Genomic DNA, 55,668 nt, shown 5'->3' with positions numbered 1-55,668 from the left:
GGCGGGACGCTGGTCCTGGTCAGCGTCGTCAAGGACGACATCGTCTTTTCCGATCCTGAATTCCACAAGCGCGAGATGACGCTGATCGGCAGCCGCAACGCTCTGCGCGTCGACTTCGACCATGTCGCTGCCTCGATCCGCGATGGTGCTGTGCCGCTGGCAAAGCTCGTCACCCATCGCACGACGCTTGGCGAGACGCCGCGCGACCTCGCCCGTTGGGCGCATGCGAAATCCGGACTGATCAAGGCCGTCATCCAGGTCGGATGAACCGGACTTAAAGCGCCGATATCTTGAGCTCGACCCGCTCAGCCGGAAACCGGGTTTCGGCGAACTGGATCGGCTGGCCGTCCGGCGTGACGTTGACGGCGACCGTGACCAGCACGATGGCGCCGGGCTGCAGATTAAGATCGGCAAGGTCTGCGGCGTCCGCGTGGCGGGCCGACAACACCGTCGATTGCCTGAGATAGTCACCGATGCCGAAACGCTGGAATGAGGCGGTCACCGATCCGGTTTCGGCCATGGCGGCATCGATGCCGGCGAAGCGTCCCGCGTCGAACCAGCCGGTGGCACGCGAGACCGGTTGCCCATCGGCTTCGCCGCGGGTCTCGAGGCGTATTACAACAGAACCCCTGGCAAGCCCCAGACCTTCGGCGACGCGCCGACTGGCCGGCTCGACCGCCGATTCGAGCAGCACGCTGCGACGCTCCGACGCCTGCCCTTGCAGGCCCTCCGAAAAACGGGTGCGCGCTCCGATCGGATAGGACAGGCGCTTGCGCGACAGCACAAAAGTGCCGCGCCCCTGTTCGGCCCTGAGCACGCCATCCTGCACCAGCGCGGCGATGGCGCTGCGCACCGTATGGCGGTTGACGCCATAGCGCTCGGCCAGTGCAACTTCCGGTGGCAGCGCAGCATTCTCGGCAAAGTCGCCGACGGCGATCGACTGCAAGATCTGGTCGGCGATCTGCCGCCACAGCGAGACGCCGCTGCGCCGCTCTATGCTGCCGGCAATCTGCTGCCCGATCATTTCTTGCCCCAATCTTTTTGCCCATGTCACGCACACGTCATGGACACGCATTAGAAAATAGATATAATTTGTATAGTTGTCTATATCAATCGACAAATTTTCGATGCAAGGGAATGTTAACCATGCGAGGACAGGAAGCGCGCGATCAGGCCGAGCGCAAGACCGTCATGGCAACGCTGGCGCAATCGACCGGCGACGATATCGTCCGCCTGTGGAACGAAGCCGGCCTGCCTTCTGAGGCGGAACTCCTGCGCGGCCCCGAGACCGGCCTGGTCACCGTGCGCGGCCGCATCGGCGGCGGCGGCGCGCCGTTCAACGTTGGCGAGGCGACGGTCACCCGCGCCACCGTTCGGCTCGCCTCCGGACAGGTCGGCCACTGCTACGCGCTGGGCCGTGACAAGCAGAAAGCAAAACTGGCGGCTATCGCCGACGCGCTCTGGCAGGACCCTGCCATGCGCCGCGAGGTCGAGACCAAACTCATTGCACCGCTGCAGGCCGCACTGGCCAGCGCACGTGAACGGCGGCGCGCCGAGACGGCGGCAACCAAGGTCGATTTCTTCACCATGGTACGCGGAGAAGACTGATGGGCATCGCAACGGAAGCGATCGAGGGCGGCTTTGCCGATCCGGTGTTCGACGCCCAGACGGTGTTCCGCGCCGTGATGGACGCAATGGCGCGGCCGGGCACCCTGCAGCCCCTGCCGGTCTTTGCCCGCCCGCCAGCGCCGCTGTCGGCCATTGCAGGCGCCATCGCGCTGGCGCTGTGCGACAACGACACGCTGCTCTGGCTCGACCCCGCCTTGCAGGCTCCAGCGACGGTGAGATCCTGGCTCGGCTTCCACAGCGGCGCGGCACTGGCCCACACGCCAGCCGATGCGCATTTCGCGCTGATCGCCACGCCGGCCGAGATGATGGCGCTCGACGGCTTCTCACAAGGCACACAGGACTATCCCGACCGCTCGACGACGCTGATCCTGCAGGTGAGCGATCTCGTCTCAGGCGCCCCGCTGCTGCTCGAAGGTCCTGGCATCGAAACAACCGTGACAATCGCGCCGGCGCAGATGCCGCGCCACTTCGTCGAACAATGGAAGCAGAACAATCAGCGTTTTCCGCGTGGTGTCGACATTATCCTCGCCACCCCGGAAGGCGTTGCCTGCCTGCCGCGCACGACGCGCATCAAGACGATGGAGGCGTGATATGTATGTCGCGGTAAAAGGCGGTGAAGCGGCCATTGCCAACGCCCACGCCCTGCTCGCCGACCGCCGCCGCGGCGACCGTTCCGTGCCGGCGCTTCGCCTCGACCAGATCGTCGAGCAGCTGGCGCTCGGCGTCGACCGGGTGATGAGCGAAGGTTCGCTCTACGACCGTGAATTGGCGGCGCTGGCCATCGTTCAGGCGCGCGGCGACATGATCGAGGCGATCTTCCTGGTCCGCGCCTATCGCACCACGCTGCCGCGCTTCGGCTACACCAGGGCGATCGACACCGGCGCGATGCTGGTCGAGCGGCGCGTATCGGCGACCTACAAGGATCTTCCCGGCGGCCAGTTGCTCGGCCCGACCTTCGACTACACGCACAGGTTGCTCGATCCCGAGCTTGCCGCCGGCGGCGATGTCGCCGAGCCGCTGCAGCGCGCCAGCGACGCGGACGCCATGCCGCGTGTCTCCGCCATCCTCGCCCGCGAAGGCCTGATCGAACCCGACGGCGACATGCCGCAGGACCATATCCCCGGCGACATCACCCGCGAGCCGCTGGAATTTCCGATGGCGCGCGACATCCGCCTGCAGGCGCTGTCACGCGGCGACGAGGGTTTTTTGCTGGCGCTCGGCTATTCCACCCAGCGCGGCTATGCCCGCAACCATCCGTTCGTCGGCGAGGTTCGCATCGGCGAGGTCGAGCTGGAACTCGACGTGCCGGAGCTGCCATTCGCCGTACCGCTCGGTTCTGCGCGTGTCACCGAGTGCCAGATGGTCAACCAGTTCAAGGGCTCGGCCAAGGCGCCGCCGCAATTCACCCGCGGCTACGGCCTCGTCTTCGGCCAGAGCGAGCGCAAGGCGATGGCCATGGCGCTATGCGACCGCGCGCTTCGTGCAACCGAATTCGGCGAAGACGTCGTCGCCGCGGCCCAGGACGAGGAGTTCGTCATCTCGCACTCCGACAATGTCCAGGCGACCGGCTTCGTCGAGCACCTCAAGCTGCCGCACTATGTCGACTTCCAGGCCGAGCTCGATCTGGTGCGCCGCATGCGCGCCGAGCATGACGCCCGCGAGAACGGCGGCAAGATGGAAGAAAAAAGGGAGGCCGCGGAATGACCGCACAACCGACCGATATCGCCACCTACAACTTCGCCTATCTCGACGAGCAGACCAAGCGGATGATCCGCCGCGCGATCCTCAAGGGCATCGCCATTCCCGGTTATCAGGTGCCGTTCGCCTCGCGCGAAATGCCGATGCCCTATGGCTGGGGCACCGGCGGCGTCCAGGTCACCGCCTCGATCATCGGCCCCGACGATGTGCTGAAGGTCATCGACCAGGGCGCCGACGACACCACCAATGCCGTCTCGATCCGCGCCTTCTTCAGGAAGGTCGCCAATGTCGCCGTCACCACCGAGACGGCCAAGGCGACCATCATCCAGACCCGTCACCGCATTCCCGAACATCCGCTGACATCGGGCCAGGTGCTGGTCTATCAGGTGCCGATCCCCGAGCCGCTGCGCTTCCTCGAACCGCGCGAGACGGAAACGCGGAAAATGCATGCGCTGGAGGAATACGGCCTCATGCATGTAAAACTCTACGAAGACATCGCCAGGCACGGCCGCATCGCCACCACCTACGCCTACCCGGTCAAGGTCGAGGGTCGCTATGTGATGGACCCGTCGCCGACGCCGAAGTTCGATAACCCGAAAATGCACCGTTCACCGGCTCTGCAGCTGTTTGGCGCCGGCCGCGAAAAGCGCATCTATGCGCTGCCGCCTTTCACCGACGTGATCAGCCTCGACTTCGAGGACCATCCGTTCGAGGTGCAGACCTTCGACCAGCCCTGCGCACTGTGCGCAGCCGAGAACGTCTATCTCGACGAGGTCATCCTCGACGACCATGGTGGCCACATGTTCGTCTGCTCCGATACCGACCATTGCGAGAAACGGCGCGAGCGAGGCCATCGCGGCCACCTTGCGCCCGAGACGATGGAGCCAGCGCAATGAGCGACGAGCCGCTGCTGCGCGTTTCAGCGCTGTCAAAATTCTACGGCTCGCGCATTGGTTGCGAAAACGTCAGCTTCGACCTTTGGCCGGGCGAGGTGCTGGCTGTGGTCGGCGAATCCGGATCCGGCAAGACGACGCTGCTCAACTGCCTGTCGACCAGATTGCTGCCGAGCTCCGGCACCGCCAGTTACCGCATGCGCGACGGCCAGTTCCGCGAGCTTTACCGCATGAGCGAGGCCGAGCGCCGCTTCCTGATGCGCACCGACTGGGGTTTTGTCCACCAGAATCCCACCGACGGGCTGCGCATGACGGTGTCGGCCGGCGCCAATGTCGGCGAGCGGCTGATGGCGGTCGGCGACCGCCACTATGGCAATATCCGCGCCACCGCCGTCGACTGGCTGTCGCGCGTCGAGATCGACGAGGACCGTATCGACGACGAACCACGCGCCTTTTCCGGCGGCATGCGCCAGCGCCTGCAGATCGCCCGCAACCTCGTCACCGGGCCGCGGCTGGTGTTCATGGACGAGCCGACCGGCGGCCTCGACGTTTCGGTGCAGGCGCGCCTGCTCGACCTGTTGCGCGGCCTGGTCACCGATCTCGGCCTGGCGGCCATCGTCGTCACCCACGACCTTGCGGTGGCGCGTCTGCTGTCGCAACGCATGATGGTGATGAAGGACGGCCGCGTCGTCGAAAGCGGCCTCACCGACCGCGTGCTCGATGATCCGCGCGCGCCCTACACCCAGCTACTCGTTTCTTCGATCCTGCAGGTGTAACCATGGCAACCCCGCTCGTCGTCGCCGATGTCGCCAAGAGCTTCACCATGCATCTGCGTGACGGCATCAAACTGCCTGTCGTCGCCGGCGTGTCGTTCTCGATCAGGAGCGGCGAATGTGCCGTGCTCGGCGGCCCCTCCGGCGCCGGCAAGAGCTCGATCCTGAAGATGCTCTACGGCAATTATGCCGTCGACGCAGGCCAGATCATCGTCCAGCACGAGGACGGGCTCATCGATCTGGCGACGGCCAGCCCACGCACCGTGCTTGCCGTGCGCCGCCTCACGATCGGCTATGTCAGCCAGTTCCTGCGCACCGTGCCGCGCGTCTCGGCGCTGGATGTCGTCGCCGAACCGCTGGTCGAGCGCGGCGAGGACCGTGAGGTCGCGCGCAACAAGGCACGCGCCTTGCTGGCGCAACTCAACCTGCCGGAAAAGCTCTGGATGCTGCCGCCGGCGACCTTTTCCGGCGGCGAGCAGCAGCGCGTCAACATCGCGCGCGGCTTCATAACCGAGCACCCGATCCTGCTGCTCGACGAACCGACCGCTTCGCTCGACGCCAGCAACCGCGACGTGGTGATTGCGCTGATCGCGGCCAAGAAGGCGGCCAGCGTCGCCCTGCTTGGCATCTTCCACGACCACGACGTGCGCGAGGCAGTGGCCGACCGCGTCATCGACGTGACCGCTTTTGCCGCCGGGAAAATCGCCGCGTGACCCGAAAACTGTCGGAAACGCCGCTTGTCCACGAGACAGCGGAAGTCGACAACTCGACGCTCGGCCGCTGGACCGAGATCGCCGAAGGCTGCCGGCTTTCGGAAAGTACGGTCGGCGACTATTCCTACATGATGCAGGACTGCAGTGCCTGGTGCGCGACGATCGGCAAATTCGCCAACATCGCCGCCAGCGTGCGCATCAACGCCACCAACCATCCGACCTGGCGGCCGACGCTGCACCATTTCACCTATCGCGCCTCGGACTATTGGGACGACGCCGAGCACGAGAGCGAATTTTTCGCGCAGCGCCGCGCCAAACGGGTCACCATCGGCCACGACACCTGGCTTGGCCACGGCTCGACCATCCTGCCCGGCGTCAGCGTCGGCGATGGCGCAGCGGTCGGCGCCGGCGCCGTGGTGTCGAAGGACGTCGCGCCCTACACCATTGTCGGCGGCGTGCCGGCCAAACCGATCCGCGAACGCTTCGACCGCCGTACGGCGGAACGCTTTCAGGCACTCGCCTGGTGGGATTGGGACCATGCCCGCCTGCGCGCCGCGCTCGACGATTTTCGCGCGCTTTCGGCGGAAGCATTTCTGGAAAAATACGGCGGTTAGTGAATGGTCAATAGTGAATGGCGGCAGGGAAGCCGTTCTTATCACCATTCACCATTCACCATTCACCATTCACCATTCACCATTCACCATTCACCATTCACCATTCACCATTCACCATTCACTTGATCGAACTGCGGCCGCCGGCTCGCCCCCTTCCAGGCTGTGGACAGTAACAAATCTGACATCAATCCGACACCGCGGCTTCACGCGGCTGCGCTAGCCAAGGTTAACAGACCTTCGAAACGCGACTGGACTGGAACTTGCCTATGTCAGCAACCGCAGCCACGCTCGAAATCCGCGGCGTCACCCGTCGGTTTGGCAGGAACACCGCCGTCAGCAATGTCGAGATCTCGATCCCGCACGGCCAGATGGTCGGCATCATCGGCCGCTCCGGGGCCGGAAAGTCGACGCTTTTGCGGATGATCAACCGCCTCATCGATCCCAGCCAGGGCTCGATCTTCTTTGACGGCGCCGAAGTCTCCAGCCTGCGCGGCTCGCTGCTCAGGCGCTGGCAGCGCGATTGCGCCATGATCTTTCAGCAATTCAACCTGGTGCCGCGCCTTGACGTTTTGACCAATGTGCTGCTCGGGCGGCTCAATCACCGCTCGACCCTTGTCAATCTGCTCGGTGTCTTCTCCCGCGAGGAACGGGCCGAGGCAATCGCCGCGCTCGAACGTCTCGACATCGCCCGCACGGCTCTGCAGCCAGCCGGCACCTTGTCCGGTGGCCAGCAGCAGCGCGTTGCGATTGCCCGCGCCATGATGCAGCAGCCGAAAGTCATCCTCGCCGACGAGCCGATCGCCTCGCTCGACCCGCTCAACGCCAAGGTGGTGATGGATTCGCTGCAGGACATCAATCTGCGCGAGGGCCTCACCGTCGTCACCAATCTGCACACGCTGGATACCGCGCGCACCTATTGCAACCGCATCATCGGCATGGCCGCCGGCAAGGTGGTGTTCGACGGCCCGCCCGAAGACCTCAATCGGGAGGCCGTGCGCATGGTCTATGGCGCCAACAGCAATGGCGGTGAAATCTCCGAGGCGATCACCTCGACCAGCGTTGCCATCAAGCAAAAGATCGCCGCATCCGCCGGACCGCTCGAGCCGGCATTTCCCGGCTATTAGCTCCAAGATCCCGGCCAGTGGATACCGGTATACGAGTATACGAAAGCAGACGACGACAGAGCGCCCGGACCGCCAGTCCGCATCAAGGCCGGCGTAAAACGCTTCCGGCGCGACGCCGGAACCAACAGGAGAGACGCGAAATGTTTAGAAAAATACTTTTCGGTGCCGTTTCCATCTTCGCCATGGCGGTGGGCGCGGTTCAGGCACAGGACCTGAAGGAATTCCGCGTCGGCATTCTGGGCGGCGAGAACGAAGCCGACCGCCTGCGCAACTACCAGTGCTTCGCCGACCACATCAAGCAAGTCCTCGGCGTCGAAAAAGTTTCGCTGTTCCCGGCCGCTGACTACGACGGCGTCATCCAGGGCCTGCTCGGCGGCACGCTCGACTTTGCCGAGCTCGGCGCTTCCGCCTACGCCAAGGTCTATCTCGAAAACAAGGACGCGGTTCAACCGATCCTGACGACGATCCAGACCGACGGCTCGACCGGCTACCGTGCGGTCATGGTCGCGCGTGCTGATTCCGGCATCAAGACGCTCGCCGACATGAAGGGCAAGAAACTCGGTTTCGCCGATCCCGATTCGACTTCTGGTTACCTGATCCCGGTCACGTCACTGCCCAAGGACATCGGCATGGATGTGAAGAGCTACTTCGCGTCGACCGGTTTCGGCGGCGGCCATGAACAGCTTGTCCTTGAAGTCCTCAAGGGCACGTTCGATGCCGGCACCACCTGGGCTTCCGGCGTCGGCGACTTCAACGACGGCTACAGCTCGGGCAATCTGCGCAAGATGGTCGACAAGGGCGTCCTCAAGATGGATGACCTTGTCGAACTGTGGCAGTCGCCGCTGATCCCGAACGGCCCGCTGGTCTTGCGTACGTCGATCGACGCCGGCGCCAAGCAGAAGATCACCGATTTCCTGACCAAGCTTCCGGAAACCGATCCGGCCTGTTTCTCGGCGATTCAAGGCGGCGATTACAAGGGCTATTCGCCGGTTACCCCGGAATTCTACCAGCCGATCATCGACGCCCGTAAGGCGAAGATCGGCTCGTAAAGCAAACTGCCAAAACGCCGCCGGAGCCATGTGCTGCCGGCGGCGTTGCCGCATCCGGGGCCGGGGATCTATCGATGAGTGCGACCGACGTTTACCGCGCGCCCGCGCTTTCACCCGAGGCAGCCACCGTCGAGCGGCACTGGCGCGACCTCGCCGCCCGCCGGCGCCTTTACACGATCGGCGGCCTGGTTTTCCTGTTTCTTGCACTCTCTGGCTCGCTCTGGTTCGCCAACGAAACCAACGCCGGAAAGTTCTTCGATCGCCTTCCCTATGTCGCCGACTTTTTCGCCGAGTTGAAGCCACGCGACTGGTTCGACCCGGCGCGCGCGCTGTTCGACCTACCGTCCCCCTATGACGACGGCAGCCTCAAGTTCGACTACCCGGAGGGCCGGGTCTACCTGACCCAGAGCATCTACATTCCGGAGTATTTCCACCGGATGGTCGAGACGCTGAACATCGCCCTGTTTTCGACGCTGGTGGGCGCCACGTTCGGTTTCCTGCTCTGCTTCTTCGCTGCAGGCAATATCACGGCCAGCCGCTGGCTCCGTTTCTTCACGCGCCGCTTCCTTGAAATTGTCCGCGCCTTTCCGGAAATTGTCATTGCGGGCTTTTTTCTGGCGATTTTCTCATTAGGACCAATTCCTGCGATCATTGCGGTCAGCATCCATACCGTCGGCGCGCTCGGAAAAATGTTCTTCGAAGTCGTCGAAAATGCCGACATGAAGCCTGAAGAAGGCTTGCGGGCCGTAGGCGCCAATTGGGTCGAACGGGTGTGGTTCGGCATCGTGCCTCAGGTCCTGCCCAACTTCATCAGCTATTTCCTGCTCCGCTTCGAGATCAATGTGCGCGCTTCGACCATACTTGGCGCCGTCGGCGCCGGCGGCATCGGCGAATCCCTGCGTCTTTCGATCGGCCGAGGCCATGAGGCCAAGACCATCGCCATCGTCTTTCTGCTGTTCTGCACGATTGTCGCCGTCGACCAGTTTTCAGCATGGCTGAGACACCGTCTTGTCGGCCGGCAGGCGTTCGCATACGGGCGCGGAGAGTAGTGCAATGAATGCTGAGGCCATCAACGACATCGCCGCTCGCCATCCGGACGCGTTCCGGCGCTCGCTGTGGAAACGCTACGCCACTCCGATCGGCATCCTTCTTTGCATTCTCTACACCTTCTATTGTTCGTGGTTCTTCTCCGTCACCAGCGTTCTCGAAAAGGCGAACTGGAACCTTGCCGGCGCGTATCTCGCCGACTGGGTGTCTTACGAAATCCGGCCCGACATCGAATTCAAGGACAATCATCTGACAATCGACTACTCCCGCTTCTCCAAGCTGGGATCCAATCCAGATCCCGACTGGGTGGCCAAGCAGATGGCCGTCATCGAGCGGCCAGGTCGAGGCAGCGCCGGCGCCGGCGATCGCAACCAACAAGTCGTCGCAGGATTCGTTCATGGCGCCTGGTGCGCCAACTGCCGAGAACCCAGCCGCCGCGTCGGGCCAATCCGCTCTGCGGTGCCTGAAACGGTGCGCGAAAACGCCGTCGTGGCGGCGACCGTCACCCTTGGCAATGGCCAGATCGCCGTCACGCCAAACCTCGTCACCGTGACGCGCGGCGCCGAAAGCGTCGTCTTTGACATCGCCAAGGGCAGTTCTGTCACGCCGCGCACACCGCTGCCTGACTGGATCGAGCAACGCAGGCCAGGCTCGACAGCCTATGTCTCGTTCGGATTTCTCGGCCGCGCTGAGGTGCAGAACGACGAGGTGGTCGCCTGGCGACGTTTCTTCGGCTGGGCCAATTTCGTGTTCGACACCAACTCGCCATTCTGGGGAAAGCCGTTCAGCGAGGTCGCTTCACTGATCGTCTCCGGGGTTCGCATCGAACCGTCACGGTCAAACGCGGCGCTCGCCTGGGACAACATTTTGAACAACGCCGAGTGGCAGCACGGCGACGTTTGGCTGAAACTCTTACAGACCATCGTCATGGCTTTTGTCGGCACCGTGCTGGCCTCGATCGTCGCCTTTCCGCTCGCCTTCCTGGCTGCGCGCAACGTCACGCCGAGCCGCATAGCCAACCAGGTGACAAAGCGCTTCTTCGATTTCCTGCGCTCGGTCGACATGCTGATCTGGGCGCTGTTTTTTACGCGCGGCTTTGGTCCTGGACCGCTGGCCGGCATGTCGGCTATCTTCTTCACCGACACCGGAACCCTCGGCAAACTTTATTCCGAGGCGCTGGAGAACATCGACGACAAGCAGCGCGAGGGCATCCGCTCGGTCGGCGCCACGCCGGCAATGGTGCAGCGCTACGGCGTGCTGCCCCAGGTTCTGCCGGTATTCCTCAGCCAGTCCCTCTATTTCTGGGAATCGAACACCCGGTCAGCGACGATCATAGGCGCTGTCGGCGCCGGCGGCATCGGCCTGAAATTGTGGGAGGCCATGCGCACCAACACCAACTGGGCCAATGTTTTCTACATGGTTCTGCTTATTCTGCTTGTCGTTTTTATCTTCGACAACATCTCCAGCTATCTCCGACGCAAACTGATGGGGGGTGTCGGCAACAACGAGCGGCGCGTTTCCGCCCGGCCGCCGGCCACTCAGATCGCCTGAGGGAAAGGCTTGGCTGCAGCTAGGCACCTACCTTTTTCCAGCCGCTCCTGATGTGCTTGTAGCCGTCGCGGTAGACGGCTTCAGGGCTTTCCGAAAAATCGCGCCAGACCTTGGTGGCCGCCGCCAAATCTTTCAGCGAGCGGCCGAAGGCCTCGATCGTCAGCCAGTCGTCATAGCCGCTCTTGCGGATGGCTGAAAACGTCTCTTGCCACGGAATGTGGCCGCGCCCCGGCACGCCGCGATCATTCTCCGAAATATGGATATGGACGACATTTTTGCGGTTGCGCGTATAGGCGGCGATCGCGTCGGTCTCTTCGATATTGGCGTGGAAAGTGTCGTACATCGCCTTGATGTGCGGCCGGTCGATTGCATCGACATGCTCCGACAGATCGTCCATCGTGTTGAGCAGATAGCATTCGAAGCGGTTGAGCGCCTCCAGCCCGATGGTGACGTTTTTGTTGCCGGCATGATCGCCGATGGCGCGTTGCGAGGCGACGGAGCGTTTTTTCTCCGCCGCCGTCGGCCCGCTGCCGGAGAAGGCGCCGAGCGTCGAATGCAGCGGGCCGCTCAGCGTTCTGGCGCCAAGCGCTTGTGTGCAGTCGATCGCCCATTTCATATAGTCGATGCCGGCCTTGCGCGTTGAGGCATCGGCCGCGATCAAATTCATCGCCGGATCGCCCATCGCCGAAACGGCGGTGCGTTCCAGCCCGATGCGGTCGAGCAGCGCGCCGAGCTTTTTGTAATCGTCCGACGTGCCGGCAAAGATCGGTATCTCGACGCCGTCGAAGCCGGTCGCCTTGATGTCCCTGAGCAGCGGCTCGTGTTTCTTCGACACGGCCGTCGTCCACAAAAACATGCACATGCCGATTTTCATCGACGTCCCCTTCCTATCATTGCCAATCGCACAAGGGGTGTTGAGATTCAGGTCACGCCGAGCCGGAGTCGAAGACGGGCGCGAAGCGACCAAACTAGGTAGTTTCCGAGAACCGGAGCGGAGCGTACTTTTGGTACGTGAGCACCGGAAGCGCAGGAAACTGCCGTTGTAGGCCGGCATCACCTGAAGATCAGCACCCCGATCAGAGCTTCGTCCAGGCCCCGTTCTTCCTCGACGACTTCACGCAGGCTTCGATGAAGGCCATGCCTTCGACACCGTCCTGGATGGTCGGGAAGATGACATCCTTAGCCGGCTTGCCGCCTTTGCGGCGCGCAGCGCGGATGGCGCGGGCCGCCTCCTGGTAGATGTTGGCGAAGCCTTCGAGATAGCCTTCCGGATGGCCTGACGGAACGCGGCTGACGCGCCCGGCGACGGGCAGCGCGCCGGCGCCATTTCGGGTGATCAACTGCTTCGGCTGGCCGAACGGCGTGTACCAGAGGTAGTTCGGGTCGGCCTGCACCCATTCAATCCCGCCCTTCGAGCCGTAGATGCGCAGCTTCAGCCCGTTCTCGTGGCCGGGCGCCACCTGGCTCGCCCACAACATGCCCTTGGCAGGGTGCGACTTGCCGACCGGCTTGAAGCGCAGCATGACGTTGACATTGTCGTCGAGCAGCCGCCCCGGCACGAAGGCGTCGAGATCGGCGGAAAGCGCATCGAGCTCAAGCCCGCAGACGAAGCGCGCGAGATTGTAGGCATGCGTGCCGATGTCGCCCAGCGCCCCGCCGGCGCCGGCCTGTTTGGGATCCGAGCGCCACGCTGCCTGCTTCTGGCCGGTGGCGGCAAGGTCCTCGGTCAACCAGTCCTGCGGATATTCCGACTGGACGATGCGGATGTTGCCGAGCTGCCCCTTGGCCACCATCTCGCGCGCCTGCCGCACCATCGGATAGGCGGTGTAGTTGTGGGTGAGGACGAAGACCTTGCCGGTCTTTTCGACCAGTGCCGCCAGCTTCTTCGCTTCCGCCAACGTCGTCGCCAGCGGCTTGTCGCAAATGACGTGGATGCCGGCTTCGAGAAACGCCTTGGCCGCCGGCACATGCACATTGTTGGGCGTGACGATGGCCACCGCCTCGATGCCGTCCGGCCGCTTGGCCTCGGCCTTGGCCATCTCGGCGAACGAGCCGTAACTGCGCGCCGGATCGAGCCCAAGCTCCTCGGCCGAAGCCTTGGCACGCGCCGGGTCGGATGACAGGGCACCGGCGACCAGCACGAACTCATGGTCCATGCGCGCCGCAATCCGGTGCACGGCACCGATGAAGGCGCCTTGCCCGCCGCCGACCATGCCGTAGCGGATCGGGCCGCCTCCCGTTTCCGACTTCGATGCGCCGACCATGATTTTTCTCCCTCATCTGAAATACCCCTCCCCCTTGAGGGGAGGGTGGCCCGAAGGGCCGGGAGGGTCGGTCCATGCCGAGCTCTACGCCCAGCGACCCCACCCCGATCCGCTGCGCGGATCGACCCTCCCCTCGAGGGGGAGGGAAAAAAGAGTGCTAGATTCCCATCATGGCGCGCAGCACCTTTTTATCGGTGGCGCCGCCGGCGAAATCGTCGAATGCCTTTTCCGTCACCCTGATGATGTGATGCTGGATGAAGGGCGCGCCTTCGGCCGCGCCATCCTCGGGGTGCTTCAGGCAGCACTCCCATTCCAGAACCGCCCACGAATCGTAGTCATACTGGGCCAGCTTGGAGAAGATGCCGCCGAAATCCACCTGGCCATCGCCGAGCGAGCGGAAACGCCCTGCCCGGTTCGTCCAGCTCTGATAACCGGAATAGACGCCTTGCCGGCCGGTCGGATTGAACTCGGCATCCTTGGCGTGGAAGGCCTTGATCCGCTCGTGATAGATGTCGATGAATTCGAGATAGTCGAGCTGCTGCAGCAGGAAATGCGACGGGTCGTAATTGATGTTGCAGCGCTTGTGGCCGCCGACCGCGTCGAGGAACATCTCGAATGTCGCACCGTCGAAGACGTCCTCGCCCGGATGGATCTCGTAGCCAAGATCGACGCCATTGTCCTCATAGACGTCGAGGATCGGTTTCCAGCGCTTTCCCAGTTCGGAAAACGCTTCCTCGATCAATCCCGCCGGCCGTTGCGGCCACGGATAAAGGTAGGGAAAAGCCAACGCTCCACAAAACGACACTGACGCCTTGAGCCCGAGATTCTTCGAAGCCTTGGCGCCGAACTTCATCTGTTCGACCGCCCATTGCTGCCTGGCCTTCGGATTGTTGTGTACCGCAGGCGGTGCGAAGCCGTCGAACTGCGCGTCATAGGCCGGATGCACCGCCACCAACTGCCCCTGCAGGTGCGTCGACAACTCGGTGATCTCGACGCCGGCATCGCTGCAGATGCCCTTCACCTCGTCGCAATAGGCCTGGGAAGACGCCGCTTTCTCCAGGTCGAACAGCCGGCTGTCCCAGGTCGGGATCTGCACGCCCTTGTAGCCCAGCCCGGCCGCCCATCTGGTAATCGACGGCAGCGAATTGAACGGTGCGGCATCGCCCGCGAACTGCGCCAGAAACAGCCCAGGACCTTTCATCGTCGACGGCATCGGCATCCTCCCTAATTATCCACGACCAAGCATAGCGCCGATTGAAAGCAGGGCCAGCCTGTTTGGTCTTTTCTCGACAGGCGCTAGTGCTCTGGTATTACCAAATATGCTCGTTTGGTCAAGCGCCGTCGCGCGCAACCAGCGCTGCGCAAATGACCGGGCAGCGAGCAAATATGCCAGTTTAATCAAAGAAATAATCATAGGCCGGGGCTGCCTTGCAGGATTTCTTGCCGTCCAGAGGAAATTGCTGTAGACCTCTTTTCACGCCCAATTGGTCGAACCAGTTACGAAAAATGCTGGAGCGCCTTGGGGAGGACCATGCAACGCAATCTGGGGTGCGTCGCAGGCGAATTGTTACAGGCGAATTCTGGGAAGGACAGACCATGCATCTTTCGACGCACAACTGGATGCGGGCGGAGCCGCTGGAGACGACGCTCAAGCGCATCAAGAAATTCGGCTATGAGTCGATCGAGATTTCCGGCGAGCCCGCGCAATACAAGATCAATGATACACGTGCGCTCCTGAAGGAGCACGGCATTCGCTGCTGGGGGGCGGTGACGCTGATGCTGGGCGAGCGCAATCTCGCCGCCAGGGACCAGGGCCAGCGCGAGCGCTCGGTGCAGTATGTCAAGGACGTGCTGACGATGGTCAGCGAACTCGACGGCGAGATCATCACGCTCGTTCCCGCCACCGTCGGCAAGGTGGTGCCGGACGGCACCGAGGAAGAAGAATGGAAATGGGTGGTCGATGCCACCAGGGAATGCTTTACCCATGCCAAGAAAGTGGGCGTCAAGATTGCGGTCGAGCCGCTCAACCGCTTCGAGACCTATCTGTTCAACCGCGGCGCCCAGGCACTGGCGCTGGCCGATGCGGTCAGCCCCGAATGCGGTGTCTGCCTTGACGCCTATCACCTCCACATGGAGGAGTTCAACGTCTACGATGCCATCCGGCAGGTCGGAAAGCGCCTGTTCGATTTCCACGTCGCTGACAACAACCGCTTCGCCGCCGGTCTCGGACAGATCGACTGGCCGAAGATCGTCGGCACCCTGAAGGAAGTCGGTTACGACGGCGCGTTGACCAACGAGTTCGTCGCCCCTGTCGACCGCACGCCGGCTGCTCCCTATCCCGACATGGTCGAACGCAACCCGGTCGACATCTCGCCGGAGCAGCTCAAATTCATCCAGGACCACGGTTCCAGCGTGCTCACGGAAAAATTCTATACCGACCAGATGCGCATCACCGCCGAAACGCTGCTGCCGCTGATCAAGTAATCGATCTCTGGAAACGAGCCTTCCGCCCGCTGGCGGCCCCTAACGGCGGCAAGGCAGAGGATGAACATGCGCATCAAGACGGTCCAAGCCTGGTGGGTCCGCATACCGATCGAAGCCGCGCGGCAGCACCGCAGCGACTTCGGTCAGGTGACGACGTTCGACGCCGCAATCCTGCGTATCGAGACCGCCGATGGGCTGGTCGGCTGGGGCGAAGGCAAGAATGCCGCCGGCAGCACCGGCAGCTATGGTGCCCTCGTCCACATGCTGAACCACGAGGTCGGCCCGCAGCTGATCGGCTGCGATCCGGCCGACATCGGGGTGATCTGGGAGATGCTCTACAATGGCGTGCGCCACGACAGCGCCGCGCAAAACGGCCACGCCATGCCGCAATTGGCTCGGCGCGGCATCAGCGTCGCCGCAATCAGTGCCGTCGACATCGCGTTGTGGGATATTCTGGGCAAGTCGTTGGGGGTTCCGGTCTGGCGGCTGCTCGGCGGCCGCAAGCTTGACCGCATGCCGGCCTATGCTTCCGGCGGCTGGGCCTCCACCGAGGCAATCGGCGAGCAGTTGAAATCCTATATCGCCAAGGGCGGCTTCAAGGCACTGAAGATGCGGATCGGCGCGATGGACGGCGCTCCGCACAATTCCGCCGCCCGCGTCCGCGCCGCAAGACAGGCGCTCGGCCCCGAAGTCGACCTGATGGTCGATGCGCACGGCACCTATACGGTGGCGGAAGCCAAACGCTTCATCCATCTCGCCGGCGATCTCGATCTGGCCTGGTTCGAGGAGCCGGTCATCGCCGACGACAAATCCGGCATGGCCGAAGTGCGGGCGTCCGGCTCCATCCCGATCGCCACCGGCGAAAGCGAAGCGACGCGCTACGCCTTCCGCGACCTCGCCACGCTCAAGGCTGCCGACATCTTCCAGCCTGACCCGGCCTTCTGCGGCGGCATCAGCGAGGCGATGAAGATCGGCACCATCGCCAGCGCCTTCAATCTGCGCTTCGCGCCGCATCTGTGGGCCGGCGCGCCTTGCTTCTTTGCCGGGCTGCATGTCTGCGCTGCTTCGCCGGCTAGCTTCACCGTCGAATATTCGCTCGGCGCCAATCCGATGATCCACGATCTGATCGAGGAGACTGTCGAAGCAAAGGACGGTATGATAGCGATCCCCGAGAAGCCTGGACTGGGATTCACCCTTTCGGAACGGTTCCTGGAGGCGCACGCGCTACGCGGCTGATCATGAAAGAAAAGAACCTTCTCGCGGAACTCGCCGCCTATCTGTTCTCCCACTCCGACAAGGCGACCGGCCGAACGCCGTCGGAGCGAGAACTGGCGGAGCATTTCGCCGTCAGCCGCGGCCAGATCCGCGAGGCGCTCGCCATCCTCGAAGCCATGCGCATCGTCGAGCGCCGGGCCAAGTCCGGCATCTACATAGACACCAAGCAGGCCAGCGTCGAGGCGATGGCGCTTTTTGCGCGGGCCGGCCTGCCGCTCGATCCGATCCAGATCTACGAAACCGTCGAGTTGCGCAAGATCCATGAGATCAAGGCCGCCGAGCTTGCCTGCTCGCGCGCCACCGAGGAAAATTTCGAGCGGCTGCGCGAAATCCTGAAGGCTTCGGAAGACCGCATTGCGGCGGGCGAGGGTCTCGCCAAGGAGGACCGCGAATTTCACCTGGAGATCGTGCGGGCAACCAAGAACCGCGTCTTTCACAACATATGCAGCCTCTATTACCTGATGGGCGAGCAACGCCTGCCGATCTACTTCAACGACCCCGAACGCAGCATGCGCTCGCATGCCGAGCACATCCAGATCTACGAGGCGCTGCTGCGCCGCGACGGCAATCTCGCCCAAGCGCTGATGAGCGCCCATCTGCAAGGCGCGGAAAGCTACTGGAAAGGCCTGATCGAGGGTGGTGGGGCAGAACCTCACAGCCCAGCGCTCGAACCGGTCTGACATGCCTAAGATCCTGACGACACACACGCTGCACCCGCGCGCCTCCGCCATGCTGACCGGCGCCGGCGAACTCGTCGTCGCCTCCGCCCTCGATGCGGACACGCTGGCGACTGAGGCGAGGGACGCCGATATCATCATCGTTCGCGCCCCGCTGCCATCAGCACTTTTCGAAGGGGCGACGAAGCTGCGGGCCGCAATCCGCCACGGCGCCGGGCTCGACATGGTTCCCATGGAAGCCGCCACGGGAGCCGGCGTGCTGGTGGCAAACGTGCCGGCGGTCAATGCGCGCTCGGTCGCCGAATACGTGATGTTCGCGGCGCTGGCGCTGCTGCGGCGCTTCCGCATGGTCGACCGCGACCTGCGGTCGAAGGGCTGGCTGGCCGGTCGCGATCACACCATTCTTGCCAGCGAGCTCGCCGGCAAGACGATCGGCATTGTCGGCTTCGGCGCCATCGGACAGGCAGTCGGCCACATCGCGGCGCATGGTTTCGACCTGAATGTGGTGGCGACGACGCGCAGCAGGAGGCCGGCGCCGGACAGGGTCAGGTTCCTGTCGATCGATGCGCTGGTCGAGCAGAGCGACATCATCGTTCTGTGCTGCCCGCTGACGCCGGAGACGCGCGGCCTGATCAACCGCGAGCGCATCGGCCGAATGAAGCCGCATGCGCTGCTGATCAACATTTCGCGCGGGCCGGTGATCGACGACGACGCGCTGATCGAAGCGCTGCAGAAGGACCGTATCGGCGGTGCCGCGCTCGATGTCTTCGCGACGCAGCCGCTGCCTTCAGATCACCCCTATTTCGGCTTCGACAATGTCATCGTCACGCCGCACATGGCCGGCATCACCGAGCAGTCGATGATGCGCATGGGCGTCGGTTCGGCTGATGAAGCCTTGCTGGTGCTGGCCAACAAATTGCCGGTCAATCTGCGCAATCCCGAAGTGGTCGAGCATTACCGGCGGCGGTTCCCGGCCGACGCGTAACGCCGTCGCCGTATCGCCCAATTTCTGCACGACGCTGCACACCCATGCTCGTTTTTCGCCGCACGCCGCTGCTTGTTGCGGTCTTTTCGATCTGCGTCCTGTCCTCGGTCGCTGCGGCCGAGAGCAATTATGTCTATTGCGACAACGGCCTGCGGTGCGTGATGGCGCCCTGTCCGTCGAACAGCGCGCTCGACCTTGCAACGGGCAAGATCATCAAGGGGGTGTCGATCGACATCGAGGAACTGCCGCAGCAGGACAAGGCGCTCGATCTTTCGGACAAGCTCTACGCCGGCAAGGTCGTCGTTGTTGGCTCCATCGAGAACCGAACCCAGACCGTCAACGGCAAGCAATACACTCAGCCATGGCTGGTCGCGACCGGTATCGAACGCACGTCCAGGGACCGCGAACGCGGCCACTGTTCGTCGCAATAATTTTTTCACATCTTCAACAGCCAAGCAGTGCCTCGACTTCCGCCGCGATGCGCAGCAGACGGTGGTCGTCGCCGTGGCGCGCCACCAGCATCAGCCCGGCTGGGCGCGCCATTCCCGGCATCGGCAGCGAGATTGCGCAGAGGTCGAACTGGTTGGCGACCTGCGTGTTGCGCAGCAGAAGGCCTTCCGTGCGCTCACACAGAGCTTCGTCGCTGGTCATCGACACGATGGTCGGCGCGGTGACCGGCGTGGTCGGCAGGGCCAGCACATCGAAAGACGCCAGCCGCTCGTCCATGGCGGCGACAAGCGCGGTGCGGCGGCGGATTGCCCTTATATAGGCCGTGGCCGGAACGGCCGCAGCGCGCGACAACGGCCCGCTCACCCGTGAATCGACCGGCGTCGCCGCACCTTCTGCCAGCCAATCTGCATGGACCGCGGCGCCCTCCATTGCCGCGATCGAGGCCCGCCTGGTTGCCGCACGCAAATCGGCAAGGAGGTCATCGATCGACAGATCAGCGAGGCGTGCACCGGCGCGTTCCAGCTTGCGAGCACATCGCTCGAATGCCGCCGAGACCTCTACTTCCGTATCCTCGAACAGCACGCCGCGTGGAATGCCGATGCGCAGTCCGGCAACCGGAAGCGGAACAAGTGCCTCGAACTCTTCGCCCGCCATCACCGCATCGGCTGCCGCACATTCGGCGACGGTGCGGGCAAGCGGGCCGATGGAGTCGAGCGTGTCGGACAGCGGGAAGACGCCAACGCTGGACACGCGCCGCGCCGTCGGCTTGAAGCCGACGACACCGTTCAGCGCCGCCGGAATACGCACCGAGCCGCCGGTGTCGGAACCGATCGAGATCTCGCTCGTGCCTTCGGCAACGGAAACGCCGGCGCCGGACGAAGAGCCGCCGGCGATCCGGCCGGCGTCGGTCGCATTGCCGGGCGTGCCGTAATGCGGGTTGACGCCGATTGCCGTGAAGGCGAATTCGGTCATGTTGGTCTTGCCGAAGATCACCGCGCCCGCTTGCCGCAGCCGCCGCACGATGACGGCATCCCGCAGCGCCGGCGCCGCGGTGCTGAGCAACAACGAACCGGCCGTGGTCGGCTCGCCGACGACATCGAACAGGTCCTTGATCGACAGAATTGTTCCGTCGAGCGGCCCGAGCGTCACGCCGGCTCTGCGCCTGGCATCGGCGGCGTCGGCTGCTGCTCGTGCGGCTTCCGGATAGAGTTTTACGAACACGCTTTCATCGTCGGCGCGGACGGCGAGACGCGAAAGGACGGCTTCGAGGCGGTCGCGGGCTGATTGCATTTTTCGGTGTCGGACTCCGGACGTGTTGAACGTCTTAAGGGCAATGCGGGCGCATGGCGCCAAGAATCACCCGGCGCGGGCGGTTTTGTACCCCTGCCACACGCCAGGAATATGGAAGGGAACAATACCGATGCTCTACAAAGGCAGCTGCCACTGCGGCAAGATCGCCTTCGAGGTCGACGGCGATCTGACCGGAGCCGTGCGATGCAATTGCTCGATCTGCTCACGCAAAGGCGCGCTGCTATGGGCGGTGCCGCACGAGGCATTGCGGGTGCTTGCCTGGGGCGACGATCTTGGCAAATACACCTTCGGCAATCATGTCATCGCCCACCGGTTCTGCCGGACCTGCGGCATCCATCCCTTCGCCGAGGACGTCAGCGAAGGGAGCGAACGAAGCGCTTACGTCAACATCCATTGCATAGACGATCTCGACCTGGACGCTGTGCCGGTTTTGGACTTCGACGGCCGCGCGGCTTGACGGGCCCTCACCTGTCGGTTGTCCTCGGGCCAAGCAAGAACGCCGCCAAGGCCGCCAGCAACGTCGCGATCCCGCAATAGGCGAAAGCACTGGCAACGCCGGCATTGTCGACCAGCAGGCCGCCGAAAACCGCGCCCAGTGCGATGGCCACCTGGAATGTGGCGACCATCAGCCCGCCGGCGCTTTCTGCCTGGTCGGGAGCGGCTCGCACCAGCCAGGTTTGCAGCCCGACTGGGACCGCGCCAAAGGCAAAACCCCAGGCGGCCACCGCTATCGCCGCCACCACAGGCGAGGCCCCGACGGTCAGCAGCAGAAGTGCCGCGACCGCAATCAGCAGCGGCGCAAGCCCCACCGCCGTCTTGAGGCTGCGTTCGGCCATGAACCCGCCGGCAAAATTGCCGAAGAAGCCACCGATGCCATAGGCGAGCAGCACAAGCGAGATCGTCTCGATGTCCAGCGCGGGCACCTTCTCGAGAAACGGGCGGACATAGGTGAAGCCGGCAAAGTGTCCCGAGGCGACCAGCACGACCACCAGAAGCGCAACCCTGATCATCGGCCGCTTTATTACCTCCAGCAAGGTCCGAACACTTGCCACGCCCGCCGGCGGCAGCTTCGGAAGGGTGGCGATCTGCACCAGCAGCGCCAGGGCGCCGACAACCGCCGCGATCATGAAGGCCGTTCGCCATCCCCAGATGTCGCCGACATAGGCACCGACCGGGGCCGCACAGACCGTCGCCACCGAAACGCCGGTGAGAATGATCGACATGGCGCGCGGCATCAGCCGCATCGGGACAAGCCGCATCGCCATGGCCGCCGACATCGACCAGAAGCCGCCGAGGCTCACTCCGAGCATGATGCGGGCGATCAGAAGAACGGGAAGCGAGGACGCAAACGCCGCCAAGAGGTTCGACAGGATCAACAGCACTGTCAGTCCCCACATGACCAGCCTGCGGTCCAGCCGTTTGGTGACGATGGCCATGGTCGGAGCGGCTATCGCGCCGACAACGGCCGTTGCTGTCACCGCTTGGCCGGCAGTCCCTTCCGTCACACCGAGGTCCTGCGCCAGCGGCGTCAGCAGACTGGCAGGCAGGAATTCTGCGGTCACCAGCCCAAACACACCGAGCGCAAGGGATACGACCGCCCCCCACGCCGGCTCGGTTCGTACGTCGGTTTCCGCGGGATCGAGAACGGCGTCCATGACGCCTGTCGCGGGTTCGGTCATGATGGAATCTCCGATCTGGTTGCAGCGCAACATTTGGCTGCAGTGCAACATAGGGAGTGACCGCCTGGAGTTTCCATGCTAGAAACACCATCATGTTTGACTATTCGTCCAAAGTTCCGATCACCGGTGATCCGCTGACGGACATATTGCGCGGGTTAAGGCTCGACGGCGTCGAATACGGCCGCTGTGAAATGCAGGAACCCTGGGGCCTCCAGTTTCCGGCCCAGACGGGGGCGCGGTTTCATTTCGTCGGCCGCAAGGGATGCTGGCTGCTGCAGCCGTCCGGCGAATGGGTGGAGCTCAAGGCGGGCGACGCGGTGCTGCTGCCGCGCGGCGCAGCACACGTCCTGGCGAGCGAGCCGGGCATTGAGGCTTCGCCGATCCAGGGCTACAAGGTCGCCGAGGTCTGCAAGGACGTTTACTGCCTGTCCAATGAAGGTCGCCGGCCGGGGACGCTGCTGTTTTTCGGCAGCATGTATTTCAATCTCGACGGTTTGCACCCATTGCTCGGCATGATGCCGGACGTTATGCGCGCGCACGAGTTGGAAGCCTATGAACCCGGTATCCCGCATCTGCTGGAGGCCATGGCCCGCGAAGTGACGATGGAGCGCGTCGGCTCCGGCGGCATCCTCGCACGGCTTGCCGATGTGCTCGCCGCCACCGTCATCCGCTCATGGGTCGAGCGCGGCTGCGGCGACTCGTCCGGATGGATTGCGGCAGTGAGGGATCGCGAGATCGGGCGCGTGCTGGCCGCGATCCACCTTGAACCGCACCGCGACTGGACGGTGGAGATCCTGGCCAGGATGATGGGCGCCTCCCGGTCGGGCTTCGCCGAGCGCTTCGCGACGATCGTCGGCGAAACGCCGGCCAAGTATGTCACCCAGGTGAGAATGCACCAGGCACGGCAATGGCTGGTCCGCGACCGGTTGAAGATTTCCGTCGTCGCCGCACGCCTGGGTTATGAATCCGACGCGTCGTTCAGTCGGGCGTTCAAGCGCGTCATCGGATCGGCTCCCAGCCATTTCCGGGCCGAGGAACAGGCTGAGACCCGCCAAGCCGGCTAAGCCTGGCCACAGGCTTCAAGCCGCCTAGCATCCTCCCGCCCAACAGACGCGCATTTTGCGCGACGCGCTTTAGCCCGCGTGACGTAGGCTTATCCCGCTAACCTTGTCGAACAGCACCACCTTGTCCGGATCCCAGGCAAAGCGCACCGGCTGCTCGATCTCGACATCGGTTCTGGCCGGCACCGTGGCTCGCAGCATGGCGTCGCCGACCCGCAGCGTCAGGATCTTTTCGACGCCATGGTTCTCGACATCGTGGACGCGCGCTTCCACCGGCGCCCCGCTCTCGAGATAGAGATCCTCGGGACGAATACCGAAGACGAGCGGGCGACCTTCGGTCTCGCCGCTCGTCCTGGCCCCCCCCGCAAAAGGCAGTTCGAAATTCAGCGGCGCCATCACCGCGCGGCCGTTGACGAGCTTGCCGTCGATCAGGTTCATCGGCGGCGAGCCGACGAAGCTCGCCACATAGGTGTCGCGCGGATTGTTGTAGATCTCATAGGGCGTGCCGGTCTGGACGATGCGGCCATGATTGAGCACGCCAACCTTGTCGCCCATCGACATCGCCTCGATTTGATCGTGCGTGACGAACAGGAAGGTCTGGCCAAGGTTCATTTGGATGTTCTTCAGCTCGGTGCGCAGCGCCTCGCGCAACTTGGCATCGAGCGCCGACAGCGGCTCATCCATCAGGAATACGCGCGGCTTCCTGACGATGGCGCGACCAATCGAGACGCGCTGCATCTCGCCGCCAGAGAGGCGATCCGTCTTGCGGTCGAGCAGATGCTCGATACGCAACGTCTTGGCAACGCGGTCGACGCGCGTCTTGATCTCGTCGGGCTCGATGCGGCGGATTTTCGGCTTCAGCGGGAATTCGAGATTCTCGCGCACCGTGTAGCGCGGGTAAAGCGAGTATTGCTGCAGAACCAGCGCCACGTCGCGCTCGGCCGCACCCCAGTCAGCGACATCAGCGCCGTCGATGAGTATCTGCCCCTCGTCCGGCTTTTCCAGGCCGGCAATCATGCGCAGCGTCGTCGTCTTGCCGGCGCCGGTCTCACCGAGCAGCACGAAGAACTCGCCGTCGGCAATGTCGAGATTGAGCCCGGTCAACGCGGTGTGATTGCCGAATGTCTTCGAGATATTCTTGAGCTGGATATGGGCCATCAGAGTCTCACCCCCAGCGAATTGCCGCTTGTCGTGTCGAAGAAGTGCGCCTGCGCCGGGTCGAGCCTGGCGAAGACCTGAACTCCCGGCTTGCCGACGAAACCGGAACGGGTGCGGGCGCGCAACATCTGTGCGCCGACCTTGAGGTCGACGATATCGTAGGAGCCAAGCGGTTCGATGATGTGCGCCTCGACCGGCAGGTAACCGTCCGCCGGATCGCGCGAGACCATCACGCCTTCAGGGCGGATGCCGAGCGCAAGGCGGTCCTGCCCGACGTTCGCGGCGTCGAGCTGGCCGATCAGTTCGGCCGGGAAAAGGAACCCTTCCGCGGCCCCGTCGACGGTGACCCTGGCGCCGGAGCCGTTCATCGTCACCGCCGCGTTGGCAACGTTCATCACCGGCGAGCCAACAAATTGCGCGACGAACAGATTGGCCGGGTGCGTATACACTTCCGATGGGCTGCCTACCTGTTGCAGAACGCCCTCATGCATGATGACGATGCGGTCAGCGAGGCTCATCGCCTCGATCTGGTCGTGGGTGACGTAGATCGTGGTCGAACCCTGCTTGATGTGCAGCCGTTTGATCTCCGCGCGCATCTCCTCGCGCAGCTTGGCGTCGAGCGCACCGATCGGCTCGTCCATCAGCATCGCCTTCGGCCGCCGCACCAGCGCCCGGCCGATTGCCACGCGCTGCATGTCGCCACCAGACAGCGCCGACGGCTTCTTGCCGAGCAGATCGTTGATCTGCAGCACTTTGGCGACCGAGCGCACCTCGCCGTCGATCTCCGCCTTGCTCTTGCGCATGGCGCGCAACGGAAAAGCGATGTTCTCGTAGACGCTCATATGCGGATAGAGCGAGAACGACTGGAAAACCATGGCGATGTCGCGGTCGGCAGCCTTGAGATGCTGGACCGGCTCGCCGTCGATGAGGACATCGCCGCCGTCGATCGTCTCCAGCCCGGCGATTGCGCGAAGCGTCGTCGTCTTGCCGCAGCCCGACTGGCCGAGCAGCACGATGAACTCGTTGTCATCGATCTTGAGATTGAGGTCCTTGATGACCTGAACGGCGCCAAAGAATTTCTGGACGCCACGAAGCTCGATCTGGGTCATGCGTGACCTTCTTTTTCCGGCGCGCCGGTCGCCTGCGGCTTCTGCCTTGGGCCGACCCAGCCGGTGATCATGAACGTCAGCAGCCCGACGATGATGATCGTCAGCCCGTAACGGTGCAGGAAGAGGTTCCACGGCTGGCAGAGCGCGATGATGCCGCACACCATCACGATCTCGGCCGTGCGCTGGATTGTAGCGTGGCGGATCATTTGCGGATCGCTCCGAAGGACATGCCGCGCAAGAGGTGGTTGCGCAACAGGAAGGTGAAGATGGCGACCGGCAGCAGGAACAGGAAGGTTCCGGCGGCAATCACCGTCCAGTCCGACAGGCCGGAACCGACCTGGCTTGGAATGAAGGGCGGTGCCGTCTGGGCACGCCGGTTGGTCATGATCAGCGCGAAGGCATATTCGTTCCACGCGGTGATGAAGCAGAACACGGCGGTGGCGGCGATGCCGGTGGCCGCCTCCGGCAGCACGATCTTGAAGAAGGCCTCCATGCGCGTATAGCCGTCGACGAGCGCCGCCTCCTCGTACTCCTTCGGAATTTCGTCCATGAACCCCTTCATCAGCCATACGGAGAAGCTGAGGTTGAAGGCGGTGTAGAGGATGATCAGGCCCCAATGCGTGTCGTTGAGGCCGACAGCCCGGTACATCAGGAACATCGGGATCGCCACCACCACCGGCGGCAGCATGCGCGTCGACAGGATGAAGAAGAGCAGGTCCTGTTCCCCCTTTATCTTGAAGCGCGAGAACCCGTAAGCCGTGAAGGTGCCCATGCCGACGGCGAGGATCGTCGAGGTGATGGCCACGATCAGCGAATTCATGAAGCGGTTCGGATAGCCGGACCACTGCACGTCGCCCCTGCCCGAGCGCACCACCTTCTCGCCGCCGTCAAACACCAGCCGCTCCCACCACGGGGCGGCGGCGTATTGTTCCGGCGTCGGCGCAGTGCGCAACTGCGAGCGCTTGGTGAACAGCTTGACGAAGGGCGATATCTCCGGCTGGAAGACCACCGTCGGCGGGATGGTGGTGGCGAGGTTGCGCGGCTTGAACGCCGTCGAGGCTATCCAGTAGATCGGCGCCAGAAAGATAATCGTGACGATCAGCACGCCGACGATGGCGAGCTTGTTGAGCGAACGCTCGGCAGAGGTGGTGACAGCGGCCATGCTAGCGCTCCTTCACCTTGTTCAGGTATTTGACGTAGATGTTGGTGATCGCCAGGATCATGATCAGCACGATGTAGGCGAGCGCGCAGGAGCGCCCGGTCTGCCATTCCTGGAACGCCATCTTGTAGAGCCGGATCGAGATCACCTCAGTGGTTGGCTGGCTGGTCAGGATGTAGGCAAGATCGAAGGTCTTGAACGCCTCCATGGTGCGAAAGATGATCGCGATCATCAGGATCGGCGCGACCAGGGGCAGCGTAATGCGAAAGAACGTATAGAACGAGCCGGCGCGGTCGATCGCGGCCGCCTCGTAGAGGTGCTTCGGCACCGCCGACAGGCCGGCGAGCGACAGCAGCATAACGAAGGGCGACCACATCCAGATGTCGGTGATGGCAACCGCGTAGAGCGCCATGTCGGGGTTGGACAGCCACTCGAAGGAGCCGAGGCCGAGCGTATAGTTGATGATGCCGAAGGACGGATCGTAGAGCAGTTTCCAGAACAGGCCGACAACAGCCATCGACAGCATCATCGGCAACAGCAGCAGTGTCGTCAGCAGGCCCTTCAACGGGATATCCCGGTTGAGCAGCAACGCCACGCCGAAGCCGACGATGACCTGGCCGACCACGGAGACGATGACATATTTGGCGGTGATGGCGAAATTCGACCAGATGAACGGGTCGTTGAGCAGCTCGCGGTAATTCTGCAGTCCGACGAAAGTTGCCGGTGCCGCGCTCGATGCGCGAAAGTCGGTGAACGAATAGCCGAGCGAATAGAGCAATGGAAAGATGTTGAAGACGATCAGGAAAACGATCGTCGGAATGATGAAGAGATTGCGGATCGAAAGATCGCTCATACCGCGGGCGGCGGAGCGTGACTTGGGATCCAGCGTGGTCATGACTGCAGTGGCCAAGGGCCGTTCCTCCGGAAAAGAAAACGGAAGGGGCGGGCTCCCGCCCCCTCCGAGCGTTAGTGCCGTTTACTTCACGCGGTTGTATTTCTTGAACGTCGCGTTCCAGTCCGCGGCGAGCGCATCGAGCACTTCCTTGGCCGCGCCCTGATTGCCGGTGATGTACGGATAGACGCGTTGGTTCATCTGGATGAGCAACTCGGCATATTCCGGCGTCGCCCAGAAGTCCTTCACCTTGAACATGGTTTCGTAGAAGGCCTTGTTGTAAGGCGTGGCGTTCTGGAATTCAGGCGACTCGAGCACCTTGGCGCTTGCCGTGTAACCGCCGAGCTCCGCCCATTTCTTCTGCGTCTCGTCCTTGATGAACCATTCCAGGAACTTCATCGCCTCTTCCTGATTCTGCGAATAGGAGATGACGGAGATGCCCTGGCCGCCGAGCGCGGCGAACTGGTCGCCGTTCGGTCCTGGAGGGTTGGCGAAGAAGCCGGTGGCCTTGGCATTCGGGTTCGAGGCTTCATTGATGAGCGCCGGGAAGAAGGCGAAGTAGTTCATGCTCATCGCCGCCAGGTTCTCGGTGATCGCCTGGTTGTCCTCGATGAAGAAGCTCTTGGCCCAACCAGGAGGGGTGAAGGAATAGAGCTCCTTGTAGGCCTCCAGCGCCTTAACGTTCTGCTCGGAGTTGATGATCCCGTCGACCTTGTAAGTGGAATAGTCGCCAAGTTCGCCGCCGAAGGAGAAGATGGCATTCTCCACGCCCATCACCAGAGCGTCGTAGGAGTTATCGGTGTAGATGGCGACGCCGTAGCGCTTCTCGTCGGGACGGTGGAAGAATTCAGCGATGTCGCGCAGCTGCTTCCAGTCCTTCGGCACGCCGAGATCGTAGCCGTACTTGGCTTTGAAGGCTTCCATCTCCTTCGGGTCTTCGAACCAGTCCTTGCGATAGGACCAGCCGACCGCGTCGCCCTCGGCCGGGATCGACCAGTATTTACCGGAGTTGGACGGATATTCGGCGTAGTATTTCACCGTCGCCGGCGCCATCACTTCCTTCAGATTGTGCTTGTTGAAGAAATCGGTGAGGTCGACATAGTGGCCTGCCTCGGAGGCCGCGCCGATCCACTGCGAATCGCCGACGACCATGTCGTAGGCGCTGCCCTTGGCGTTGAACTCGGTGAACGCCTTGGTCTGGAAATCCGGCCACGGCGTCGTCTCGACCGTGACCTTAACGCCGCTCTCGGCCTCGTAAAGGTTGACGAGTTCCTGCAAATAGTTCGCCGGATCCCACTCAGCCCAGAATATGGTGAGTTCCTTATCCTGCGCGTAGACGGACGTTCCGCAGGCGAGCACTAAGCCGACACCAGCAAGCATGCTGGTCATTGTCTTGCGCATGATGATTTCCTCCCTTGTGCGCATTCTACCGTATCATCCGAGCCGGCGATGAGGCCGGCCCTGGTAGTTCCTTCAGTGATGGCGCCGTTCCGGTTTCGAGCCTCCTCGCCCAACCGGAAATGGATCGCAGCCCTCACTTTCGACCCGCTATATCGTCCTGATCTGGTATTACCAATTTCGGACGCACGTCAAGCTCTTTCTTGGACGATGGCAGGGCCTCAGACAAGCAGATCCCAGCAACATCTGTCTGTTTTTCTTAAATTTTCCTACTCGTTGATACGCAAGGCCCTTGTTCGCGCTACGGCACATCGGCTATTGTCGGTAGTGGGCATCCCCATCTGGTCGAACCAGATCGATACTATTCCGCAGCTGTCGCCGGCGCACGTCTGTCTCCTTCGGTCATCGATTCCATCACCGCAGCCCGTACCAGGGCGCCGGCTGCCCATTGCGCTACCGACATCATCTTGCGGCTGTCCAGCCCCCATATATCCTTCAGCACGATCAGCACTTCGACGCCGAAGATCAGCGACAGGGCCTGCGCCAGGCGCTTGAATTCGCGTGGCGGCAGCCGGTTCTTGAGCGGTGCGATCGCGTCCTGGAGCAGATCGATGCGATGGCCACGCGTGAAGGCCGGCTCGCCGTCCAGCGTGCCGGCCTGCCGCCGCGCCCACTGGTCGAGAGACAGCTTCAGCGCCGCCTTGAATGTCGCCTCGAAGGCCTCGATGCGCGGCATGGCGGTATCGAACAGTTCGGCGACCCGGCGCTCGGGATCGGCCGAGGTCGATTTCCAGGTGAGGATCGGCCCCAGCCCTTCGTCGACCACCGCCTGCACCAGCGCCGCCTGGCTTGGAAAATACCGATAGGCGGTGGCGCGGGAGACTTCCGCCGCTTCGGCGACCTCGCTGACCGAGGGCGTGGCGCCCGCCTGCATCAGCCTTGTCGCCGTCTCCAGCATCAACCGCTTTGTGCGGGCGCGCGCCCCGCGCGCCGCTCCAGAACCCGCATCGTCGGACATTGCCGCTGGTTGACGTGAGACATTCATGTCAATATGATACGCACGTCTCAAAAAATTGCAATGGCCTTTCGCGCTGCCGAACGGCCGAGGCAAAAGAGCGGCCGGCAGAAACGCCGAGTGCGCCTGGAACCGGGGAAACGCAATGAAGCGCGTCTATGTGGTGGGCACCGCCGACACCAAGGGTGAGGAACTCGCCTTTCTGGCCGATGCGGTCGCCGCCACCGGTGCTGCTGTCGCCCGCGTCGACGTCGGAACGCGCAATGCGACAGTGCCGGTCGATGTCTCGGCCGAAGAGGTCGCCGGCCACCATCCCGGTGGCAGCAGCGCCGTGCTGGGCAGCGACGACCGCGGCACCGCGGTGGCGGCAATGGCCATCGCCTTCACCCGGTTTGTCCAGTCGCGCACCGATATATCAGGCATGATCGGCATCGGCGGTGGTGGCGGCACTTCGATCATCACATCAGGCATGCGCGCGCTGCCGCTCGGCTTGCCCAAGATCATGGTCTCGACGCTCGCTTCGGGCGACACCGCGCCTTATGTCGATGTCTCCGACATCGTCATGATGCCGTCGGTGACCGACATGGCCGGCTTGAACCGGCTGTCTCGCGTCGTGCTGCACAACGCCGCCCAGGCGATAGCAGGCATGTCTGCGAAACCGGCGCCGCCGCCCGACGGCAAACCATCGATCGGGCTCACCATGTTCGGCGTGACCACGCCATGCGTGACTGCCATCGCCGAGCAGCTTCGTTCAAGCTATGACTGCATGGTCTTCCACGCCACCGGCACCGGCGGCCGCACCATGGAGAAGCTGGCCGACAGCGGCTTGCTGTCCGGCGTCATCGACATCACGACGACAGAAGTCTGCGACCTCCTGTTTGGCGGCGTTCTGCCGGCAACCGAAGACCGTTTCGGCGCAATCGCCCGCACGAAACTGCCCTATGTCGGCTCGGTCGGCGCGCTCGACATGGTGAATTTCTGGGCGCCGTCGACCATTCCGCAACGCTATAGCGGGCGGCTGTTTTACGAGCACAATCCAAACGTGACGCTGATGCGCACGACGCCTGACGAAAGCCGCAGGATCGGCGAATGGATCGGCGCCAAACTGAGCCTCTGCGAGGGACCGGTCCGGTTCCTCATTCCCGAAAGGGGCGTTTCGGCGCTCGACATCGAAGGCGGCGCCTTCTTCGACCCCGAGGCCGATGCAGCACTCTTCGAGGCCGTCGAGCGCACGATCATGCCGGATAACACACGTCGCGTGATCCGCTTGCCGCTGCACATCAACGATCCCGAATTCGCCAAGGCTGCGGTTGCGGCTTTTCTCGAAATCGCCAGACAGTGAGAGACGAAGCCATGCCCGCCATACCGCGCAAGAAGATCCTGGAAAAGTTCCGCAAGATGATTGCCGGCGGCGTGCCGATCGTCGGCGGCGGCGCCGGCACCGGGCTGTCGGCCAAGGCCGAGGAGGCCGGCGGCATCGACCTGATCATCATCTATAATTCCGGCCGCTACCGCATGGCCGGCCGCGGCTCGGCTGCCGGCCTGCTCGCCTATGGCAACGCCAACGAGATCGTCAAGGAGATGGCCTACGAGGTGCTGCCGATAGTGAAGAAGACGCCGGTGCTGGCCGGCGTCAACGGCACCGATCCCTTCGTCATCATGCCGCTGCTGCTGGCCGAGCTGAAGACGATGGGTTTTTCCGGCGTGCAGAACTTTCCGACCATCGGCCTGTTCGACGGCCAGATGCGGCAGAGTTTCGAGGAAACCGGTATGGGCTTCGGGCTCGAGGTCGACATGATAGCCGCGGCACACGAGCTCGATCTCCTGACCACGCCCTATGTGTTCAACCCCGATGAGGCGCGCGCCATGACCAAGGCCGGCGCCGACATCGTCGTCGCTCATATGGGGGTGACCACCGGCGGCTCGATCGGTGCGACGTCGGCCAAATCGCTCGACGACTGCGTGACGGAGATCGACGCCATCGCTGAAGCGGCGAGTGTCGTGCGCAAGGATGTCATCCTGCTTTGCCATGGCGGGCCGATCTCGATGCCGGACGATGCCCGCTACATCCTCGAACGATGCAAGGGCTTGCACGGATTTTACGGGGCAAGCTCGATGGAGCGGCTGCCGGCGGAAGCGGCGATCGCCAGGCAGACTGCCGATTTCAAGGCGGTCACGCTGGAGCATCGGACCCAAAAGTGGGAACCGGTTTTGGGAAAATCCGATGCGCAAACAAAAAAAAGCGGTGCCAAGACGACCGCGAAGAAAAAGAAGGGATGAGACGATGACCGACAAGAGCAAGGTGTTTGTCTACCCGAAGGATGTCAGCGCCTTCGGCTTCGACTGGGGCAGACTGTCGCTGACGGTGGCGCCCGAGGTGAATGGTGCTGCGCGCTTTTCCGGCGGCGTCGTCGACCTTCCGTCCGGCAAGGGTCACACGCGCCACAACCATCCGGGCGCTGAAGAGATCATCTTTGTCATATCAGGCAATGGCGAACAGATGGTCGAAGACGAAAACGGCAATCCGGTCGTTGAGAAGGTCGGCCCCGGCTGCACCATCTATGTGCCGGAAAGTCGCTTCCACTCGACGCTGAACACCGGCGATGCGCCCATGCAGCTTTTCGTCGTCTATTCGCCGGCCGGGCCGGAACTGGCGTTGCGCGACCTGCCGGATTTCAGGCTGCTGCCGCCGGGCGAGAAGTGATCTCTGCACACCCGCCTCCTTGTTTGCGGCAGGGCTAATCGCATTTGTAGTTGCCCCCTCATCCGGCCGCTTCGCGGCCACCTTCTCCCCGAGGGGAGAAGAGGTAGCGCCGTCGCTTGCGATCTCCTCTCCCTTCGGGGAGAGGTCGGATTGTCCCGAATTGCCCTTTGCAATTCGGTTGGCAATCCGGGTGAGGGGGCAGCGCCTTCATTGCAGGCTGTCAAACTCCACCCCGGTTCCAGCCCCTGCCCCGGTCGCCGAACATAGCGTAACCGGTCTCGGTGACCGCCAGCGTGTCCTCCAGCTTGATGAAGCCGCGCGTCGGGTGCAGCATCGTCGTCTCGATCGAGAGCACCATGTGTTTCTCCAGCGGCTTTTCGGCATAAGTGCCCTCATAGGTCACCGGATGGTTGGTCATCAGGAACGGCGCCTCATGGGTGATCAGCCCCATGCCGTGGGCGAAGAAATCGGTATAGCGCGCGACCTTTGACGCTTTCAGCACGCCTTCCGCGTAGGAAATCATATCACCACCCAGCGTACCGGCGCGTACGTTAGAAAAGGCCGCCTGCTGCACCGTCTCGACCTCGGCCAACAGATCCTCGAGTTCGGCATCCGGCTCGCCCAAAATGCCCATGCGACAGAGGTCGCCGATATAGCCGTGATAGTTGCCGCCTGAGTCGATCGACATCACCTCGCCCTTTTTCCAGGCCTGCGGCGAGCCGGCGCGGTTGTGGCTGGCGCCGAGCGTCAACAGGCAATATTCGAAATGCGCGCCTCGATTGGTCTCCTCGCGCCGCAGCTGCTCGATGATCTCGGTCTTGGTCGTGCCTTCGTGCGCCCAGGCGATGGTTGCCAGCATGGAATCGGTGATCAGTTCAGAGGCGATGCGCAGCTTCTCCAGCTCCGCATCCGTCTTGATCGCCCGCATCCGCTCCAGCATATCAGTCGCGTCGATCAGCTTGGCATCCGGCAGCGCCTTGCGGATCAGCGTGTAGGCATCCGACGGGAGGAAAGCTGGCTCGATGCCGATGCGGGCGTCGCCCTTGCCGATTTTCGTCAGGTGCTCGACCGCGAGATTGGCGGCGTCGAGCGTGCCCCAGCAGGCGGCGTGCAAGGTCGGCGTCCAGAACGGGTTGTTCTGGTGCTCGGCGCCCTCCATGCGGTTGCCGATATAGGCGGCGTGGTCCGGCCCGCCCTTCTCGTAGACTACAACAGGCAGATAGCGGCTGTGGCCAATCGCATCCATGGCGGCGAAGAAGATGAACTTGTAGCCGCCAAGCAGATATTGCGTGTTGTGCTTGGAGGTGGCGAGCAGCACATCGATACCGGCTTCCTCCATCAGCCGGTCGATCCTGGCATGATCGAAAGGGATGGTGCCGACGACATTCTTACCCGGAACGACGTTCATCTTTCTCTCCCTGAATTCCTTGGCCGGCCGATCGGATCGCCGGTGGCGCCCAGTCTGGTCCGACGAGATAAGTCTGGTCCTACCAGATAAGGTCGGATTGAACCGCTTCCCTGTAACTGGTCCAGCGGACGAAATTTTCAAAGCCACGTGAGGATGCGCCAAATCCGTCTCTGGCGAAACCCTCGACGAGGCTCATAATCGCCCTTGCAGGGATGCCGTCCGGCGTCCGATTGTATTGGCCACCCGGCCGAGTGGCTGGGAGGGACGGAGTTCGATCATGTCAGAGGTTACAATTTCCAGACGCACCGTGCTTGCCGGTTCGGCACTGCTGCTGGCTTCGACGGCGCTGCCGACGATCGGCTGGGCACAGACGCCGAAGAAAGGCGGGCGGCTGGTCGTCGCCGCCGATTCCGAGCCGCGCAACCTCAACCCGGCAATTGTCGCGTCCAACGGCGTGTTCTTCATTTCGAGCAAGATCGTGGAACCGCTGGCTGAGGCATCCTTTGGCGGCAAGGACGGGCTCGACCCGCGCCTGGCGACAAGCTGGGAGGGCGCCGCGGACGGCCTGTCGGTAACGTTCAAATTGCGCGAAGGCGTCAAATGGCATGACGGCAAACCCTTTACTTCCGCCGACGTCGCGTTCTCGGCACTGCAAATCTGGAAGCCGCTGCAGAATCTCGGCCGCACCGTGTTCAAAGATCTGGAGGCGGTCGACACGCCGGACGAGGCGACCGCGGTGTTCAAATTCGCCAGGCCGACACCATTCCAGCTGATCCGCAACGCCTTGCCGGCGCTGACCGGCGTGGTGCCGAAGCACATCTACGAGACGGGAAAGATCGAAGAGAACCCGGCCAACAACGCCCCTGTTGGCACCGGCCCGTTCAAATTCGCCGAACACAAGTCAGGCGAATATTACCGGCTGGAGAAGAATGCCGACTATTGGGGCAACGAGCAACCTTACCTCGACGAGATCATCTATCAGGTGCTGCCCGACCGTACGTCGGCGGCAAGCGCGCTCGAGGCCGAAGAGATCCAGCTCGCCGCCTTTTCCGCGGTGCCGCTGGCCGATCTCGACCGCATCTCAAAAGTGCCTGGCCTCAAGGTGATCACCAAGGGTTATGAGGCGCTGACTTATCAGCTCGTCGTCGAGATCAACCATCGCCGCAAGGAACTGGCCGACCTGAAGGTGCGCCAGGCGATCGCCCATGCCATCGACAAGGATTTCGTCGTCAAGACGGTGTTCCTCGGCTATGCCGCCACCGCCACCGGCCCGGTGCCGAAAAACGATCCGCAGTTCTATACGGCCGATGTGCCGACTTATGCCTTCGACGTGGCCAAGGCCAACGCCCTGCTCGACGAAGCCGGCTACAGGAAGGGTGATGACGGCAAGCGCTTTTCGCTGAAGCTGCTGCCGGCGCCCTATTTCAACGAAACAAAACAGTTCGGCGATTATCTGCGCCAGGCGCTCGCCGCCATCGGCATCGACGCCCAGCTGGTCAACAACGATTCGGCCGCGCATATCAAGGCCGTCTACACCGACCACGCCTTCGACCTTGCGGTCGGGCCGCCGGTGTTCCGCGGTGACCCTGCGATCTCGACCACCATCCTGGTGCAGAGCGGCATCCCGGACGGGGTGCCGTTCTCCAACCAGGGCGGCTACAAGAACGACGAACTCGACGCCCTCATCGCCAAAGCGTCCGAGACGCTCGATCCCGCCGCGCGCACCGAGCTTTACAAGGAGTTTCAAAAAAAGGTCGTGGCCGACCTGCCGCTGATCAATGTCGCCGATTGGAGCTTCATCAGCGTTGTCAGAGACACGGTGGGGAATGTCGCCAACAACCCGCGCTGGGCGGTGTCGAACTGGGCGGACACCTGGCTGGAGGCTTAGCAAGGTTCGCTCCAGGCTTGCACATGGTGTATCCGGGTGCTCAGCTTCGGTGATGAGAGCTCTATGGCGCCCCCCTCTGTCCTGCCGGACATCTCCCCCACTTGCGGGGAGATCGGCTGTCATCGTCGCTTTCGCCAATCTCCAGCGTTGCAAGAGGGCCGGCAACGCCGAAGCTGCCGATCTCCCCCCTCGTGGGGGAGATGTCCGGCAGGACAGAGGGGGGCGCCGTAGAACGCAACGCGGAAGAATTGGCCCACCTGCCAATGTCGGTGCATCATGACCCGCTCGCTTCTCCTGCTTCGCCGTCGCCTCGTCGGCAGCGTCTTCGTGCTGCTGATTGTCGTGATCGGCACTTTCCTTTTGCTGGAAGCCGCCCCCGGCGACGCGGTCGACGCCTACATCGTCTCGACCGGCGGCGACGCCGGCATGATCGAACTGCTGCGCCATCGCTGGGGCCTCGACCAGTCGGCGTTGACGCGACTGGCGACCTATCTCTGGGCGCTGCTGCATCTCGACCTCGGCCAGTCGGTGACCTTTTCGCGGCCAATCCGCGACGTCATCCTCGAGCGTCTGCCCAACACGCTGCTGTTGATGGGCAGCGCCACCGCGCTCTCCTTCGGCCTCGGCTCGGCGCTCGGCATCTATGCCGGCGCCAGGCCCGGCAGCTTTCGCGAACGCTTGCTGTCGATCGGCTCGCTGGCGCTCTATGCCGTTCCCGGCTTCTGGCTCGGGCTGGTGCTGATCATCGTCTTTGCCGTCGACCTGCGCTGGTTTCCGATCGGCGGCATCGAGAGCCTCGCGTCGGGCAAAACCGGCCTCGACCGTGCGGTGGATATCGTCCGCCATCTCGTCCTGCCGGTGTCTGCACTCGGTTTCATCTATCTGGCGCTCTATCTGCGCATGATCCGCGCCGGCATGGCCGAGATCTGGCGGCAGGATTTTGTCCTCGCCGCCCGCGCCAAAGGGCTCTCCCGCCGCCGCATCGTGCTCGCCCACGTTGCCCGCAACGCGCTGTTGCCGCTCGTCACCATGCTCGGCCTGCAATCGGCGCAGATGCTCGGCGGCAGCGTCGTCATCGAAAGCGTCTTTTCGGTACCCGGCCTTGGCCGGCTGGCGCAGGAAGCGGTGGCAGCGCGCGACACGCCGCTGCTGCTCGGCATCATCCTGGTCAGCGCCGTTCTGGTCATCGTTATCAATCTTCTCGTCGACATCGCCTACGCTTTCCTCGATCCGCGCGTCGGCGCCAGCGAGGCCGGTGCGTGAGCCCGCTTCGCCGCTTTCTTCGCACGCCGGAAGCGGTCGCCGGCGCGATCATTCTGGTAGCGCTGTTCGCCATGGCGCTGACAGCGCCGCTGTTCTTTCCCGGCGACCCGCAAGCCATTGCCGGGCCGGCATTGCTGCCGCCCTTTCAGGACTGGTCGCTGCCGCTCGGCACCGACCGGCTCGGCCGCGACGTGCTGGCCGCGCTTCTCCACGGCGCCCGTACCTCGCTGGCGGTCGGGCTGGCCGCGGCGGCCGCAGCCCTTGCCTTCGGCGCTGTAGTCGGCACGCTGGCCGGCTTTGCCGGCAGTCTCGTCGACGAAGTGCTGATGCGCATCACCGACGCCTTCCAGACCGTGCCGAGCTTCCTGCTGGCGCTGGCTTTCGTCAGTGTCGTCGGGCCATCGCTCGGCGTCGTCGTTGCGGCGATCGCGCTCGGCGCCTGGACGGGGCCGGCGCGCGTTGCGCGAGCCGAAGTGCTGTCGATCCGCGAGCGCGATTTTGTCGCCGGCGCCCGCGTCATCGGCATGCATCCGCTGGAGATCGCCTTTCGCGAAGTGCTGCCCAACGCATTGCCGCCGGTGCTGGCATTGTCGTCGGTGATCGTCGCCGCAGCTATTCTCACCGAAGCGGCCCTTTCGTTTCTCGGCCTCGGCGACCCCAACCGCGTGACCTGGGGCGGCATGATCGCCGAAGGTCGCGCCGTGCTGCGCACCGCGCCCTCCCTGTCGATCATTCCCGGCGTGGCGCTCGTGCTGACCGTGCTCGGCGTCTACCTCACCGGCGAAGGCGTTATCGAAACGGCTGCGGTGAGAAGGAGCTTGTCGTGACGGCGCTGCTTTCGATCCGCGATTTGACGGTGACCTATCGCCACGACGGCAGCGAGGTGGCGGCGCTGAACCATGTCAGCCTCGATGTCACCGCCGGCGAACGCTTCGCCATCATTGGCGAGAGCGGTTCGGGCAAGAGCACTCTGGCGCTGGCCATTGCCGGGCTGCTGCCGGCTTCCGCCAGGATTGACGGAACGATCGAGTGGAAGTTACCGAACCTTCGATCGCCTCATTCCTTCGCGCCCCCCTCTGTCCTGCCGGACATCTCCCCCACAAGGGGGGAGATCGGCAGTTCCGTCGCCGGCACCCCCCCTGCAGCCTTGGAGTTTGGCGAAAGCGGAAATGACAGCGCAATCTCCCCCCAAGTGGGGGAGATGTCCGGCAGGACAGAGGGGGGCGCGACGGATCGCCAACCTGCCAGTCTTCGCGACCACACACCCCTCGGAGGCCGCGACATCGGCTTCGTCTTCCAGGACCCGTCGGCCAGCCTCGATCCGGTAATGGCGGTTGGCGAGCAGATCGCCGAAGTCGCGCACACGCATCTCGGTCTTACTTGGTCGCAATCCTATGCCAAGGCAAAAACCCTGCTCGAACGCGTCCGCCTGCCCGACCCGGACGCCGCCTTGCGCGCCTATCCGCACCAGCTTTCCGGTGGCCAGAAGCAGCGCGTGGCGATCGCCGCAGCGATCGCGGCTGGTCCGAAGCTGCTGATCGCCGATGAGGCGACCAGCTCTCTGGACACCGTCGTGCAGGCCGAGATCGTCGGGCTGATCCGGCAATTGGTGGCCGAGGACGGCATGACGCTGCTGTTCGTCAGCCACGACATCGCGTTGGCCGCCGAACTGGCCGAGCGCATCGCCGTGTTCCGGCACGGCGAGCTGGTCGAGCTCGGTGCGACCGCGCAGATCATCGCTAGCCCGCGCCACGCCTACACAAGAGCGCTGCTCGACGCCCATCTCGGCCTCGACGCCGAACCGCTGCTGCGGCAGGCGGGAGCGTCGCGGTGAGCAGTCCATTGCTGGCTGTTTCCGGCCTGACCAAACGATATCGCCGCGGCGGCAAGACAATCGCCGCCGTCGATGATGTCTCCTTTCACATCGAGGCCGGCGAGACGCTGGCGCTGGCCGGCCGTTCAGGCAGCGGCAAGTCGACGGTCGCGCGGCTGCTGCTGCGGCTGATCGAACCGGACGCCGGCCGCATCGAGTTCGAAGGCGGCGATTTCCTGTCCCTGAACGGAACTGCGTTGCGCGCACGGCGCGCGCGCGTGCAAATGGTTTTCCAGGACCCGCTCGCCGCCTTCAATCCGCGCGCCAGCGTCGCGCGCGTGCTTGACGATCCTTTGCGCATCCATGGCATCGCAGCCCGATCAGAACGCCCGCGCCGCATCGCCGCTCTGCTCGAGCGCGTCGGCCTGAGCGCTGATCTCGCCGGCCGCGCCATCCACGAGATCTCGGGCGGCCAGCGCCAGCGCATCGCCATTGCGCGCGCCATCGCCACAAACCCGTCGCTGATCGTGCTCGACGAGGCGGTGTCCGCGCTCGACGTATCGGTGCGCCGGCAGATCCTGCAATTGCTGCTCGATCTGCAACGCGAGCAACGGATCGCCTACCTGTTCATTTCGCATGATCTCGGCGTCATCAGCGCCATCGCCCATCGTGTCGTCATTCTCGATGCCGGCCGCGTCGCCGAAAGCGGCAACGCCCGCGCGGTCATCGGTGCCCCGCAGTCGGCGATCGGCAAGGCGCTGGTGGCGGCAGCGCCAAAACTGAACAGGACCAGCACGCAGGGCGCAGCGGACCGTCAGTAACCCAGCGCGCAACCATCCTTGCGTGGATCGGACGCGCCGGTAAGCGTGCCCTTGTCCCAGTCGATCAGCACCAACTGGCCGCCGCCATGCGGCTCGGTTGGGATGGACACGTCGTGGCCGCGCTCGCGCAGGCCGGCGATCGTCTCGGCCGGAACGCCACGCTCGGCCTCCACAGTGCTCTGTCGGTAAAACACGCGTGGCGCATCCAGCGCCTCCTGCGGGTCCATGCCGAAATCGATCATGTTGGTGAGCAAATGGACATGGCCGAACGGCTGATAGCCGCCGCCCATCACGCCAAACGGCATGACTGCCCTGCCCTTGGCTGTCACCATGCCCGGCATGATGGTGTGCATCGGGCGTTTCCCCGGTGCGATGCGGTTTGCATGGTCCGCCGCCAGGCGGAAGCTGCTGCCGCGATTCTGCAGGACGATGCCGGTCTTGGGGCCGACCACGCCGCTGCCGAACGAACCAAAGGTCGAGTTGATGAAGCTGACCGCATTACGGTCGCGGTCGACCACCGAGATGTAGACGGTATCGCTCGGCTGAAGCTCCAGGCGTGGCAGATGCGTCATTGCGCGCGCCGGATCGATCGCGGCGCGAAGCTGGTCCGCATGGGATCTGGACAACAACTGCTCCACCGGGACATGGACGTGGTTCTGGTCGCCGATGAAATTGTCGCGGTCCTGATAGGCAAGCCGCCCCGCCTCGATCTCGAGATGAAAGCGCTCGGCGCCGTTCGGTTCCAGCAAACCGAGCGAGAAGCCCGACAGCACATTCAACATGATCAGTGCCGTCAGCCCCTGGTTGTTCGGCGGCATCTGATGGATGTCGTAGCCCCGGTAGGATGTGCCGACCGGCCTGACATAGTCACCCTTCGTCGCCGAAAAATCCTCGAGCGCATGCAGCCCGCCAAGCGCGCGCAGACGCGAAACCATGTCGGCGGCGACCTCGCCATCATAGAAGCCGGCGCGGCCACGGCGCGAGACGATGCGCAGGGTCTCGGCCAGTTGCGGCTGCCGGTGCAGCTCGCCGGCCTGCGGCGCCTTTCCATCCGGCAGAAAAATCCGCGCCGCATGTTCGTCGGCGGCCAGCAAGGCAGCACTTTCAGCCCAGTCGAAGGCCACGCGGTCTTGGACGACGTAGCCCTGTTCGGCGTAATGTATGGCGGGAGCGAGCGCGGCGTCGATGCCCTTTCTGCCGTGATCATCGAGCAGCCGGCACCAGGCGTCGACGGCGCCCGGCACGGTGACTGCGTGCGGACCGGACTCAGGCAGTTCGCTGTGCCCCTTGTCGAGATACCACTGCGCCTCTGCTGCCATCGGTGCGCGGCCGGAGCCGTTGAAGGCCAGAACCTCGCCTTGGCCGTTGGGACAATAGAGGACGAAACAGTCGCCGCCGATACCGGTCGATTGCGGCTCGACCACCGCCTGCACCGCCGCCGCGCACACGGCTGCGTCCATTGCATTGCCGCCGGACCGCAGCATCTCGATCGCCGCCAGCGTCGCCAGAGGGTGCGATGTCGCGGCCATCGCTTCCGTCGCACGAACCGGCGAGCGCCCGGGGAGTTGGAAATCACGCATGCAGTTCAATAGCCTCCGACCAACAAGATGTGAACTGGCAACAGCAGCCAAAGGGCTGCGCCACGGAAAGCAGCACGAATGACGAAACGATCACCATGGCAGCGCTCAACCCTCGAAAGCTGCCGATCTCAATCAGCGAATTTGAAACTATCCGTGGTGTAATCGGGGTAGGCGTCCAGACTGTCGAAAAGCTCGGCCAGGTCAGGGGTATCCGCCAATATTCCGGACAAGACCAGCGCAGTCGCCACGCCGGCACCAATTCCACCGGCGATATCGTGTTCGACGCTGTCGCCGACACAGACCACGCTGCTGCGGTCCGGGTTGCCCGCCAGCGCCAGCGCGGCGTCGAAGATCGGCGTGTAGGGCTTGCCGATACGGGTGACGCTGCCGCCGAGGCTCTCGTAGAGATCCGCAAGCTGGCCGGCGCCAAAGCGAGGTCCGACTGCCGTCAGCATGATCTTGTCGGGATTGGTGCAGAAGCACGGAACCTGCCGCATTGCTGCCGGCGCAAAAAGCCTGCGATAGTGCTCGATGTCGTAGCGGTCGCCCTCGCTGGCGGCGATCAGCACCAACTCGGCATCGTCGCCGTCGCTGGTCAGCGTAAAAGGCAGGCCTTCAATCGCCGAACGATCGCCCTCGCGGCTGATCAGCAGGCACTTGGTGTCTGGGCGCAGCTTTTCCGATATCGCCATTTCGTGAAAGGACTGCCACGCGATTTCGCCGGAAGAGACAAATTGATCCCAGCTTCCTGGTTCGAAGCCGAGCTTCAGCAAGCGGGCCTCGTTGGGCCGCGCCCGCCTGCCGGAATTCGAGACCAGCACGATCGTCTTGCCCGCGCGCTTCAGCGCCGACAACGCCTCCACGGCGCCCGGATAGGGGTTCGTGCCGTCGTGCAGCACGCCGAACTGATCGAGCAGGAACACCTGATAGCGCTCGACTAGCGCTCCGATGCCGTCGAGATGTTCGACTGGTTTCGTGCTCACAACAGCCCCGCTGCGATTGCGCCCATCAGCGCCAGCCGCGCCGTGCCGGCGGCCGCCTCGTCCGAAAGCGCCGGCAGAAAATCGACGCCCAGCTTGCGCTGCCGGATCGCGGTCCAGGCGGCATTTGAAGCACCGCCGCCGACGCTCCTGACCGAAGTCAAACGTGGGGCGCCGAGTTCGGCAAGCCGGCGATAGCCGAGCGCCTCGATCGCGGCGACGCCCTCGAACATGGCTTTCAGATAGTCGGCGTCGTCCGCCGGCCGCGGCGTCAGGCGTGGCGGCAAATCAGGATCGGCGATCGGAAAGCGTTCGCCAACCGCGGGAAGCGGATAATAGTCGAGGCCGGTCTCGGTCATCGGGTCGATCACCGCACTCAATTCGATGATGCGCGCGAGAGAAAAATGCTGCGCCAGCACCTTGCCGCCCGAATTCGACGCACCACCCGCCAGATAGGCATCTCCCAGCCGGTGGCTATAGATACCGAACTGCGGCGCCGAGATCGGCCGGTCGGAGAGGATTTTGAGGGTCAGCGAAGACCCTAGCGCGGTGACGCCATCGCCAACTGCCGCAGCGCCCGTCGCCAGGAACGACGCGCAGCCATCCGTCGTGCCGGCGACCACGGCGACGTCGCGCGCCAGGCCGAACAGGTCCGCTGCGCTCGCAGTGAGTGTTCCCGTGACGTCGCCCGGCTTGACGACACCAGGAAGAAATTCCATGCGCATGCCGGTCGCGGCGATCCAGCCCGGCCAGCGCCGCGCCTCGACGTCGTAGCCGGTTTTCAGGGCATTGTTCTCGTCGCCGATGTCGAAGCGGCCGGAGAAATTTCCCGCGATCCAGTCGGCCTGATGCAGCACCGCGGCGACGCCGGGCTGGCGCTGGAACGACAGCGCCTTGGCGAGACCGGACGTCGCCCCACGTGCTGCGCTCGCTGCCGGCGCCTCGCGCGCGATCACCGCCAGAATGGCGTCGTCGTCGACCTTGTCGTTATACATCAACGGCTCGGCCAGCGGCCGCCCAGCGCCGTCGACCGGCAGCAGCGTGCCCGAAGTGCCGTCGACGGCGATCGACCGAACCGCTGCGCGATCGATGCCCGAAAGCAGTTCCGTCAGCGCCGCGCCGACCGCTGACCACCATACGGACGGGTCGCGGGCGTTCTGGCCAAATCTGTCGAGTGGAACGGCGGAACGCGCGGCAATCGAAAAGTCCGGCCGCATGGCGACGGCGCGGGCGCCTGATGTGCCAATGTCGATGCCAATCGAAAGCGGGCCACTCGACAATGCCATCTCAGCTGCCGGCTGCATTGAGTTTCTGGCGATATTGCTCGGCGTCCCAGTTGATCAGTTCGTCGTTCTCGGCGGCGGTCAGATAGTTCAGCTTCGCCGCGACGTCGACCCGCGCCGTCACGTCGGCGAGGCAGCGCTGCATGGCATTGGCGCCGGCACTGGCGTCGCCGCGCATCAGCACGCCAAGCCCGGGAAACAGGATCGCCACCGGTGCCGTGCCGCACCGTTCGGTGACACGCATCACGTCCTCACCGGGTTTCGCCACGACCGAGCCCTGGCCGAGAAAGATGACGTGATCGGGATAGAGGCTGCCGCCTGACGCCATGCGGCAGCTTTCAGGATCGATCGCGACGGCATGCGCTTCGACATCCGCCGGCAGCCGGTAACCGCTGCGTCCATTGAGCGCCGTCAATGCGGCGATGTCTGGCTCCGCCACCTCGCGTGGCGGCCGCGCCAGAAGTCGTGTAACGCGACGCAGAAGCGCCTCGGCGCCGGCGACGGTCTCGGCTGCGACGACCAGGCCGTGACTGGCAAGGATCAGCACATCGACCCCAGGCCGAAGGCGCTCGGCAATGCCCTGGGCAAGTGGCAGGCCCGGCCGGCGATAAGGGACATACGCCCATTCGAGGCCATCCAGGCGGCTGGCGACTTGAGCCTCGCAGTCGGCCTGCACGGCACGCGAAATGGTATCGACGCAGTGGACATGCAGGACGACGCGCTGCGGCATCAGCGCGTGAACCGTGGTCTCGATCGAAGGACGCAGCTTGCGGGCATTGAGCGCCTCGACGGCGAAACCCTGGGGCTGATCGGCGGCCGGGTCGCGCTGTTCGACAGCCCTGAGCAGCGGCGGGATCGTCACCGGGACCATGATGTCCTCGGCGAGCGCGTCCTTCAACCAGGTGCCGGAAGCCTTGATCCAGAGCGTGTCGCCGGCCTTCAGCGACGTGTTGCCGCCCGCGGCCTGGGTCAAGTGCGGATCGCGCCCGATGCTGGCCGAAAGCGACCGCAAAGCAGCCAGTTCCTGCGCATCCGCATTGATTGCCATCGAAACTCCATCACAAACCGGCCGCCTGGCCACGGCGCTGGATCCCCGTAGCCGGGACAGCGAGTGACGCTGGTATCGCAGAGGCGAGTAAGTTACGTCAATAGTGATCTTATCCCACCAAATCAAGCTTGCAATCTGATCTGTGTTGAGTAAGTTGCACCAATTGCCGTGACAAAATGGCATTTCGGGAGGGTATCCGTTGAGCGACTCCGGCCGCCAGCGTCAGATCGTCGAGCTGTTGCGGGATCGCCCCTTCGCCTCGGTGCGCGAGCTGCAGGAGCGGCTCGGCGTATCGGCTGCGACGGTGCGGCGCGATATCGACAAGATCGACGAGGCCGGCGAGGCACGCAAGGTCTATGGCGGCATCTCGGCGCTCGATGGCGCTGCGCAGGCGGGCGTCGCCTATGCCAGGCCCTACGACGAGAACCGCGATCTCGCGGTCGAGGCCAAGCGGCAGATCGCCGCTCTCGCGGCGACCATGGTGCGCGACGGCGACGCCGTGATCGTGCATGGCGGTTCAACTTGCTTCCATCTCGGCGTCAAGCTCGCCGACCGCAACATCCGGCTCTATACCAACTCAATGCCGCTCGTGGCCTATTTGAGCGACCATGGCCATTGCAGCCTGACCGTTGCCGGCGGCGAACTGCATCGCGAGCCTGGCATCATCCATTCGCTCACCCAGACGGTGCCGTTCTACGCATCGAAGTTCTTTCTTGGCGCGCAAGGCATCGGCCCGGAGGGCGTGCTGGAATCGCATCCGCTGCTGGTCCGCTCAATCGTCGAACTCAGCCTATGCGCCGACCAGATCGTGGTGCTGGCCGACAGCCGCAAACTGTCGATCCACGCGCGCAACGTCGCGCTGCCCTTGTCGCGCATCGGCACGCTGGTAACCGACGACGGTCTTTCCGATGCCGACGCACGCATGCTGGAAGACGCCGGCGTCATGGTGCGGATCGCCTCTGCCTCGGGAGCCCTCCAGTGAAGGTGGCCGTCCTCGACTTCGGCAAGACCAACTCGAAGCTGTTCGTCTTCGGTCAGGACGGGCAGATTCTGGGTGAGCGCCGAACCCAGCCGAACTGGACGCGCGAAAGCGGCTTCAGCGTGCTCGACGAAGCAGCGCTTCACGATTGGGCGGCTCGCGCCGTCGGCGAAGCGGTCGACGTCCATGGCATAGAGGGCTTGATGGTTTCGGGCCATGGCTGCACCTTTGCCTTGGTCGACGATGCGGCGCTGACGCATCCGATCCTCGACTACGAGCAGGAGCCACCGGCCGAGATTGCCGCGCAGATCGATCGCCGCATTCCGGATTTCGCCGAGACCTTCTCGCCGCGCCTACCGCTCGGCTTCAACTATGGTCGCCACATGCTGTGGCTGAAGACGGCGCAACCAAGCGTGTTCGCCGCCGCCAAATCGATCCTCGGTTATCCACAATACTGGAGCTGGCGCTTTGGCGGCCGGGCGGTCTCGGAGGTTTCCTATCTCGGCTGCCACTCGCATCTGTGGGCGCCGCGCAAGCGCGATTTCTCCACGCTGGTCGACGCCGAGGGTTGGCGCCGCCAAATGCCCGCCTTCGAGCGTGCCGGCGCGGTGATCGGCGAGCAGCGCCTTGGCGGGGCGACACGGCCGATCACCATTCACAACGGTGTCCATGACAGCAATGCGGCGCTACATGCCTATCGTCGGCAGGCGCTTGGTCCGGTCACCGTCGTCTCGACCGGCACCTGGGTTGTGGTGCTGAATCCGGACTGCCCGCTCGACGCGCTCGATCGCGACCGCGACATGCTGGTCAATGTCGATGTCGATGGCGGCCCGGTGCCGACCATCCGCTTCATGGGCGGCCGTGAATTCGCAGCGATCAGCAATGGTTGGCAGGGCGCGATCGCCCCCTCAGCCGTGCAGCAGGTGGTCGATGCCGGCATCATGGCGCTGCCGAGCTTCGCGCCGGGCGGGCCGATGCCTGGCCATCGCGGCGAACTGGTCGGGCGCACACCCAACGCGGAGCAGCGCGCGGCCGTGGCGCTGCTCTATGTCGCGCTGATGGTCGATCTGTGTCTCGACCTGATCCATTCGAACGACACGGTGATCGTCGATGGCGGGCTGAACAGTGGCGGCCTGCTCGCCAGCCTGCTGGCGCAGCTGCGTCCCGGCCAGGCCTTCGTGCAGGGCGCCACGCTGGAGGGCAGCGCCACCGGAGCAGCGGCTCTGGCCTTCGAGAGTGTTGGACGCGAATTTGCCGCCGAGGCGCCGGAGCCGGTACGCGCCTCGAGCTTCACCGGGCTTGCCCTCTATCGCGATAGCTGGCGCGGCCTCGCCGCCGACCGAGGCGTCGCTGATGCCGCAGCGGGAGGTGCACGATGACCGCCGCTGCCCGGATCGAAACCGTGCGCCAGCCGGTGCTGGAGATGCGGCACATCTCCAAGACGTTCGGCCCAATTCGCGCCTTGCAGGACGTATCGCTGACCGTCCACGCCGGTGAACTGCACGCGCTGATGGGCGAAAACGGCGCCGGCAAGTCGACACTGATGAAGGTGCTGTCGGGAGCCTATCGGCCTGATGCCGGCGGTGAGATTCTGATCGACGGCACACCGGTCGCGACCGGCGACCCGATCAAGGCACGCGCCAACGGCATCGCCGTCATCTATCAGGAGCTGTCGCTGGCGCCCAACCTGACGGTCGCGCAGAACATCTTCCTCGGCAACGAGCCGAGACGGTTCGGCATCGTCGACCGCGACCAGTGCAACCGGCGCGCCGAGGAAATCATCGCGCGGCTTGGCGTCTCCTTCTCGGCGCGCGCCCTTGTCTCCAGCCTGTCGCTCGGCGAGCGCCAGCTAGTCGAAATCGCGCGCGCACTGTCGACCAGCGCGCGTATCATCGTCATGGACGAGCCGACTACCTCGCTGACCTCGCGCGAGACCGACAGGCTGTTCGAGGTGATTGCGACGCTGAAGTCGCAGGGCATCGCCATCATCTACATCAGCCACCGCATGGAAGAGGTCTACCAGCTTGCCGACCGCGTCAGCGTGCTGCGCGACAGCGGCTATGTCGGCACGCTCGAACGCGCCGATCTGAACGCCTCGCGCCTCGTCTCGATGATGGTTGGCCGTGACCTGTCCGCCTTCTACAAGAAGGATCACCGCCCGCCGGACAGCAAGCGCGCCATCGCACTGTCGGCGCGCGACATGTCGGACGGCAATCTCCTGAAAGGCTGCTCCTTCGACCTGCACAAGGGCGAAGTGCTGGCGCTGGCGGGCCTGGTCGGCTCGGGCCGCACCGAGCTCGCGCGGCTGATCTTCGGCGCCGACAGGCGCCCATCAGGCACGCTGGAACTCGACGGCAAGCCGATAGCCATCGGGTCGCCACGCGAGGCTCTGGACGCCGGCATTGCCTATCTTACCGAAGACCGCAAGGAACTCGGCCTGTTCCTCGACATGTCGATTTCCGACAATATCAGCATGGGCGTGCTCGCCAGGGACGCGCAGGCCGGCGGCTTGCGCGACTTCGCCACGGCCGAAAGGCGCGCCGCCAAGGCCGTTTCCGACCTCTCCATCCGCACCAGGTCAGTGCAGGCCAATGCTGGCTCGCTGTCGGGCGGCAACCAGCAGAAGGTGTTGCTCGCCCGCCTGCTCGAAACCGAGCCGCGGGTCCTCATCCTCGACGAACCGACCCGCGGCGTCGATGTCGGGGCGAAGTCGGAAATTTACCGGCTGATCGACGATCTCGCCAAGAAGGGCATCGCCATCCTGATGATCTCCAGCGAACTGCCGGAGGTGATCGGCGTCGCCGACCGTGTGCTGGTGATGCGCGACGGCACTATCGCTGGCGAGGTGACGGCATCCGAAGGCCAGCCGCTCAGTCAGGAGGCAATCATGGAACTCGCAACGGGAGCGGCCCAGGGATGACCGATAAGGCAACCGAGATGAGCGCGGGTGACCAGGCGGTCGGCAGGAGCCGGCGGCTGCGCACCGCCTTCGCCGCGCTTGGCATGCTGCCGGTCCTGATCCTTTTGGCGGCCGGCTTCCAGATCATGAACCCGCGCTTCCTCACCGAGACCAACCTGTTGATCGTCACCCAGCAGTCGTCGATCAACATCGTGCTTGCGGCCGGCATGACCTTCGTCATCCTGACCGGCGGCATCGACCTGTCCGTCGGCTCCATTCTTGCCGCCTCGGCGATGGTGGCGGTGATGGTGTCGCTGGTGCCGGAGTGGGGCATGCTCGGCGTGCCGGCGGCCATTCTGGTCGGCCTCGGCTTCGGCGTCATCAACGGGCTGCTCGTCGCCTACATCAAGCTGCCGCCCTTCATCGTCACACTGGGTTCGCTGACCGCCGTACGCGGCGTTGCCCGCCTGCTCGGCCAGGACACCACGGTGTTCAACTCGGACCTGCCGTTCGACTTCATCGGCAACGGGTCGCTGTTCGGCATCCCCTGGCTGGTCATCATCGCTCTGTCGGTCGTGGTGCTGTCCTGGCTGGTGCTCAAGCGCACCGTGCTCGGCACCTGGATCTATGCCGCCGGCGGCAATGCCGAGGCCGCCCGCCTCACCGGCATCAAGGTGCCGCTGGTGCTGCTCTTCGTCTATGGCGTTTCAGGCCTTCTGGCCGGCCTTGGCGGCGCCATGTCGGCGGCCCGGCTCTACGCTGCCAATGGGCTGCAGCTTGGGCAGTCCTACGAACTCGACGCCATCGCCGCGGTCATTCTCGGCGGCACCAGCTTCGTCGGCGGCGTCGGCTCGATCTGGGGCACGCTGATCGGTGGCCTGATCATAGCGGTGCTCTCCAACGGGCTCATCCTGGCCGGTGTTTCGGACATCTGGCAGTACATCATCAAGGGATTGGTCATCATCGTGGCGGTCGCCCTCGACCGCTACAGGCTCCAGGCAGGAGCAAGAACGTGATTGACCTTAGTCGCCGGCGTCAACGACCCGGTTTCATGTAACGCACCGTGAGAGGCGCGGGGCATCAGGAGGAAAACAATGAAGACCATCGCTAAACTGCTCTGCGGCGTTGCGCTCGCGGCCGTCGCCGTCGCACCGGCTTCGGCCAAGGACCTGAACAAGGTCGGCATCTCGGTCGGCCTGCTCGGCAACCCGTTCTTCGTCGCCACCATCAAGGGCATCGAGGACGCGGCCAGGAAGATCAACCCGAACGTCGAGGTGACGTCGGTGTCGGCCGACTACGACCTCAACAAGCAGGTCTCGCAGGTCGACTCGTTCATCGCCGCCGGCGTCGACGTGATCATGCTCAACGCCGTCGACGCCAAGGCGATCGCGCCGGCGGTGAAGAAGGCGCAGGCCGCGGGCATCGTGGTTGCCGCGTTCGACGTTTCAGCGCCGGGCGCCGACGTCACCGTGATGACCAACAACGTCAAGGCCGGCGAAGCGGCCTGCCAGTATCTGGTCGACCACACCGGCGGCAAGGGTGACTATGTCATCCTGAACGGGCCGGCATCGTCGTCGATCCTGGAGCGGGTGAAGGGCTGCAAGGACGTGCTGGCAAAACACCCGGATATCAAGATCCTCTCCGACGACCAGAATGCCGAAGGCTCGCGCGACGGCGGCCTGAAGGTGTTCCAGTCGCTGCTGACCCGTTTCGACAAGATCGACGCGGTGTTCGCCATCAACGATCCGACAGCGATCGGCGCCCAGCTTGCGGCCAAGCAACTCAACCGCGCGGAGTTCATCTTCACCGCGGTCGACGGCGCGCCCGACATCGAGAAGGAACTCGCTTCCGGCACCTCGATGATCAAGGCCTCGGCCTCGCAGGACCCCTATGTGATGGCTGGCCAGTCGTTTCAGATGGCAGCTGAAGTGCTCGCCGGAAAGAAGCCGGCCGAGGCGACGGTGCTGCTCGACCCGCAGCTGATCACGGCCGAGAATCTTAAGGACTACAGGGGCTGGACCGCGGCCCGCTAGCTAAAGCCTCCCAAGGCTGGTGCGGCCGGGTGACCGGCCGCACCAATTTTTGTTTGAGCATCGGATTTTTCCCAACTTTTGGGTCCGATGCTCTCGAACAGCAGGAGACGATCATGTCGCGCATTGGAATCCACTCTTTCGTCTGGTCGGCGAGCTCGGCGCAAGACGATCTGGAACGGACGCTGGCCAACACCAAAGAGTCGGGCTTCGACCTGATCGAATTCTCCTATCTTGACCCCGCCAATGTCGATGTTAGCGGGCTGGCCAAGCGCATCGCCGACCTCGATCTCGGCGTGGCGATCAGCATCGGGCTGCCGCCCGACGGCGACATTTCAAGCGCCGACAAGGCGATTGCCGCGCATGGCGTCGAAATCCTGAAACGCACGATCGCGCTCACCCGCGATCTCGGCGGCCGGAAGGTCGCCGGCATCCTCTCGACCAGCCATGGATTGCAGACTGAGGCGCCGACGCGCGATCAATGGAACCGCAGTGCCGCCACGCTTGCCAAGGTCGCGGACACCGCCAAGGCCGCCGGCGTTACGCTCAACCTCGAGATCGTCAACCGCTTCGAGAGCAATCTGCTCAACACCGCGGCGCAAGGGTTGGCCTTCATCGAGGACACCGGTTCCGACAACATTTTTCTGCATCTCGACACGTTCCATATGAACATCGAGGAGGCCGATATCGGGTTGGCCATCCGCCACGCCGCCAAAAGGATCGGCTATGTTCATATCGGCGAGAGCCATCGTGGCTTCCTCGGCACCGGCAACATCGACTTTGCCGCGATCTTCGATGCGCTGACCGCAATCGGCTATGGCGACGACCTCAGCTTCGAATCCTTCTCGTCGGAGATCGTCGACGAGAACCTGTCGAAGAAAACCGCCATCTGGCGCAATCTGTGGACCGACAATATGGAGCTGGCCCGGCATGCGCGCCGCTTCATCGCCATCGGGCTGGAGACGGCGCGGCGAAAGGCCGAGCTTGTTGGGTCAAGCCATCAGCCTTAGCTTCCGGTTGCGATCCTCAGGCCAGCTCAAAACGTTCCACGGCGCGCATGATGCCACGCAGCTCGGCGAGGCCTTTCAGGCGGCCGATCAAAGAGTAGCCGGGGTTGATCCTGGTCTTGCTGATATCGTCGGCGAGCAGATGGCCATGATCGGGTCGCATGGGAATCCGCCAGTCGGCGCGACCTTCCCTACGGCGGCGCGTCTCTTCCTGCATCAAAGCGAGGATGACAGACGCCATGTCGGTGCCGCCCTCCAGATGCTCGGCTTCATAGAAGGAGCCGTCATCCTCGATGGTTACATTGCGCAGATGGACGAAATGGATCCGGTCGGCGAACTCCTTGACCATGCCGACAATGTCGTTGTCTGCGCGCGTACCGTAGGAGCCGGTGCAGAATGTCAGGCCGTTGGCCGGGCTGTCGACGGCGTTGAGGATGAAACGCGCGTCCTCGGCGGTCGAAACGATCCGTGGCAGGCCATAGAGCGAGAATGGCGGGTCGTCGGGATGGATGCACATGCGCACCCCCTCCTGCTCGGCCACCGGGATGATCTCGCGCAAAAACCAGGCAAGATTGTCGCGCAGTTCCTTCGGCCCGATCGATTCATATTCCGCCAATGCCTCGCGAAAACCATCACGGTCGTAGCTGCGCTCGGTCGCCGGCAGGCCGGCAATGAGATTGCGCTCGATCCTGTCGATCTGCCCTTCGCTCAATTCCTTCAGTCGCGATGCCGCTTCCGCGATACGTGCCGCGCTGTAGCCGAATTCGGCATTCCGGCGCTTCAGGACGAACAGGTCATAGGCGGCAAAATCGATCGCATCGAACCGCAGTGCGTAGCCCGTCGTTGGAAGCCGATAGGCAAGGTCGGTGCGGGTCCAGTCGACCACCGGCATGAAGTTATAGCAGATCGTCGCAATGCGGGCCTTGGCGAGCGCACGGATCGTGTCCTTGTACCAGCCGGCATAGCGAAGCCGTTCCGCCGAGCCGATCTTGATCGAATTGTGGACGGGGATGCTTTCCACAACCGACCAGGTCAGCCCTTCGGCCTCGATGATCCGCTTGCGCTCCAAAATGTCCGTCAAAGGCCAGGCGCGGCCGTCATAGATATCATGCAGGGCAGATACAATGCCGGTGGCTCCGGCCTGCTTGACATGATCGAGCGTCACCGGGTCGTCAGGGCCATACCAGCGCCAGCATCGTTCCATCGAGGCTTTCCTTTGCGATAAAACGAAACCGTATTGTTGGGCCACAACGGAAGTCAAATTATGGGAGTTTGCGCAATGAAGGATTTCGACGGCAAGATCGCTCTGGTGACGGGGACGACCGGGATCGGCCTGGCGACCGCCAGACGTCTTGCGGCGGGCGGCGCGGCGATCATCGCCTGCGGCATCGACCGCGCGGCCAACACGGCGATGAGAGCGGAACTGGACAGCTCTGGCGCCGAGGCGCTGGTCGTGGCCGTCGACGTCTCCGTCCCTGATCAGGTCCGCGACGCGGTCGCAGCCGGTGTCGAGCGGTTCGGCGGCCTCGATATCATCGTCAATTCCGCGGCGGTCCATCCGTATGGCACCGCTGTTAGCACCGATTTCGACATCTGGAACCGGGCGATGTCCGTCAATGTCGGCTCGATCTACCTGACCGCGCATTTCGGTATTCCGGAAATGATCAGGCGAGGCGGCGGCGCCATCGTCAACGTGGCTTCGGTGCAAGGTTTCGCCTGCCAGCAGAACGTCGCCGCCTATGCCACGACCAAGGGTGCCATCCACACATTGACGCGCGCTCTGGCGCTCGACCACGCGCGCTCCGGCATTCGCGTCAATTCCGTCAGCCCGGGCTCGATCCGCACCCCGATCCTGGAAAAGGCGGCGCGCGGCGAAAACGGCACCGACGCCGATGTCGATGCCGCCTACAGGCGCTTCGGCGAAGCGCACCCTATCGGGCGCATCGGCGAGCCGGAGGAAGTGGCGGAACTCATCGCCTTTCTGTGTTCGTCGAAAGCCGGGTTCTGCACCGGCGCGGACTACAGGATCGATGGCGGCCTGACTGCCGGCATCGGCGTAAAGTAGAACGGGGGCGTGAAGCAGAACGGGAAGATCGGTCTCGGCTTTACGGGAGAAATTGTCATCGGACGATTTTCGGTCAGCCGCCACACGCAGCACCGGCGGCGAACCAATAGCGCATAACATGCGCGAGTGCGAATACTGCACTTGCAGCCGGTTCAACCGTCTGATTCCCTTGGTCACGCTCGGCTGTCCTGATTCGCGCACTGTCCAAAGTCTTTGCAGTGCGCCGGGAACAAGCCTTCCACCGACCGCTGCGCTTGCGCATTCAAGGGGAGAGACGGCAAATGAACACTGCAACGAGGCCGGAGATCTCGGAGATGAGGCCCAAGATATCCGTCATCGGGGTTGGCGGCGGTGGCGGCAACGCCATCAACAACATGATCGCCGAAGGCTTGCAGGGCACCGAGTTTATCGTTGCCAACACCGATGCCCAGGCGCTCACCATGTCGAAGGCAACGCGGCTGATCCAATTGGGAGCGCACGTCACGGAAGGCCTTGGTGCAGGATCCCTGCCCGAGGTCGGCCATGCCGCGGCCGTGGAATCGATCGACGAAATCATGGACCATCTTGCGGGAACGCATATGTGCTTCGTGACCGCGGGCATGGGAGGCGGAACTGGAACCGGTGCAGCACCGGTCATAGCGCAGGCCGCGCGCAACGCGGGAATACTGACCGTGGCCGTCGTGACCAAGCCGTTCGTCTTCGAAGGAAACCGCCGAATGCATGCCGCCAATGAGGGCATCGAGCGGCTGCGCGAAAGCGCCGATACCGTCATCGTCATACCGAACCAGAACCTCTTCAGGATCGCCGATGCCAAGACGACCTTCGCGGACGCTTTCGCCATGGCGGACCGCGTTCTCTACGCCGGCGTCGGCTGCATCACCGATCTCATCGTCAAGGAAGGCCTGATCAATCTCGACTTTGCTGATGTGAAGTCGGTGATGCGCGATATGGGTCGCGCGATGATGGGGACCGGCGAAGCCACCGGGGAGGACCGCGCCAGGAAGGCAGCCGAAGCGGCGATCGCAAACCCGCTTCTCGACGAAGCGTCGATGATGGGCGCCAAGGGCGTCCTTGTCTCGATATCGGGAGGCACTGACATGACGCTGTTCGAGGTCGACGAAGCCGCCACCCGCATCCGCGAGGAGGTCGACGCCGATGCCGACATCATCGTCGGCGCCATTTTCGACAAGGCGCTCGCAGGGAAATTCAGGGTGTCGGTCGTTGCGACGGGATTGCGGCGGGGGCTCGAGATTCCGCTGGCGGTGGGGTTGGAAAACCGTGTCAACTGAACCAGCGCCATGGCAGCGCCGGCGGTAGCAATTCGACTTGAAAATCCGCCGCTCCGGAAACCGCCGCCAAACGGTGGTCGCGCGGAACGCCCAACCGCAATTGTTGCGGGATAGCCTGCGGAGCAAGTTATCGGTTTTGCCTGCGCGACTCTTGCTGTCGAATTGGAACGCCGGCCAGCGCTCATGACACCGGCCGCGTGAACAGGGTGCGGAACAGCTCCTCAGCCCGTCGCAGGCCCTCATCTGTCAGAACCACCGATTTCGCCTTGTTTGCTGGATTGGCGATCAGCCCCTTCTGGTGCAAGCGATCCAGAGCATCCCAATCCATTCCCTTCCAGGCGCGCCTCTCTTCGTGCAGCGTTAGCCAAAGCAGGCCCAGAACGGTATTGTCGATTTTTTCGGTGTCGATCTCCATGCCATGCAGTTTAACACGGGAAGACGGCGCCTGCCGAGACCGACTCCGTCGGGTAACTCGATGAGGATCAAACTGGCCGCGCCAGGCCGCAAACACAAAACGGCCCGCACTGAGGCGGGCCGTTTTGTGGATTTGGTTGCGGGGACAGGATTTGAACCTGTGACCTTCAGGTTATGAGCCTGACGAGC

The 55,668-nt window shown here is 63.7% G+C and carries 55 protein-coding genes (1 of these 55 only partly in view); 35 read left to right on the top strand and 20 right to left on the bottom strand.

Features of this window, described 5'->3' with window-relative positions:
• Nucleotides 1–267 carry the final stretch of a zinc-binding alcohol dehydrogenase family protein gene (locus tag AC0L16_RS27960; RefSeq protein ID WP_473624561.1) on the top strand. It extends 750 nt beyond the left edge of the window, so the window shows 267 of its 1,017 coding nt (coding positions 751–1,017); its start codon lies off the left edge, out of view; the stop codon is at nucleotides 265–267.
• A 7-nt stretch (nucleotides 268–274) separates the two neighbouring features.
• Here the strand turns inward: AC0L16_RS27960 and phnF are convergent, their stop codons facing one another.
• A complete protein-coding gene (gene phnF, locus AC0L16_RS27955) occupies nucleotides 275–1,024 on the bottom strand; it encodes a phosphonate metabolism transcriptional regulator PhnF (protein WP_473624560.1) in 750 nt (249 codons plus the stop codon).
• 122 nt (nucleotides 1,025–1,146) lie between these two features.
• Between phnF and phnG the strand changes: the two genes are divergently transcribed.
• The 11 genes from phnG to phnE (AC0L16_RS27900) all read left to right on the top strand — a co-directional run bounded on the left by phnG (nucleotide 1,147) and on the right by phnE (AC0L16_RS27900) (nucleotide 11,091).
• Complete coding sequence (gene phnG / locus AC0L16_RS27950; RefSeq protein ID WP_473624559.1) at nucleotides 1,147–1,608, top strand: phosphonate C-P lyase system protein PhnG; 462 nt, start codon at nucleotides 1,147–1,149, stop codon at nucleotides 1,606–1,608.
• Entirely contained in the window at nucleotides 1,608–2,219 is a 612-nt protein-coding gene (phnH, locus tag AC0L16_RS27945) for a phosphonate C-P lyase system protein PhnH (protein WP_473624557.1), read from the top strand. Before phnG ends, phnH begins: the two co-directional genes overlap by 1 nt.
• Before the next feature lies 1 nt (nucleotide 2,220).
• The gene (locus AC0L16_RS27940; protein WP_473624556.1) at nucleotides 2,221–3,333 is read left to right on the top strand and encodes a carbon-phosphorus lyase complex subunit; all 1,113 of its coding nucleotides are present in this window, start codon (nucleotides 2,221–2,223) and stop codon (nucleotides 3,331–3,333) included.
• Entirely contained in the window at nucleotides 3,330–4,223 is an 894-nt protein-coding gene (locus AC0L16_RS27935) for an alpha-D-ribose 1-methylphosphonate 5-phosphate C-P-lyase PhnJ (RefSeq protein WP_473624554.1), read from the top strand. The genes AC0L16_RS27940 and AC0L16_RS27935 overlap by 4 nt, the downstream gene beginning before the upstream one ends.
• Entirely contained in the window at nucleotides 4,220–4,996 is a 777-nt protein-coding gene (gene phnK, locus AC0L16_RS27930) for a phosphonate C-P lyase system protein PhnK (RefSeq protein WP_473624553.1), read from the top strand. Before AC0L16_RS27935 ends, phnK begins: the two co-directional genes overlap by 4 nt.
• A 2-nt stretch (nucleotides 4,997–4,998) precedes the next feature.
• Nucleotides 4,999–5,706, top strand: a complete 708-nt coding sequence (gene phnL / locus AC0L16_RS27925) for a phosphonate C-P lyase system protein PhnL (RefSeq protein ID WP_473624552.1) — start codon at nucleotides 4,999–5,001, stop codon at nucleotides 5,704–5,706.
• Nucleotides 5,703–6,320, top strand: a complete 618-nt coding sequence (locus AC0L16_RS27920) for a DapH/DapD/GlmU-related protein (protein WP_473624550.1) — start codon at nucleotides 5,703–5,705, stop codon at nucleotides 6,318–6,320. The genes phnL and AC0L16_RS27920 overlap by 4 nt, the downstream gene beginning before the upstream one ends.
• Before the next feature lie 266 nt (nucleotides 6,321–6,586).
• Complete coding sequence (gene phnC / locus AC0L16_RS27915; RefSeq protein ID WP_473624549.1) at nucleotides 6,587–7,444, top strand: phosphonate ABC transporter ATP-binding protein; 858 nt, start codon at nucleotides 6,587–6,589, stop codon at nucleotides 7,442–7,444.
• Between the two features lie 140 nt (nucleotides 7,445–7,584).
• Nucleotides 7,585–8,493 carry a phosphonate ABC transporter substrate-binding protein gene (gene phnD, locus AC0L16_RS27910; protein ID WP_473624548.1) on the top strand — a complete coding sequence of 303 codons (909 nt, stop codon included), beginning with the start codon at nucleotides 7,585–7,587 and terminating at the stop codon, nucleotides 8,491–8,493.
• Nucleotides 8,494–8,567: 74 nt separating this feature from the next.
• Nucleotides 8,568–9,542, top strand: coding sequence for a phosphonate ABC transporter, permease protein PhnE (phnE, locus tag AC0L16_RS27905; protein WP_473624547.1), 975 nt, complete (start codon nucleotides 8,568–8,570; stop codon nucleotides 9,540–9,542).
• 4 nt (nucleotides 9,543–9,546) lie between these two features.
• Nucleotides 9,547–11,091 carry a phosphonate ABC transporter, permease protein PhnE gene (gene phnE / locus AC0L16_RS27900; protein ID WP_473624545.1) on the top strand — a complete coding sequence of 515 codons (1,545 nt, stop codon included), beginning with the start codon at nucleotides 9,547–9,549 and terminating at the stop codon, nucleotides 11,089–11,091.
• Between the two features lie 19 nt (nucleotides 11,092–11,110).
• Here phnE (AC0L16_RS27900) and AC0L16_RS27895 read toward each other — a convergent pair whose 3' ends face one another.
• The 3 genes from AC0L16_RS27895 to AC0L16_RS27885 form a co-directional block, all read right to left on the bottom strand.
• Nucleotides 11,111–11,965, bottom strand: coding sequence for a sugar phosphate isomerase/epimerase family protein (locus tag AC0L16_RS27895; protein WP_473624544.1), 855 nt, complete (start codon nucleotides 11,963–11,965; stop codon nucleotides 11,111–11,113).
• A 202-nt stretch (nucleotides 11,966–12,167) separates the two neighbouring features.
• Complete coding sequence (locus AC0L16_RS27890) at nucleotides 12,168–13,355, bottom strand: Gfo/Idh/MocA family protein (RefSeq protein WP_473624542.1); 1,188 nt, start codon at nucleotides 13,353–13,355, stop codon at nucleotides 12,168–12,170.
• Between the two features lie 157 nt (nucleotides 13,356–13,512).
• Nucleotides 13,513–14,568, bottom strand: a complete 1,056-nt coding sequence (locus tag AC0L16_RS27885; protein WP_077380678.1) for a sugar phosphate isomerase/epimerase family protein — start codon at nucleotides 14,566–14,568, stop codon at nucleotides 13,513–13,515.
• 383 nt (nucleotides 14,569–14,951) lie between these two features.
• Here AC0L16_RS27885 and AC0L16_RS27880 point away from each other — a divergent pair, with 383 nt between their 5' ends.
• From AC0L16_RS27880 to AC0L16_RS27860, 5 genes are all read left to right on the top strand, one after another.
• Nucleotides 14,952–15,839, top strand: a complete 888-nt coding sequence (locus tag AC0L16_RS27880) for a sugar phosphate isomerase/epimerase family protein (RefSeq protein ID WP_473624540.1) — start codon at nucleotides 14,952–14,954, stop codon at nucleotides 15,837–15,839.
• Between the two features lie 66 nt (nucleotides 15,840–15,905).
• Nucleotides 15,906–17,075: a mandelate racemase/muconate lactonizing enzyme family protein gene (locus AC0L16_RS27875; RefSeq protein ID WP_473624538.1), complete on the top strand. Its 1,170-nt coding sequence runs from the start codon at nucleotides 15,906–15,908 to the stop codon at nucleotides 17,073–17,075.
• Between the two features lie 2 nt (nucleotides 17,076–17,077).
• Complete coding sequence (locus AC0L16_RS27870) at nucleotides 17,078–17,794, top strand: FadR/GntR family transcriptional regulator (RefSeq protein WP_473624536.1); 717 nt, start codon at nucleotides 17,078–17,080, stop codon at nucleotides 17,792–17,794.
• Between the two features lies 1 nt (nucleotide 17,795).
• Nucleotides 17,796–18,776, top strand: a complete 981-nt coding sequence (locus AC0L16_RS27865) for a hydroxyacid dehydrogenase (RefSeq protein ID WP_473624534.1) — start codon at nucleotides 17,796–17,798, stop codon at nucleotides 18,774–18,776.
• Between the two features lie 44 nt (nucleotides 18,777–18,820).
• The gene (locus AC0L16_RS27860; RefSeq protein WP_473624533.1) at nucleotides 18,821–19,207 is read left to right on the top strand and encodes a hypothetical protein; all 387 of its coding nucleotides are present in this window, start codon (nucleotides 18,821–18,823) and stop codon (nucleotides 19,205–19,207) included.
• A gap of 13 nt (nucleotides 19,208–19,220) precedes the next feature.
• Here AC0L16_RS27860 and AC0L16_RS27855 read toward each other — a convergent pair whose 3' ends face one another.
• The gene (locus tag AC0L16_RS27855) at nucleotides 19,221–20,516 is read right to left on the bottom strand and encodes an amidase (RefSeq protein WP_473624532.1); all 1,296 of its coding nucleotides are present in this window, start codon (nucleotides 20,514–20,516) and stop codon (nucleotides 19,221–19,223) included.
• A gap of 130 nt (nucleotides 20,517–20,646) precedes the next feature.
• Here AC0L16_RS27855 and AC0L16_RS27850 point away from each other — a divergent pair, with 130 nt between their 5' ends.
• Nucleotides 20,647–20,994 (top strand): GFA family protein, encoded by a 348-nt coding sequence (locus AC0L16_RS27850; RefSeq protein ID WP_473624530.1) that lies wholly within the window; start codon nucleotides 20,647–20,649, stop codon nucleotides 20,992–20,994.
• 7 nt (nucleotides 20,995–21,001) lie between these two features.
• Here AC0L16_RS27850 and AC0L16_RS27845 read toward each other — a convergent pair whose 3' ends face one another.
• Nucleotides 21,002–22,216 (bottom strand): MFS transporter, encoded by a 1,215-nt coding sequence (locus AC0L16_RS27845; RefSeq protein ID WP_473624529.1) that lies wholly within the window; start codon nucleotides 22,214–22,216, stop codon nucleotides 21,002–21,004.
• 92 nt (nucleotides 22,217–22,308) lie between these two features.
• On the opposite strand from AC0L16_RS27845, the gene AC0L16_RS27840 reads away from it, so the two are divergent.
• Complete coding sequence (locus AC0L16_RS27840; RefSeq protein WP_473624528.1) at nucleotides 22,309–23,280, top strand: AraC family transcriptional regulator; 972 nt, start codon at nucleotides 22,309–22,311, stop codon at nucleotides 23,278–23,280.
• 69 nt (nucleotides 23,281–23,349) lie between these two features.
• On the opposite strand, the gene AC0L16_RS27835 is transcribed toward AC0L16_RS27840, so the two are convergent.
• From AC0L16_RS27835 to AC0L16_RS27805, 7 genes are all read right to left on the bottom strand, one after another.
• Nucleotides 23,350–24,435, bottom strand: coding sequence for an ABC transporter ATP-binding protein (locus AC0L16_RS27835; protein ID WP_473624527.1), 1,086 nt, complete (start codon nucleotides 24,433–24,435; stop codon nucleotides 23,350–23,352).
• A complete protein-coding gene (locus tag AC0L16_RS27830) occupies nucleotides 24,435–25,544 on the bottom strand; it encodes an ABC transporter ATP-binding protein (RefSeq protein WP_473624526.1) in 1,110 nt (369 codons plus the stop codon). The genes AC0L16_RS27835 and AC0L16_RS27830 overlap by 1 nt, the downstream gene beginning before the upstream one ends.
• Nucleotides 25,541–25,750, bottom strand: a complete 210-nt coding sequence (locus tag AC0L16_RS27825; protein ID WP_095493280.1) for a hypothetical protein — start codon at nucleotides 25,748–25,750, stop codon at nucleotides 25,541–25,543. The genes AC0L16_RS27830 and AC0L16_RS27825 overlap by 4 nt, the downstream gene beginning before the upstream one ends.
• A complete protein-coding gene (locus tag AC0L16_RS27820) occupies nucleotides 25,747–26,706 on the bottom strand; it encodes a carbohydrate ABC transporter permease (RefSeq protein WP_128173440.1) in 960 nt (319 codons plus the stop codon). Before AC0L16_RS27820 ends, AC0L16_RS27825 begins: the two co-directional genes overlap by 4 nt.
• A 1-nt stretch (nucleotide 26,707) precedes the next feature.
• Nucleotides 26,708–27,613: a carbohydrate ABC transporter permease gene (locus AC0L16_RS27815; RefSeq protein ID WP_473624524.1), complete on the bottom strand. Its 906-nt coding sequence runs from the start codon at nucleotides 27,611–27,613 to the stop codon at nucleotides 26,708–26,710.
• A 66-nt stretch (nucleotides 27,614–27,679) separates the two neighbouring features.
• A complete protein-coding gene (locus tag AC0L16_RS27810; RefSeq protein ID WP_473624523.1) occupies nucleotides 27,680–28,996 on the bottom strand; it encodes an ABC transporter substrate-binding protein in 1,317 nt (438 codons plus the stop codon).
• Nucleotides 28,997–29,354: 358 nt separating this feature from the next.
• On the bottom strand, nucleotides 29,355–30,038 hold the full coding sequence (locus tag AC0L16_RS27805) for a TetR/AcrR family transcriptional regulator (RefSeq protein WP_473624522.1): 684 nt from the start codon (nucleotides 30,036–30,038) through the stop codon (nucleotides 29,355–29,357).
• Between the two features lie 115 nt (nucleotides 30,039–30,153).
• Between AC0L16_RS27805 and AC0L16_RS27800 the strand changes: the two genes are divergently transcribed.
• The 3 genes from AC0L16_RS27800 to AC0L16_RS27790 are packed head-to-tail and all read left to right on the top strand — an operon-like array spanning nucleotide 30,154 to nucleotide 32,712.
• Nucleotides 30,154–31,350 (top strand): Tm-1-like ATP-binding domain-containing protein, encoded by a 1,197-nt coding sequence (locus AC0L16_RS27800; RefSeq protein ID WP_473624520.1) that lies wholly within the window; start codon nucleotides 30,154–30,156, stop codon nucleotides 31,348–31,350.
• 11 nt (nucleotides 31,351–31,361) lie between these two features.
• Nucleotides 31,362–32,288 (top strand): phosphoenolpyruvate hydrolase family protein, encoded by a 927-nt coding sequence (locus tag AC0L16_RS27795; protein ID WP_473624519.1) that lies wholly within the window; start codon nucleotides 31,362–31,364, stop codon nucleotides 32,286–32,288.
• Between the two features lie 4 nt (nucleotides 32,289–32,292).
• On the top strand, nucleotides 32,293–32,712 hold the full coding sequence (locus AC0L16_RS27790; protein ID WP_473624518.1) for a cupin domain-containing protein: 420 nt from the start codon (nucleotides 32,293–32,295) through the stop codon (nucleotides 32,710–32,712).
• 220 nt (nucleotides 32,713–32,932) lie between these two features.
• Here the strand turns inward: AC0L16_RS27790 and AC0L16_RS27785 are convergent, their stop codons facing one another.
• Complete coding sequence (locus tag AC0L16_RS27785; protein ID WP_473624516.1) at nucleotides 32,933–34,120, bottom strand: M24 family metallopeptidase; 1,188 nt, start codon at nucleotides 34,118–34,120, stop codon at nucleotides 32,933–32,935.
• 277 nt (nucleotides 34,121–34,397) lie between these two features.
• On the opposite strand from AC0L16_RS27785, the gene AC0L16_RS27780 reads away from it, so the two are divergent.
• From AC0L16_RS27780 to AC0L16_RS27760, 5 genes are all read left to right on the top strand, one after another.
• Complete coding sequence (locus tag AC0L16_RS27780; RefSeq protein ID WP_473624514.1) at nucleotides 34,398–36,008, top strand: ABC transporter substrate-binding protein; 1,611 nt, start codon at nucleotides 34,398–34,400, stop codon at nucleotides 36,006–36,008.
• 276 nt (nucleotides 36,009–36,284) lie between these two features.
• Nucleotides 36,285–37,271 (top strand): ABC transporter permease, encoded by a 987-nt coding sequence (locus AC0L16_RS27775; protein ID WP_473624512.1) that lies wholly within the window; start codon nucleotides 36,285–36,287, stop codon nucleotides 37,269–37,271.
• Entirely contained in the window at nucleotides 37,268–38,098 is an 831-nt protein-coding gene (locus AC0L16_RS27770) for an ABC transporter permease (protein ID WP_473624511.1), read from the top strand. The genes AC0L16_RS27775 and AC0L16_RS27770 overlap by 4 nt, the downstream gene beginning before the upstream one ends.
• Entirely contained in the window at nucleotides 38,095–39,105 is a 1,011-nt protein-coding gene (locus AC0L16_RS27765) for an ABC transporter ATP-binding protein (protein WP_473624509.1), read from the top strand. Before AC0L16_RS27770 ends, AC0L16_RS27765 begins: the two co-directional genes overlap by 4 nt.
• Complete coding sequence (locus AC0L16_RS27760; protein ID WP_473624508.1) at nucleotides 39,102–39,905, top strand: ABC transporter ATP-binding protein; 804 nt, start codon at nucleotides 39,102–39,104, stop codon at nucleotides 39,903–39,905. The genes AC0L16_RS27765 and AC0L16_RS27760 overlap by 4 nt, the downstream gene beginning before the upstream one ends.
• Here AC0L16_RS27760 and ggt read toward each other — a convergent pair.
• The 4 genes from ggt to AC0L16_RS27740 form a co-directional block, all read right to left on the bottom strand.
• Complete coding sequence (gene ggt, locus AC0L16_RS27755; protein WP_473624506.1) at nucleotides 39,899–41,485, bottom strand: gamma-glutamyltransferase; 1,587 nt, start codon at nucleotides 41,483–41,485, stop codon at nucleotides 39,899–39,901. The genes AC0L16_RS27760 and ggt overlap by 7 nt on opposite strands.
• 128 nt (nucleotides 41,486–41,613) lie before the next feature.
• Entirely contained in the window at nucleotides 41,614–42,468 is an 855-nt protein-coding gene (locus AC0L16_RS27750) for a TIGR01459 family HAD-type hydrolase (RefSeq protein WP_473624505.1), read from the bottom strand.
• On the bottom strand, nucleotides 42,465–43,751 hold the full coding sequence (locus AC0L16_RS27745; protein WP_473624504.1) for an FGGY-family carbohydrate kinase: 1,287 nt from the start codon (nucleotides 43,749–43,751) through the stop codon (nucleotides 42,465–42,467). Before AC0L16_RS27745 ends, AC0L16_RS27750 begins: the two co-directional genes overlap by 4 nt.
• Nucleotide 43,752: 1 nt before the next feature.
• Nucleotides 43,753–44,796, bottom strand: a complete 1,044-nt coding sequence (locus AC0L16_RS27740; protein ID WP_473624502.1) for a class II aldolase/adducin family protein — start codon at nucleotides 44,794–44,796, stop codon at nucleotides 43,753–43,755.
• A gap of 199 nt (nucleotides 44,797–44,995) precedes the next feature.
• On the opposite strand from AC0L16_RS27740, the gene AC0L16_RS27735 reads away from it, so the two are divergent.
• The 6 genes from AC0L16_RS27735 (at nucleotide 44,996) to AC0L16_RS27710 (ending at nucleotide 51,714) form a co-directional block, all read left to right on the top strand.
• Nucleotides 44,996–45,778 carry a DeoR/GlpR family DNA-binding transcription regulator gene (locus tag AC0L16_RS27735; RefSeq protein WP_473624501.1) on the top strand — a complete coding sequence of 261 codons (783 nt, stop codon included), beginning with the start codon at nucleotides 44,996–44,998 and terminating at the stop codon, nucleotides 45,776–45,778.
• Nucleotides 45,775–47,154, top strand: a complete 1,380-nt coding sequence (locus AC0L16_RS27730) for an FGGY-family carbohydrate kinase (protein WP_473624500.1) — start codon at nucleotides 45,775–45,777, stop codon at nucleotides 47,152–47,154. The genes AC0L16_RS27735 and AC0L16_RS27730 overlap by 4 nt, the downstream gene beginning before the upstream one ends.
• Entirely contained in the window at nucleotides 47,151–48,695 is a 1,545-nt protein-coding gene (locus AC0L16_RS27725; protein WP_473624498.1) for a sugar ABC transporter ATP-binding protein, read from the top strand. Before AC0L16_RS27730 ends, AC0L16_RS27725 begins: the two co-directional genes overlap by 4 nt.
• Entirely contained in the window at nucleotides 48,692–49,690 is a 999-nt protein-coding gene (locus tag AC0L16_RS27720; protein WP_473624496.1) for an ABC transporter permease subunit, read from the top strand. The genes AC0L16_RS27725 and AC0L16_RS27720 overlap by 4 nt, the downstream gene beginning before the upstream one ends.
• A 78-nt stretch (nucleotides 49,691–49,768) precedes the next feature.
• Complete coding sequence (locus AC0L16_RS27715) at nucleotides 49,769–50,707, top strand: ABC transporter substrate-binding protein (protein ID WP_473624494.1); 939 nt, start codon at nucleotides 49,769–49,771, stop codon at nucleotides 50,705–50,707.
• A 113-nt stretch (nucleotides 50,708–50,820) separates the two neighbouring features.
• Complete coding sequence (locus tag AC0L16_RS27710) at nucleotides 50,821–51,714, top strand: sugar phosphate isomerase/epimerase family protein (RefSeq protein WP_473624493.1); 894 nt, start codon at nucleotides 50,821–50,823, stop codon at nucleotides 51,712–51,714.
• A gap of 16 nt (nucleotides 51,715–51,730) precedes the next feature.
• Here AC0L16_RS27710 and uxuA read toward each other — a convergent pair whose 3' ends face one another.
• Nucleotides 51,731–52,915, bottom strand: a complete 1,185-nt coding sequence (uxuA, locus tag AC0L16_RS27705) for a mannonate dehydratase (protein ID WP_473624491.1) — start codon at nucleotides 52,913–52,915, stop codon at nucleotides 51,731–51,733.
• Between the two features lie 75 nt (nucleotides 52,916–52,990).
• Here uxuA and AC0L16_RS27700 point away from each other — a divergent pair, with 75 nt between their 5' ends.
• Nucleotides 52,991–53,776 carry an SDR family NAD(P)-dependent oxidoreductase gene (locus AC0L16_RS27700; RefSeq protein ID WP_473624490.1) on the top strand — a complete coding sequence of 262 codons (786 nt, stop codon included), beginning with the start codon at nucleotides 52,991–52,993 and terminating at the stop codon, nucleotides 53,774–53,776.
• 281 nt (nucleotides 53,777–54,057) lie between these two features.
• A complete protein-coding gene (ftsZ, locus tag AC0L16_RS27695; RefSeq protein WP_473624489.1) occupies nucleotides 54,058–55,065 on the top strand; it encodes a cell division protein FtsZ in 1,008 nt (335 codons plus the stop codon).
• Between the two features lie 181 nt (nucleotides 55,066–55,246).
• On the opposite strand, the gene AC0L16_RS27690 is transcribed toward ftsZ, so the two are convergent.
• Nucleotides 55,247–55,480 carry a DUF6429 family protein gene (locus tag AC0L16_RS27690; RefSeq protein ID WP_473624487.1) on the bottom strand — a complete coding sequence of 78 codons (234 nt, stop codon included), beginning with the start codon at nucleotides 55,478–55,480 and terminating at the stop codon, nucleotides 55,247–55,249.
• Nucleotides 55,481–55,668: the final 188 nt, after the last annotated feature.

The organism is Mesorhizobium sp. WSM4848, from assembly GCF_055811375.1.
Note: the sequence above shows the minus strand (reverse complement) of the source record. Positions and strands in the feature narration are given on the sequence as shown.

What these genes read in the sequence shown, in the direction of transcription:
- AC0L16_RS27845 (WP_473624529.1), bottom strand. Translation starts at nt 22,216, where the DNA reads ATGACCGAACCCGCGACAGGCGTCATGGACGCCGTTCTCGATCCCGCG.
- phnK (WP_473624553.1), top strand. Translation starts at nt 4,220, where the DNA reads ATGAGCGACGAGCCGCTGCTGCGCGTTTCAGCGCTGTCAAAATTCTAC.
- AC0L16_RS27700 (WP_473624490.1), top strand. Translation starts at nt 52,991, where the DNA reads ATGAAGGATTTCGACGGCAAGATCGCTCTGGTGACGGGGACGACCGGG.
- AC0L16_RS27820 (WP_128173440.1), bottom strand. Translation starts at nt 26,706, where the DNA reads ATGGCCGCTGTCACCACCTCTGCCGAGCGTTCGCTCAACAAGCTCGCC.
- AC0L16_RS27825 (WP_095493280.1), bottom strand. Translation starts at nt 25,750, where the DNA reads ATGATCCGCCACGCTACAATCCAGCGCACGGCCGAGATCGTGATGGTG.
- uxuA (WP_473624491.1), bottom strand. Translation starts at nt 52,915, where the DNA reads ATGGAACGATGCTGGCGCTGGTATGGCCCTGACGACCCGGTGACGCTC.
- AC0L16_RS27935 (WP_473624554.1), top strand. Translation starts at nt 3,330, where the DNA reads ATGACCGCACAACCGACCGATATCGCCACCTACAACTTCGCCTATCTC.
- AC0L16_RS27780 (WP_473624514.1), top strand. Translation starts at nt 34,398, where the DNA reads ATGTCAGAGGTTACAATTTCCAGACGCACCGTGCTTGCCGGTTCGGCA.
- phnL (WP_473624552.1), top strand. Translation starts at nt 4,999, where the DNA reads ATGGCAACCCCGCTCGTCGTCGCCGATGTCGCCAAGAGCTTCACCATG.
- AC0L16_RS27890 (WP_473624542.1), bottom strand. Translation starts at nt 13,355, where the DNA reads ATGGTCGGCGCATCGAAGTCGGAAACGGGAGGCGGCCCGATCCGCTAC.
- AC0L16_RS27880 (WP_473624540.1), top strand. Translation starts at nt 14,952, where the DNA reads ATGCATCTTTCGACGCACAACTGGATGCGGGCGGAGCCGCTGGAGACG.
- AC0L16_RS27840 (WP_473624528.1), top strand. Translation starts at nt 22,309, where the DNA reads ATGTTTGACTATTCGTCCAAAGTTCCGATCACCGGTGATCCGCTGACG.
- ggt (WP_473624506.1), bottom strand. Translation starts at nt 41,485, where the DNA reads ATGCGTGATTTCCAACTCCCCGGGCGCTCGCCGGTTCGTGCGACGGAA.
- AC0L16_RS27715 (WP_473624494.1), top strand. Translation starts at nt 49,769, where the DNA reads ATGAAGACCATCGCTAAACTGCTCTGCGGCGTTGCGCTCGCGGCCGTC.
- AC0L16_RS27745 (WP_473624504.1), bottom strand. Translation starts at nt 43,751, where the DNA reads ATGGCATTGTCGAGTGGCCCGCTTTCGATTGGCATCGACATTGGCACA.
- phnD (WP_473624548.1), top strand. Translation starts at nt 7,585, where the DNA reads ATGTTTAGAAAAATACTTTTCGGTGCCGTTTCCATCTTCGCCATGGCG.
- AC0L16_RS27725 (WP_473624498.1), top strand. Translation starts at nt 47,151, where the DNA reads ATGACCGCCGCTGCCCGGATCGAAACCGTGCGCCAGCCGGTGCTGGAG.
- AC0L16_RS27830 (WP_473624526.1), bottom strand. Translation starts at nt 25,544, where the DNA reads ATGACCCAGATCGAGCTTCGTGGCGTCCAGAAATTCTTTGGCGCCGTT.
- AC0L16_RS27785 (WP_473624516.1), bottom strand. Translation starts at nt 34,120, where the DNA reads ATGAACGTCGTTCCGGGTAAGAATGTCGTCGGCACCATCCCTTTCGAT.
- AC0L16_RS27865 (WP_473624534.1), top strand. Translation starts at nt 17,796, where the DNA reads ATGCCTAAGATCCTGACGACACACACGCTGCACCCGCGCGCCTCCGCC.
- AC0L16_RS27850 (WP_473624530.1), top strand. Translation starts at nt 20,647, where the DNA reads ATGCTCTACAAAGGCAGCTGCCACTGCGGCAAGATCGCCTTCGAGGTC.
- AC0L16_RS27875 (WP_473624538.1), top strand. Translation starts at nt 15,906, where the DNA reads ATGCGCATCAAGACGGTCCAAGCCTGGTGGGTCCGCATACCGATCGAA.
- AC0L16_RS27810 (WP_473624523.1), bottom strand. Translation starts at nt 28,996, where the DNA reads ATGCGCAAGACAATGACCAGCATGCTTGCTGGTGTCGGCTTAGTGCTC.
- AC0L16_RS27775 (WP_473624512.1), top strand. Translation starts at nt 36,285, where the DNA reads ATGACCCGCTCGCTTCTCCTGCTTCGCCGTCGCCTCGTCGGCAGCGTC.
- AC0L16_RS27805 (WP_473624522.1), bottom strand. Translation starts at nt 30,038, where the DNA reads ATGAATGTCTCACGTCAACCAGCGGCAATGTCCGACGATGCGGGTTCT.
- AC0L16_RS27720 (WP_473624496.1), top strand. Translation starts at nt 48,692, where the DNA reads ATGACCGATAAGGCAACCGAGATGAGCGCGGGTGACCAGGCGGTCGGC.
- AC0L16_RS27790 (WP_473624518.1), top strand. Translation starts at nt 32,293, where the DNA reads ATGACCGACAAGAGCAAGGTGTTTGTCTACCCGAAGGATGTCAGCGCC.
- AC0L16_RS27690 (WP_473624487.1), bottom strand. Translation starts at nt 55,480, where the DNA reads ATGGAGATCGACACCGAAAAAATCGACAATACCGTTCTGGGCCTGCTT.
- phnH (WP_473624557.1), top strand. Translation starts at nt 1,608, where the DNA reads ATGGGCATCGCAACGGAAGCGATCGAGGGCGGCTTTGCCGATCCGGTG.
- AC0L16_RS27795 (WP_473624519.1), top strand. Translation starts at nt 31,362, where the DNA reads ATGCCCGCCATACCGCGCAAGAAGATCCTGGAAAAGTTCCGCAAGATG.
- phnE (WP_473624547.1), top strand. Translation starts at nt 8,568, where the DNA reads ATGAGTGCGACCGACGTTTACCGCGCGCCCGCGCTTTCACCCGAGGCA.
- AC0L16_RS27940 (WP_473624556.1), top strand. Translation starts at nt 2,221, where the DNA reads ATGTATGTCGCGGTAAAAGGCGGTGAAGCGGCCATTGCCAACGCCCAC.
- AC0L16_RS27870 (WP_473624536.1), top strand. Translation starts at nt 17,078, where the DNA reads ATGAAAGAAAAGAACCTTCTCGCGGAACTCGCCGCCTATCTGTTCTCC.
- phnG (WP_473624559.1), top strand. Translation starts at nt 1,147, where the DNA reads ATGCGAGGACAGGAAGCGCGCGATCAGGCCGAGCGCAAGACCGTCATG.
- AC0L16_RS27835 (WP_473624527.1), bottom strand. Translation starts at nt 24,435, where the DNA reads ATGGCCCATATCCAGCTCAAGAATATCTCGAAGACATTCGGCAATCAC.
- phnF (WP_473624560.1), bottom strand. Translation starts at nt 1,024, where the DNA reads ATGATCGGGCAGCAGATTGCCGGCAGCATAGAGCGGCGCAGCGGCGTC.
- AC0L16_RS27710 (WP_473624493.1), top strand. Translation starts at nt 50,821, where the DNA reads ATGTCGCGCATTGGAATCCACTCTTTCGTCTGGTCGGCGAGCTCGGCG.
- AC0L16_RS27800 (WP_473624520.1), top strand. Translation starts at nt 30,154, where the DNA reads ATGAAGCGCGTCTATGTGGTGGGCACCGCCGACACCAAGGGTGAGGAA.
- AC0L16_RS27740 (WP_473624502.1), bottom strand. Translation starts at nt 44,796, where the DNA reads ATGGCAATCAATGCGGATGCGCAGGAACTGGCTGCTTTGCGGTCGCTT.
- phnE (WP_473624545.1), top strand. Translation starts at nt 9,547, where the DNA reads ATGAATGCTGAGGCCATCAACGACATCGCCGCTCGCCATCCGGACGCG.
- phnC (WP_473624549.1), top strand. Translation starts at nt 6,587, where the DNA reads ATGTCAGCAACCGCAGCCACGCTCGAAATCCGCGGCGTCACCCGTCGG.
- AC0L16_RS27895 (WP_473624544.1), bottom strand. Translation starts at nt 11,965, where the DNA reads ATGAAAATCGGCATGTGCATGTTTTTGTGGACGACGGCCGTGTCGAAG.
- AC0L16_RS27855 (WP_473624532.1), bottom strand. Translation starts at nt 20,516, where the DNA reads ATGCAATCAGCCCGCGACCGCCTCGAAGCCGTCCTTTCGCGTCTCGCC.
- ftsZ (WP_473624489.1), top strand. Translation starts at nt 54,058, where the DNA reads ATGAACACTGCAACGAGGCCGGAGATCTCGGAGATGAGGCCCAAGATA.
- AC0L16_RS27860 (WP_473624533.1), top strand. Translation starts at nt 18,821, where the DNA reads ATGCTCGTTTTTCGCCGCACGCCGCTGCTTGTTGCGGTCTTTTCGATC.
- AC0L16_RS27885 (WP_077380678.1), bottom strand. Translation starts at nt 14,568, where the DNA reads ATGCCGTCGACGATGAAAGGTCCTGGGCTGTTTCTGGCGCAGTTCGCG.